Genomic DNA, 56,701 nt, shown 5'->3' on the forward strand with positions numbered 1-56,701 from the left:
TCGACCACCCGTTCAACCCGATCTCCCTCGCCCTCGGCGCCGAGGCGAGCTTCGTGGGGCGCGCGCTGGACTCCGACCGCAAGGGCCTCACCGAGGTCCTCGGCGCCGCCGCCGCCCACCGCGGCTCGGCGCTGGTGGAGATCTTCCAGGACTGCCCGATCTTCAACGACGGCTCCTTCGACCTGCTGCGCAAGCCGGAGACCAAGGACCAGCGGCTCATCCCGGTCCGGCACGGGGAGCCGATCCGCTTCGGACCGGTCGGCGACGACGGGCTCGGCCAGTACGCCGTCATCCAGCGCGGCTTCCGGCTCGAGGTCGTCGACGGCGCCGGCTTCGACCCCTCCGACATCGTCGTCCACGACGCCACGAACCTGGAGCTGGCCTTCGCCCTGTCCCGGCTGTCCGACCAGGACCTGAACCACACCGTCACCGGCATCTTCCGCAACGTCGACCGCACCACCTACGACGACGCCGCCCGCGCCCAGGTCGAGCAGGCCAGGAGCGGGGGAACCCCCGACCTCCAGGGTCTGATCGCGGGCCGCGACACCTGGACCATCGCCTGATATGGGGACCGTCACAGACCTGTCCGACGAATCCCGTCCGGTAGCGTCGACGGGCGCACGGAGGGGGAAGGCGATGGTGAAGGGCCCCGAGGGAGGGCGGAAGCGGGCGCCGCGTGCCCGAGTGACCGACCCGGCCACGGCGATCCTGCTCGCCGCCGAGGCCTGCTACCTCCGCCTGGGCATCACGAAGACGACGATGGACGACGTCGCGCGCGAGGCCGGCGTCTCCCGTCCCACCGTCTACCGGCACTACGCGACCCGGGACGACCTGATCACCGGCGTCCTGCTCGCCCGCGCGCGGGACCTTCTGGACCGGGCGCGGCGGTTCATCGACACCCGGTCGACGATCGACGCGAAGCTCGTCGACGGGATGATCTTCCTCGTGGACAGCGGGCGTCGGGATCCCATGGTCCTCCAGCTCGTCAGCCTGGAGTTCCTCGACGTTGCCAACCGGGTCAGCGACACGCCGAAGCTGGCGACGGACCTCACGGCCGAACTCTGGGCCCCGATCCTGCGCGAGGCCCAGGAGGCCGGCGAGGTCCGGGCGGACCTGGACGTCGACCGGTTCTGCGCCTGGCTGACCTTCGTCGAGCTGATCCTGGTGGGCCGCATCGAGCGGCTCGGCGCGGACGACCCGTCGCACCGCCGCCTGATGGAGCGGTTCGTGGTGCCCGCGCTGCACCACGCGGTGGAGTACGACCGCAGCGCGATCCGCGCGGGCTGAGCGGACCTGGCGCCCGCGGGATCAGCCCGCGGGCGCGAGCGCCGGCAGCAGGAAGTCCCCGATGAGGTCGCGGGCGGTGGGCCCGTCCGGGTCGAAGAGGCCCTCGCGACCGACCATGATCATCTCGACGTCGGCCATCAGCGCGCAGAGCTCGTGCAGGTCGACGTCCGGGCGCATCTCGCCCGCGGCCTGCGCGGCCGACAGGATCGGCTCCCAGATCTCGTAGGTCAGGTTCTGCGCCACGTTGCTCGAGGTGAGGACCCCGCTCGCCGCGCCGAGGTTCTCCGGGCGGAGCAGGGCCTGCAGGATCGGGTCCTTGCGGCCGCCGTCGATGAGGAACGTCAGCCCGTCGACCAGCTTGTCGGCGAAGGTCGTACGGCTGTCGATGAACTCGCGCGCCTGGCCGCTGAAGGCCCGCGAGCGGCGGGACACGACCTCGATGATCAGCGCGTCCCGGTCGGCGAAGTACCGGTAGACGGTGGGACGCGAGACCCCGGCGCGCTTGGCGATGTCGTCCATCGTGGTGCGCTGCACGCCGTAGGCGAGGAAGCACTCCTCCGCCGCGGACACCAGCCGGCGCCGTGCCTGTTCCGGGCCGCCCGCGAAGGGCCCCCGTCCTCGTCCCACGTTCATCCCCCCGCCGTTCGGACCGTCAGCGTACCGGTCGGCACCGGTCAGACCGGCTCGAACACGGGCAGGACCTCGCCGGGCTCCTCCTCGGGACCGGACGGCACGAAGCGCACCCGGACCGGAGCCCCGGCCCGCAGACCGGCCGGATCGTCGGTCAGCAGCCGGACCATCAGCCACGGCCCCTCCGCCAGTTCGACGACGGCGCTGACGTACGGCACCGCCTCGGCGAGAGCCGGCAGCGGGGCCTGGTGCACCACGACCCAGCTGACGAGCCTGCCCTCGCCCGACACGACCACCGGTTCCAGGTCCGCCGACCCGCTGTCGGGGTCGGTGCGCGCCTCGGGCGGCAGCACCGTGCCGGACGGGCCGCGCTGCATCAGCAGCTCGCCGCGGGCCGCGGCGTCGTAGAACGCCGCGCTCGCCTCGTCCCGCTCGACCAGGGGGAAGCCGCTGCTCACGAGGCCTTCCTCTCGTGCGGGCTCAGCACCAGCGTGGAGTGGTGCTCCAGGATCCCGCCGTTGCCGCTGACCAGGACGACGTCGTTGCGCGGGGCTTGACGTGCTCCCCCGTCGCCCCGCGCCTGGATGACCGCTTCCGAGAGCGGCGTGAAGCCCCACATGTAGTACGACGACAGCTGCCCGCCGCCGGTGTTGCACGCGAGCTTCCCGCCCGGCGCGAGCCGGCCGTCGGACACGAACGCCCCACCCTCGCCCTTGGCGCAGAAGCCGTAGTCCTCCAGCGTGACCAGGACGGTGTAGGTGTAGCAGTCGTAGAGTTCGGCGACGTCGACGTCGTCGACCCCGATGCCCGCCATGCGCATGGCCGCCGGGCCGGACCTTCCCGCGGGGGTGACCAGCCCCCAGTCCGACCCGGCGTGCATGCGGCGGGGGGCGTGGGCCTGGCCGAACCCCCACACGTGGACCGGCGGCCTCGCCAGCGATGCCGCGCGGTCCGCCGCGGTCACGACCACCGCGACCGCGCCGTTGCTGACCAGGCAGCAGTCCAGCAGGTGCAGGGGGTCCGCGATCCAGCGCGACGCCTGGTGGTCGGCCACCGTGAGCGGCTCGCGCATCTGGGCGAGCGGGTTCTGTACCGCCCACGCCCGTTGGGCGACCGCGATCTCGGCGAGCTGCTCCGACGTGGTGCCGTAGCGCTCCATGTGCCGGCGGGCGCACAGCGCGTAGAGGATGTTCGGGTTCGTGGCGCCGGAGTTCACCGACCAGCCCGCCATGCCGCGCAGGTTCCGCGCGGCGCCGGGACGCTTGGCCCCGGAGCCCCAGGCCGCCCCCGCCGACTGCTTCTGTTTCAGCGGGGTGTCGGCGAACACGCAGGCCACGGTCGTTGCCGCACCCGCGGCGATCGCCTGCGCGGCCTGCGCCACCATGACCCCCGCCGTGGCCCCGTAGGCGTTGACCTGGTTGAGCACAGCCAGGTCGTGCAGGCCGAGCACCGCGGCGAGGTTGACGTTCACGTCCTGCTTCACCCCGGCGCTGACGAGCAGCCCGTCGAGGTCGCCCAGGCCCAGCCCCGCGTCCGCGACGGCGAGCCGGACCGCCTCGGCGGCGAGCGACGTCGAGGACCGCCCGTAGACCTTGCCCATCTCGGTCAGCCCGAGACCGACGATCGCTGAGTTCAGCCCAGCGCCGGTCATCAGCGCCCCTCCCAGACCGGCTCGCGCTTCTCCGCGAAGGCCGTCGGGCCCTCCTTGGCGTCCCGGCTGGTGAAGACGACCTTCACCGCGTCGCGGTTGATCGCCCAGGTCTCCGGCCCCCAGTCCGAGCCCGCGGACCAGGTCTCGTGCACCACCCGCTTGCTCTGCTGCACCGACAGCGGCGCGTTGGCCGCGATCAGCTCCGCCAGCTCCAGCGCGACGTCGAGCGCGGTGCCCTGCGGCGCGACCCGGTTGACCAGGCCCAGCTCGTAGGCCCGTGCGGCGGACATCGGCTCGCCGGTCAGGATCGTCTCCAGCGCGATCTTCAGCGGGATCTGCCGCTGCAGCCGGATGACCCCGCCCGCGGCGGCGAACAGTCCGCGCTTGACCTCCGGCAGGCCCAGCGAGGCCGTCTCGTCGATCACCGCGAGGTCGCAGGACAGCATGATCTCCGTGCCGCCGCCCATGGCGTAGCCGTTCACGGCCGCGATCACGGGCTTGCCGATCCAGTGCTGCACGATGCCGCCGAAGCCCCACTCCGGGTGCTCGCGGTCGTCGATCCGGTTGCCCTTGGCCAGCTCCTTGAGGTCCGCGCCCGCGCAGAACCCGCGGCCGGCGCCGGTGATCACCACGACCCGCACCTCGGGGTCCTGCTGCGCCTGCTCCAGCGCGGCACCGGCGGCGACCGACAGGGCGGCGTTCACCGCGTTCATGGCCTTGGGCCGGTTGAGCGTGACGACCGCGACGTGCCCTCGGCGCTCCAGGAGCGCGGCGGGCTCGGTGGTCGTGTCGATGCTGGTCATCGGGCCTCCGGAGGCAGGTAGACGGACTTCAGCGCGACGTAGGGGGTGAGGCCCTCGGGTCCGAGCTCCCGCCCGAGCCCGCTGGCCTTGACCCCGCCGAACGGGCCCAGGACGTCCAGGGCGTAGTGGTTGACACCGACCGTGCCGGTCTCGATCCGTGCCGCCAGGGCCTCGCCGCTCCTGGTCGGCGGTCCAGACCGTGCCGCCGAGGCCGTACTCGGAGTCGTTGGCCAGGGCGACGGCCTCGTCCTCGTCCGAGTAGGGCGTCACGACCAGGACGGGCCCGAAGATCTCCTCGCGCGCGATCGGGCTGGTGTTCTCGACGTCGGCGAACACGGTGGGCTCCACGAACCAGCCCTCGGAGTGGTCGGCGGGGATGGACCCGCCGGCCGTCAGGCGCGCTCCGCTCCGACGGCCGGCGTCGACATGGGCGAGCACCCGCTCGCGTTGGGCCGCGCTGACCAGCGGCCCGATCTGGGTGTTCTTCTCCAGCGGGTCACCGACGCGCAGGGCCTTCACGGTGTCCGTGACGGCGTCGACGATCTCCGCGTAGCGCGAGCGCGGCGCCAGGATCCGGGTGCTCGCGTGGCAGGTCTGTCCGTTGTTGGCCAGCGACACCTCTGGCAGGGCGGCGAGGAAGACGTCCAGGTCGGCGTCCTCGGCGACGAGGGCCGCGGACTTCCCGCCGAGCTCGAGGGTGACCGGGCGCAGCAGCCGCCCGCAGACCTCCCCGATCGCGCGCCCGGCTGCCGTGGATCCGGTGAACGCCACCTTGTCCACGCCCGGGTGCTCCACCAGGTACGCCCCGGCCTCGCGGCCGCCGGGGAGCACGTTCAGCACGCCCGGCGGCAGCCCGGCCTCCGCCGCCGCCTCCGCGAAGGCGTAGGCGTCGAGCGCGGTCTCCGGGGACGGCTTCAGCACGATCGTGCAGCCCGCGGCCAGCGCGGGAGCGATCTTCATCGCGGCGAGGGCCTGCGGGTAGTTCCAGGGGGTGATCGCGGCGATGACGCCGACCGGCCCGCGGCGGACGCGGATGCGCGCGAGGGGGCCGTGGCGCACGTCGTCGGCGTCCAGCCCGGCGGCCAGCCCGGCGTAGTAGTCGAACATGATCGCCGGGGCGAACCCGTTGGCGCCCATCGACAACGCCCGCGGCATGCCGTTCTCGCGGCTGACCAGCTGGGCGGTGTCGCGGCCGCGGGCCTTGAGCGCCGCACCGAACCGGCGGATCACCTCGGCCCGCTCGGCGCCGGTCGTGCCGCCCCACGGGCCGCGCAGGGCCTCGCGCGCGGCCGCCACGCCGGCGTCGATATCGGCCGACGCGGCCAGCGCGGCGTTCCCGAGCGCCTTGCCGGTGGCGGCCTCGAGGACCTCCGCCGCCTCACCGCCCGACGGATCTCGCCACTCGCCGCCGACGAAGAAGGCGGGACGGTCGAGGGTCGCTTCCACTGGTCGTTCTCCGTTCCGCGCGCCGCGTCCGTGCAGCCCGACCCCCGGACCGTACGGCCGCACATTCGAGACACGCAACGTTTTCTGTCTCACTATCTCTGTCTCCCGACGACGCGAGGCCGGGCGGCCGGGTGCGGGGCCGCCCGGCCTCGCGGACCGGGGAGACGGGCTGGGGACCTCCCGTCCCCGGGCTGGGCTCGGGTCAGACCGGGGTCAGCTCCGAGACGAGCCAGGTCCCGTCGACCTCCTGCATGGTCACGCGGATCCGGCTCCCCGACAGGGTCGGGTCCGGCTTCGCCGCGGACTGCGTGGTCTGGTTGAGGAACATCAGCAAGGTGACCTGGTCGGTGCCGTCGGTGCCGACGACCGAGCTCGACACCACGGACGAGCGGGTGGTCAGCTGCTGCTGGCTCGCCGCCGGGCCGACGATGTCGGCGATCAGCGAGGCGTAGTCGTCCTTGAACTGCCCGGTCACCATGGCGCCCCGGTCGCCCTGGTCGTTCTGGATCGTGCGGTAGTCGTAGGACAAGAGCGCTGTGACCTTCTCCTCGGCCGCGGCGCTCGCCGCACCGCGGGCGCTCTCGATCTGCGCCTGACGCAGCGCGAAGAACCCGAACAGTCCCGCGACCACCGCCAGCACGACCGCGGTCACGCCCAGCACGGTGAACGCCCGCCGTGGCCTGCGCCGGGCATCGGCCCAGGCGGCGCCGGGCAGGTGCACCGCGGCCTTCGCCCCGCTCCCGACGGCGCGGGCGCCGCCCACGATGCCGGTCCTGATGCCGCCGCGCGTGGCGGTCAGCGCTCCCCCGAGCCGGCTCACGGCACGAACTCCACTCGCGACACCAGCCACCTGCCGTCCTGGTGCTCCAGCTGCTCGACGAGCCGGTAGAAGCGCTGCTCGCCGTCGGGCACCGTCTTGTTCTTCACCGTGGTCCTCACCGCGACGACCGCGGTCGCGGTCTCGCCGTCGTACTTCTCGATGCCCGCCTCGGTCACCTCGCCGGTGGTGACGACCTCGCCGTCCTTCACCACACCGACGTACGAGTCGAGGTTCTGGGTGAACAGCCCGCCGAAGTCGCCGGTGGACCCGTCGAGCACCCGCCGGACGTCGTCCTCGGCATGGCTGAAGTCGATGGTCGTCAGGTTCACGGCGGTCTGCCGAGCGGCGGACAGTGCGTTCTCCCGTCCCACGTCGACTGCCGCGCCCTTCGCCCAGAACACCCCCGCGGTGATCGCGGCGCCGAGCAGGAGCACGGTCACGACCAGCAGGGCGACCAGGCCCGCGAGACCGCGGCCCCCCAGCGTCGGGCGCTCCTCGCCGCCCGGGTCGGCGTCGTCCGTCCCGGCCGCCGCGGCGGGCTCCTCGCCGTCCGCAGCGGGCAGGACGGCGGTCGGGTGCTCGTCCGTGTCCTCCGCGGCGGCGAGGGCCGCGGTCGGGCGGTGCTCGGCGTCCGAGTCGGCGCCCCGGTCGGCGTCAGGGCCGGCGTCGGGGCCGCTGTCGGTCTCGATGTCGCCGTCCACCACCCCGTCCCAGACGGGTACGGGTGGGCTCGCTCCGCGGCGGGTCATGCGCCCGCCCCGGTGAGCAGAAGTGATGGCCATGTCATCTCCTCGGGCGTCGGTGCCGGAGTGCTGTTCGCCCCCAGTGCGGCGAGGGGTTCGAAGAAGGCGGGCTGCCCGTTCAGCGCCGTGTCCGGCGCGAGGGTCAGCCGGCCCGCCTCCTCCGTGCTGTAGCCGGAGCCCCGGCACTGGAAGATCGTCGCCGCACGCCGTCCGGGGGGTGACCCGGGTTCGAAGCACGGCAGGTTCCGCGCGCTGCGCGCCAGCGTGGGGTCGGACTGGGGCAGCTTGCAGTAGCTGTTCTGCGGCAGCGGCAGGTCCCCCAGCTCGGAGGAGTTCCGCGCGCCACCGGGCTGGTCCGGCGAGGTCCAGCCCTCGACGCAGCTCGGCGGGTTCACGTTCGTCTCGAGGTTGAACCGCAGGGCGCCGGGCTGGTCCTTGGGCACGATCATCTGGTTGACGACCGCCCACATCGGATAGACGACCAGGACCTGCTCGATCGGGGCGTGGTAGGCCTCGGCGAGCCGGGTCAGCACGCCGGTCGTCGACAGCAGGGTGGGCGTCGTCCGGCTCAGGTCCTTGAGCAGGTCGGTCGCCTTGCCCGCGGCCGCCGAGCCCTCGGTGAGGACTCCCCGCAGCGCGGGGTCGTTGTCCCGCAGGGCCTGCGAGAAGCCGGCGAGGTCCCGGCTCCAGCCTCGGATCGCGTCGCTGGAGACCAGCTGGGGGTCGGCGAACGGCTGGAAGTCCTTCAGCAGCGTCTCGGTCGGCTCGTAGTTGCCCTGCGCGGTCCGCACCAGCGTCTGCGTGTTGTCGATCAGCCGGCCCAGGTCGGGCCCGATGCCGTCGAACGCGGCGGCGAACTCGTCGAGCGTGCTCTGCAGCTGCTCGTGCGGCACGGACGACAGCAGGGTGTCCGCGGATTGCAGCACGTCCGCCGTGGGCGACGGGATCGACGTGCGGTACAACGGGATCACGTCCCCGTCGCCGAGCGCCGGACCCGCGTCCCCGGGCGGCGGGATCAGGTCGAGGTACTGCTCACCGATCGCCGACACGCTGTGCACCTCCGCCGTGCTGGCCGCGGAGGGCGGCCGGTCGGCGTCGATCGACAGGGTGGCCACGACGTGGCCGTCGTCCAGCTGGACGTCGGTCACCTTCCCGATGGTCACGCCCCGGTAGGTGACGTTGGCGTTCGGGTAGAGCCCTCCGGCCGCCGGGAGCTGCGCGGTGGCGGAGATCCGCCCGACGCCGAGCAGGCTCGGCACCCGGACGTAGACGAACACGATGAGCAGCGCCGCGACCAGAGTGAGCACGGTGAAGACGAGCAGCTGCACCTTGACGAAGCGGGAGATCAGCATGTCAGTTCCCTCCCGTCAGGCCGCCGACGAGGCCGCCGATCGGACCGGGGCCGGGATCGCCCGGGGGACGCTCGTCCGGCGGGATGGGCGCGCCGGTCTCCGGCGCGGGCGGGTCGGTCGGCCGGGTGGCGGGCTGGGAGCCCGCGACCCCGCCGCCGTGCGGCAGCAGGTCGCCGGCGACCTCGGGCACCGGCACCGGGGCGGGCTGCCCCTCCGGGCCGCCCTGCACGGGCGCCAGCAGCGGGTTGGCGTTCTGCATCGCCGCCCCGCCCGTCCCGGCGAGCACCTTCTCGAAGTTGCCGAGGCTGCCCGCGAACGGGGTGCCGGTGAGGAAGTTGCGGTCCAGCGTGGACAGCGTGAGGTCCAGGGTCAGCCAGAAGTTCACGTAGTCGCCCCGGAAGGTCTCCGAGAAGCCCTTGAGCGGGAACACGATCGTGCCCAGCAGGCCCAGCGAGTCGGTGAGCGAGCGGCCCGAGTCCGCGAGGCCGCGCAGCGCGGGCTCCAGGTTCGCCACGTTCGCCGCCAGGTCGTCCGAGGTCCGCCGGACGACGTCGTCCGCGGCCACGCCGAAGTCGCCCAGGGCGGTGAGCGTCCCGGTGAGCTTGTCCCGCTCCCGGTTCAGCACCTCGAGCGCCGGCGGGATCGCGTCCAGCGCCCCCTCGATCTTCGAATTCTGCTCGGCGAAGCGCGCCGACAGCCGGTCGAGGCCGTCGATCGCGCGGACGATGTCCGCCTTCTGGTCGTCCAGCCCGCCCGCGAAGGTGTCCAGCTGCTCGAGGAGGCTGCGGTAGGTCTCCTCCTTGCCGTCGAGCGCCTTGTCCAGCTCGGTGGTGATGGTCTTGAGCTGCTGCAGGCCGCCGCCGTTGAGCAGGGCGGCCACGGACGCGAGGACCTGCTCGGTCTCGGGGTACTTCCCGGACTGGGCGAGCGGGATCCGCGAGTCCGCCGCCACCAGGCGGGGAGCCGGGTCGGCGGGTTGGTCGAGCTGGATGTACTTGGCGCCGAGCAGCGAGACCTGGCCGACCTTGGCCGTCACGTTCTCCGGGAGCTCGACCTCCGGGTTGAGCGTGACGGTGACGAGGGCCTTCCAGCCGTCGAGCTCGATCTTCTGGATGTTGCCGACCGTGACGTCGCCGATCCGGACCGGGTTGTTCGGCACCAGGTCGGCCACGTCGTTCATCTCGATCTGGACGCTGTAGGAGCCTTCCTTCGTGCCCTCCGCGCCGGGGAGGGTGAAGTCGTTGAGCCCCTTGTAGTCACAGCCGGACAGCAACAGCGTGGTGGCGGCCAGCGCCGCGACCGCGACGGACCTGCGGACCGTGCGCATCAGTTCCCCCCGTTCGGGACGAGCAGGCCCCCGAGGCCCGGGACGTCGACCGGCGGCGGCAGCTCCGAGGGCCGCTCGGCGATCGGCGGCGCCGGGCCGATGGGGCCGGGGTCCGGCTGGTTCGCGCCGCCACCCGGGACGAGCAGCGGGTTGACCTGTGCCGGCGCCTGCTGCACGCGGAGCACGTCGAGCAGCGGACCCAGGTAGCTCTTGCAGGACTTCACACCCTCGTCGACGCTCTGGTACGCCACGGCGTAGGCGGAGCAGACGAAGTCCGCGGGCGTGTTCAGGTTGTCCACCACCAGCGCACCGGAGAGTGAGCCGCTGCGCGGGGAGTAGATGTTGAAGAGGTTCATCAACGTGCTCGGCCCGACGTGCAGGATCGTCGCGAGGTCGTCGCGGCTGTTGGCGAGCGTGCGGGTGAAGCGCCCGAGCTTGTCGACCGACTCGTTGAGCGGGGCCCCGTTGGTGTCGACGAACTCCTGCACGGCCTTCGCCGCGGCGTCGACGCCCTGCAGGGCCGCCGAGAGCTCGTCGGTGTTGTCGTCGAGGAAGGACGAGACCGTCGAGAGTCTGCCGTTGAACTCGACGATCTGGTCGTCGAGCGCGGACAGCGCGGTCACGAAGGCCTGCAGGTTGCGGACCGTGCCGAAGAGGTCCTCGCGGCCATCGGTCAGCGTCTGCACCGCGGCCGAGGCCTGGCGGACCATCTCGTTGAACTTGGCGCCCTGACCCCCCGCGGCGTTCGCCGCCACGGTCTCGGAGAAGCGCTTGAGCGCCCCGTCCTTGTCGATCCCGTCCGGTCCGAGGGCCCGGGAGATGGTGCCGATCTCCCGCTTCAGGTCGTCGAACTCCAGCGGCGACGCCGTGCGGTCGGCGGGGATGATCCCGTCGTCCGGCAGCACCGGGCCGCCGGTGTACGCCGGGGCCAGCTGCAGGAACCGGGTGGCGACGAGCGTCGGCGAGATGATCGCCGCCTTGGCGTCCGCGGGCAGGTCGTACTTCGCGTCGTAGTCGAAGGTGACCTTCACCGTGTCGCCCTCGGGCTCGATCGCGGTGATCTCGCCGACGTCCACGCCCTGGATCCGCACGCGGTCCTTCGGGTAGACGTTCTTCACCGAGGCGAAGTACGCCACGCCGCTCTTCGTGCCGCTGTTGAGCAGCAGCACGGCGACGGCGGCGAGCACCATGGCCACGACGACCGCGGCGAGCACCTTGGTGACGGTGCCGGTGGCGCGCATGACTCCCATGTCAGTTGCCCCCCAGTCCGATGAGGTTCGACGGCGCGGGCAGCTCGGGCACCGCGCCGGCGACCGGGTTGTTCGGCACCGTCAGGCTCGGGATGTAGTCGTTGACCGGGAACACCACGGGTGCCGCCCCGGACAGGTCGCCGTGCCCGGTGAAGTACGGGCCGGTCGAGAGGCCCTCGCCGAGACCGGTGATGAAGCTCGACACGCGCTGCACCGAGGAGACGATGTTGCCCTCGTTGCGCTCGATGACCACCATCGCCGCGTTCAGCTGGTCCAGCGCCGGCTTGAGCCGGTCCCGCTGCTCCTCCGTGAGGCCGACGATCTGGTCGGCCACCGCCTTGGTGTTGACCAGCAGCTCGTGCAGCACCGCGCGGCGCTGCTCCAGCTCCTGCAGCAGGGTGTTGCCGTCGACCAGCAGGGTGGTGAGCTGACCGGTGCGGCCCTTGAGCACCTCGGTGACCTTCTCGGCCCGGTCGAACAGCGCGCGCAGCGCCTCGTCCCGGGAGGCGATGGTCTGCGAGATCCGGGTGATGCCCGCGAAGGCCGGCGCGATCTCGTCCGGGGTGTCGGCGAAGGCGTCGGAGAAGGTGTCCATGGCCTGCCCGAGCTGGTCCATGTCCACCTCGCCCGTGCGCCGGGTCAGGTCCTCGATGCCCTGGGTGACGCTGTAGGGCGAGGTGGTCCGCTCCAGCGGGATCGTGTCGCCGGAGGACATCTCGCCGTCGCCCGCGGGCTCGATGCCCAGCTGGCGCTCGCCCAGCAGCGTCTGGGTGCGGATCGACGCCCGGGTGGCCTCGCCGAGGGACACGTCCTTGGCCGTGAACGTCACGACCACGTCCGCGCCCTCGAGGTCCACCGAGGACACCTTGCCGACCTCGGTGCCGGCGACCGTCACACGGTCGCCCGCCTTGAGGCCGCCCCCCTCGGCGAACCGGGCCTCGTAGGTGGTGCCCGCGAAGACCGGGAGCGCGGCGAGCTGGAAGGAGCCGAAGAGCATCGCGAGCAGGCCGACCAGGCCGGCGATCGCAATGACGACCGGGTTCTTCTCCCGGAACCGGAGCTTCACCGTCCACCCTCCTCATGGGACGCGGGGGCGTCGACCGGGTAGGGGTTCTCCCCTGGTCCGGTCCCCGGCGGGTTCTCCCGGCGCTCCTCGACGACCGGGTCGTGGGCCTCGCGCTGCTCGGGCGTCTCGAGCGGCTCGATGTTCGGCTTGCACCGGTCGACGTTGTCCGACGGGCCGACCCATGGCGTGTACATGGGCTGGCCGTCCGGCCCGGTGAGCTTGAGCCGCAGGGAGCAGATGAACAGGTTGTAGGTGGCGCCGCGCGAGCCGAGACGGCTGACGCGCAGGTAGGCGCCGGGCAGCAGCGACAGGTTGGTGTCGACGGCCTCCTGGCCCTCGTTCACCAGCGTCGCCACGCGATCGACCTGGTCGACCGTGCCCTTGAGGGGGCCGCGCAGGTCACCGAGCAGCTTGTCGGTGCCCGTGACCAGCCGGTCGATGTCCGCGAAGGACTGGCCGAGCGGGCCGCGATCGTTGTTCAGCCCGCTGATCAGCTGCTGGAGCTGGTCGATGGTCTGCTCCAGCTGCGGGGCGCGCTGGTCGAGCGTGCCCAGCACCGTGTTCAGGTTGGTGACGACCTGGCCGATCACCTGGTCGCGGTCGGCCAGGGTGTTCGTCAGCGACGCCGCCCGGGCCAGCAGGGACTCGATCGTCCCGCCCTCGCCCTGGAAGACCTGGATGACGTCCTGGGTGAGCGAGTTGATCCGCTCCGGGGCCAGCCCCTCGAACAGCGGGTTGAACCCGGCGAGCAGCACGTCGAGGTCGAGCGCGGGCTTGGTCTGCGCGATCGGCAGCGTCGCCCCCTCGACCAACCGCGCGGTGCTGCCCGCGCCCTCGCTCAGCGCGAGGTACCGGTCGCCGGTGAGGTTGAGGTAGCGGGCCGAGGCCTGCATGCCCTCCGGCAGGGTCCGGTCCGCCTCCACATCGAAGGTGACCTTGCCCTGGGTGTTCTCGTAGACCTCGACGTCGGAGACCTTGCCGACCTTCACCCCGGCGATCCGGACGGAGTCCCCGGGCCGCAGCCCGGAGGTGTCGCGGAAGACCGCCGAGTAGGACTTCGTCGTGGAGAACCAGCCGCCGCCCGAGAGCTCGAACCCGATCAGGCCGAGCACCAGCAGCGTCACGATGACGAAGATGATGCTCTTGGTCAGCGGGGCCGCGATGGCCTGCGCGTTGCTGCTGCTCATCGCCCGCTCTCCGCGTTCTCCGCACCGTCGGCACCGTTCGCGCCCTGCGCCGCGAGCGGGCCGAACAGCTGGGCCACGAGCGGCGGGTCACCGATCCGCAGCGTGTTGTCGCCCGGGTCCGGGTTGGGCTCGCCGCCCTCGTCGACGTTGCGCAGGAGCTCCGGCGGCGTCGACAGGCCGTCGACGGACGGGAGGCCGTTGCAGTTCGGGCCGCCGGTGGCCGCGACGACCGGCGGACCGTCGTAGGCCCGGTCGCCCGGCTCGAAGGTCGTGTTGCCGACCAGGCCGGGGACGGTGTCGCCCTGGGTCTTCTCCAGCCGCTTGCGGCCCTCGTCCATGCCCTGGAGGAAGCAGGAGAACACCGGCGAGTACTCGCGGAGCAAGCTCGTGGTGGGCAGCCCGGTGCGCACGACCTCCTCGAGGTCGTCGCCGTTCTGCCGGAAGAAGTCCGCGCCGACACCCGACAGCCGGGTCACCTGGTAGAAGAAGCTGTCCAGCTGGGCCTGCTGGTCCACGATGGTGCGACTGGTGAAGGCCGCGTTGTCCAGCAGGGTCGTCAGGTCCGGGGCGATGTCCGCGTAGAGGTTCGTGAGGTCCGCCCCGCTCTGCAGCGTGCGCTGCAGGTCCGGCAGGTTCTCGTTGAACCGGCGCAGGTAGGCCTCCAGCTCGGTGGCCGTCTCGCCGATCTGCGCCCCGCGGCCGTTCAGCGACCGGGCCATGTTGCCCAGGAAGGCCGAGACCTTGTCCGGCTCGAGCGTGGTCAGCACGTCGTCGAGGTGATCGAACAGGGTGTTGACCTCGACGGTGACCCGGTCGGTCATGAGCGTGTCGTCCGCCGCGAGCGTCGCCGACGACGCCTGCTCCGGGACGGTCAGCCCGACCGTCTTGGCGCCGAACGCGGTGAGCTGGTTGAGCTCCACGCCCGCGTTGGCCGGGATCTGGTTCAGGGTGTCGGGGTCCATGTCCAGGGTGATCAGCACGGAGCGACCGCCCTCGTCGAGCGCGACGTTTCCGACCTCGCCGACGTCGACCCCGAGCAGCTGGACCCGGTTGCCGGGGTACATCTGCAGGCCGGAGCGGTCAGCGCGGACGTAGACGGGGACGGTCGAGGTGAAGGCCTTGTTGTAGACCGCCACGCAGAGCGCGGCGAACCCGCCGATGACGCCGAGCAGGATCAGCGCGTAGACCTTGAGCTTGATCGACTGTGTCATCGCGTCACCCCGAGATCCGGAAGGCCTCGGAATCGGCGTAGAGGGCCATCGAGATGGCCAGCTCCACGGCGAGCACCGCGATCAGCGACGTGCGCACGGCCTTGCCGACCGCGCGGCCCACCCCGGCCGGCCCGCCCGAGGCGGTGTAGCCGTAGTAGGTGTGGATCAGGATGACCACGACGGCAATCCCGACGGCCTGGGCGAAGGAGTAGAGGACGTCCTGCCACTGCATGAACGTGTCCATGTAGTGGTCGTAGGTGCCCTCGGACAGCCCGAAGAAGTTGACCTGGGTGAGCTTCCAGCCGATCCAGGCCCCGCACATCGCCATGGCGAAGATCGGGATGATCGTGATCATGCCCGCGACCAGTCGGGTGGTCACCAGATACGGCAGCGACCGGACGCCGATGACCTCCAGCGCGTCGATCTCCTCCGAGACCCGCATCGCACCGAGCTGGGCGGTGAAGCCCGAGCCCACCGTGGCCGCCAGCGCCGCGCCCGCGACGATCGGGGTCAGCAGGCGCGGGTTGATGATCGCCGAGGCGAACCCGCCGAGCGCCTCGAGCTGCAGGTTCTGCAGGGCGTCGAAGGTCTGCACGCCGCCGGTCACCCCGGCGAACAGGGTGATGAACAGGGTGATCACCGACGAGCCGCCGATGACGGCGAGCGCGCCGGACGACATGCCGACCTCGGCGATCAGTCGCACCTGCTCGGTCTTGTAGGACTTGACCGCCTTGGGCGTCCAGGCGATGGACTTGCCGTAGAACTCGGCCTGGCGGCCGAGGTCGTCGAGCAGGTTCAGCGGCGCCCTCAGCGCCCGCTTCGCCCCCTCGGCCACCGTCCGTGCACTCATCTCAGTGCCCTCCGACGATGCCGAGCGAGTAGGGGATCTGCGTGAGCAGGATGTTGATCGGGAACAGCGCGAGGAAGGTGTAGACGACCGTCTCGTTCACCGCGTTGCCCACACCGCGCGGCCCGGCGGCACACGTCATGCCGCGGTAACAGCCGATCAGGGCGCCCACCACGCCGAAGACCACGGCGCGAATCTCGCCGTGGACCAGGTCGGGGAAGCCGACCAGCAGCTTCATCGAGTCGACGTACTGCCCCGGCGAGGCGCCCTGTAGGAACACGCCGAAGACGAACCCGCCGGACAGTCCGATCAGGATCATGACGCCGTTGAGCAGGAAGGCGTTCACCGCCGTGGCCAGCACCCGGGGGACGACGAGGCGTTGGACGGTGTCGATGCCGAGCACCTCCATCGCGTCGAGCTCCTCGCGGATCTTGCGGGCGCCGATGTCCGCGCAGATCGCCGTCGAGCTGGCTCCGGCGATGATGAACGTCGTCGCGACGGGGCCGATCTGGGTGACCGTGGCGAAGCCCGAGCCCGAGCCGGACAGGTCGATCGCGCCGATCTCGACCAGGATCAGGTTGAACTGGAAGGTCACCAGGGCGACGAAGGGGATGCCCAGCAGGATCGCCGGGCCGAGCGACACGGACGCGACGAACCAGGTCTGCTGGATGAACTCGCGCCACTGGAAGGGCGGCTTGAACATCGCCACGAAAGTGTCGAGCGTGAATGCGAAGAAGCCGCCGATGGGCTTGACGACGCGGGTGAGCGTGGGCGCGGCCATCACGCCCCCGTCCGGGAGGACGGAGCGAGGCGCGGCCGGCATGCGGTGGGGAGCTGCTGCATCTGGGCCTCTGCACTGAGACTGCGGGGGACTACGCGGGGACGGGCCTTGCGCGTCGGGCGCCACGATCGGGGGCTCGGCGTCCGTTCGGAAGGGCTCAACGACGGCCTACGCAACAAGTTACGTTCTTCGTAACGCCGGACCGGCGCTACTCCTGCGCGCCCTGCGCGGTGAGCTGGGAATCCGCTGGGGATTCTCACACGTCCAGGTGAAAGCGACCGCGCCTGCGATGCTTCATCTGACAGATTGCGTTGTACGTATCAAATCAACCCGGAACCGCAGGTCAGAGCCCCGACGGAGGACCCCGGGACGACTGCCGGTGACGCACACCACAGCGTACCGCATCTCCCTAGGGCCTTTAGGTTGGGTGCCGGACCCGCGCGACGAGCCCATGGAGGTGCTCCCATGCCCGGTGTCGAGGTGACCGTCGAGGGACTGTCCAAGTCCTTCGGCCGCGCCAACATCTGGTCCGACGTCACCCTCTCCCTGCCCCCGGGCGAGGTGTCGGTCCTGCTCGGTCCCTCGGGCACCGGCAAGTCGGTGTTCCTCAAGTCCCTGATCGGGCTGCTCAAGCCCGAGAAGGGCTCCATCGTCATCCACGACACCGACCTGGTGCGCTGCAATGAGTCCAAGCTCTACGAACTGCGCAAGCTCTTCGGCGTGCTCTTCCAGGACGGCGCCCTGTTCGGCTCCATGAACCTCTACGACAACATCGCCTTCCCGCTGCGCGAGCACACCAAGAAGAGCGAGTCGCAGATCCGCGACATCGTCATGGAGAAGATGGACATGGTCGGCCTCAAGGGCGACGAGATGAAGCTGCCCGGCGAGATCTCCGGCGGCATGCGCAAACGCGCCGGCCTCGCCCGCGCCCTCGTCCTCGACCCCGAGATCATCCTGTTCGACGAGCCCGACTCCGGCCTCGACCCCGTGCGCACCGCCTACCTCAACCAGCTCATCCTGGATCTGAACGCCCAGACCGACTCCACCTTCCTCATCGTCACCCACGACATCAACACCGCGCAGACCGTGCCGGACAACATCGGCATGCTCTACCGCAAGCACCTGGCCATGTTCGGCCCCCGCGAGGTCCTCCTGACCAGCGACGACCCCGTCGTCTCCCAGTTCCTCAACGGCCGCCGCCAGGGCCCCATCGGCATGTCCGAGGAGAAGGACACCGCCCAGGCCGCCCGCGAGATGGCCGAGGTCGACGAGCTCGACGGGCTGCCCCCGATCAAGCCCCAGCTGACAGCCACCGGGGGCCTGCCCGAGCGCAAGGCCGTCGCCCGCCGGCAGAAGCGGGTGCGGGACATGCTGCACACCCTCCCGCCCGCGGCCCAGGAGGCCATCCGCCGCTCCTTCGAGGAGAACAGCGCCCCGCAGGCGCGCGCGCAGGCCGTTGGCGCGGCCCCGTACAGCCGGCCGGACGACCCGACCCGAGCCCTGCCGAGGATCAGCCCGGACGACGACCCGACCACGCAGCTGCCGCGCGTGCGCTGAGACCACCGACCAGGAGGCACCGATGCCCGCCTACTCCACCGTCGTCGTCGGCACCGACGGCTCCGACACCTCCTACGCCGCGGTCACCCGGGCCGCGGCCGTCGCCCGCGCCCACGACGCCGGCCTCGTGATCGTCTCGGCGTACCACCCGACCGAGAAGGACACCGGTCCGGCCGACGACGCCCTCAAGGAGGAATCCCACCTCGTCCACGGCTGGACCCCGGCCGAGGAGACCCTCCGCACCGCCGCCGACCACGCCGCCCGCGAGCTCGCGGCCGACCGCATCCGCACGACGGCAGCCGACGGCGACCCCGTCGAGGTCCTGACCCGCGCGGTCCACGACAACGCGGCCGACCTGCTCGTCGTCGGCAACCGGGGCCTCGGCTCCCTGGTCGGGCGCCTGCTCGGCTCCGTCCCCGGGGACGCCGCACGCTCCGCCGGGGTGGATGTGCTGATCGTCCACACCACCTGATCGCTCGCGAGACGATTGACGCGTCCTGTCTCATGCGTCAGGGTCGGTGCGGCCACCCGCTCGGGTGAGACCGCCCGGCCCGTGCCACTCCCGGACGGCACGGCCGGACCACCGTCGACGCCGACTGGAGTGGTGCGCCGTGAACCTCGCCGAGCTGGTGCGTTTCTGGGGTCACTGGCGCCCCGAGCACGAGGCCCTGATCTGCGGTGACGTGCGGCAGAGCTGGGCCGAGCTCGACGCCGTCACCGACGCCGTCGCCGCCGGCCTCGCCGCGCGCGGCGTCCGGCCGGGCGATCGCGTCGGCGCGCTGATGGGCAACCGCCCCGAGCTGGTGCACGTGATCCTCGGGACGCTCAAGCTCGGGGCGGTCAGCGTGCCGCTCAACGTGCGGCTCATGGCCGGCGAGCTCGCCCCGCTCGTGCTCGATGCCGACTGCCGGGTCGTGGTCACCGAGGAGGCGCTGGCCCCGGCCCTGGAGGTCGCGGCCGCCGCACAGCCCCTCGACGTCGTGTGCCTCGGCGGTGCCGACCTCCCCGGGTACGCCGAGCTGCTGTCGGCCGGGACCACGCCGCCGATCGTCGAGATCGCCGCCGACGACGCCGCGTTCCTCTGCTACACCTCCGGCACCACGGGCGTGCAGAAGGGCGCGGTGCTGACCCACCGCAGCGTCCTCGCGCCCGCCGAGGCCAAGGTCGTCTCCGAGGGGCTGAGCTGGCGGGACCGGATCCTGGTCGCCGTCCCGCTCGTCTACACCGGCGCGGTCATCTCCTGCTTCATGCAGTTCACGGTGTACGCGGGCGGCACGATGGTGCTGGAGCGGGACTTCGACCCGGACCGCTACCTCGACATGATCGAGCGGCACCGGATCTCCGCGCTGACCACCGTGCCCGTTCTGTGGGAGCGCATGGCGCAGTCGCCGGACTTCACCCGCCGCGACCTCTCCTCGCTGGTCTCGGCCGCGGTGGGCGGGGCGCCGGTGCGCCTGGACCTGCTGGAGACCTACCGCGAGCGGGGCGTCTCGCTCGTGCAGGTCTACGGGATGACCGAGGCGTCGGGGCTGATCAGCGCCCTGCGGGCCGAGGACGCCGCGGCGTACCCGGGATACGCGGGCAAGGCGATCATGGGAACGACGATCCGCATCGCCGGGACCGATCCCGCCGAGACCGCCACGGCTGGTGAGGTCGGCGAGATCCTGGTGCGCGGCGCGCACGTGATGCGCGGGTACTGGCGCAACCCGGAGGCCACCGCCGCGACCATGCTCCCCGGCGGCTGGCTGCGGTCCGGCGACCTGGGCGCGATGGACGAGCGCGGCCACCTCAAGGTGGTCGACCGCACCAAGGACATGCTGATCTCGGGTGGCATCAACGTGTACCCCGCGGAGATCGAGCGGGCGCTGGCCGGGGTCGAGGGCGTGACCGAGCTGGCCGTGATCGGGGTGCCGGACGAACGGTGGGGCGAGGTCCCGATGCTCGTCGTGCACTGTGCGGGCGACCCCGACCCGGTGCTCGACCGCCTCGCCGAAAAGGCCCGCGGCGACCTCGCGGGGTTCAAGCGGCCCCGCTTCGCGGTCGCCGCCGGCCCGCTCCCCCGCACCTTCTCCGGGAAGATCGCCAAGCCGGAGCTGCGCAAGGCCTACCCCACCGTCCCGGCCGACGCCGTCGCCCTGCGCGTGTCGTCGGCGGAGGGGTCGGCGTGAGCGACCTGGTCCTGCGCTCGGATGCCGGGCCCGTCCGGACCCTCTCGCTGAACGACCCGGACCGGCGCAATCCGCTGAGCGTCGCGCTGCGCACGCATCTTCTGTCGGAGCTCACCGAGGCGATGGAGGACCCCGTGGTCCGCGCCGTGGTGCTCACCGGTGCCGGCTCGGTCTTCTCCGCGGGCGGGGACCTGTCGGCGATGCGCCGCCGGCCCGCTGCCGAGGCGCTGGAGCTGCTGGAGTCCGCCCAGGCCGTCGTGCGGACGATCCTCGCCGGTCCCGTCCCGGTGGTGGCGGCGGTCGAGGGCGCGGCCTTCGGGGCCGGCGTCGCGTTGGCGGCGGCCTGCGACCGGGTGGTCACCACGGCGTCCACTCGCTTCCGCGCGACCTTCACCGGGGTCGGACTCTCCGGCGACATGGGGATCTACTGGTCGCTGCCGCGGCGGGTGGGCCCCGCCTGGGCGCGACGCATGCTGATGTTCGGCGACGAGGTGGACGGGTCGCGTGCGGTCGACATCGGGCTGGCCGACGTGCTGGCCGAGCCCGGCGAGGCGCTCGCCGTCGCCACGGCCGAGGCCGCACGCGTCGCCAGGGGTCCGCGCGGCGCCCTGGCCGCGGTCAAGGGGATGCTCGGGACGGTGGGTGACCGCGACGCAGTGCTGGACGCCGAGGCGCGGACCCAGAGCTCGTTGACGGACACGGACGACTTCGCGGAAGGCGTCGCCGCCGTCCGGGAGCGACGTGCTCCGTCGTTCGGCGAGCCGGGCTGAGCTCGAGTCAGGTCCACCAGGGACCGAGCGAGCGCAGGAGCCCGAGAATCGCCTCGGTGACCTCGGCGGGCCGCTCCTGCTGTATCCAGTGCCGGGCACCCGGCAGCAGCACTATGCCGCGCAGGTCGTCGAGGTGGCGCTCCTGGCCGGCGTGGGGCATCACGGCGAGGGCGGGGTCGTCGGCCCCCGCGACGAAGAGGCAGGGCACGGTGATGCGGGCCCCGGTGAGGTGCGGAGTGGCCGCCCAGTTCCGCTCGATCGCCCGGTACCAGTTCAGCGGGCCGGTGAACCCGGTGCGGGCGAAGGCCTCGGCGTAGGTGCGCAGGTCGGCCTCGGACAGCCACGGGGGCAGGCGGTCCGGTTCGGCGAGGCGGTCGAGGTAGCCGCGGCCGTCGTCGGGGCCGAGCAGGGCGTCGACGGTGAGCCCGCCGAGGACGAGCCGCATCGTGCGCTCGGGGTCCTTGGCCAGCTCCGCGTCGGCCACGCCCTCGTCCTGGAAGTACCGGATGTAGAAGAACCGGTCCGCCAGGCGCTCACGCCAGATCTCGAGCGGGAGCCGACGGGCGCGCGGGGTGAACGGGACGCTCAACGCGCAGAGGCCGGCGACCCGGTCGGGGTGCAGCAGGGCGAACTGCCACACGACCGTCGCGCCCCAGTCGTGGCCGACGAACACCGCCCGGCGGTAGCCGTGCGCATCGAGCAGCCCGACGAGGTCGCCCGTCAGCGCCTCGATCCCGTAGGCCGCGGGCTCCGTCGGACAGCTCGATCCGCCGTATCCGCGCATGTCCGGCGCCAGTACCCGGAACCCGGCGGCGGCCAAGGCCGGCTGCACATGGCGCCACGAGTACGCGAGCTCGGGGAAGCCGTGCACGAGCACCACCGGTGGACCGGAGCCCTCGTCCCGGACCGCCAGTGCGACGTCGCCGACCCGGACTGTCCTCATCGGACCTTCGGGTAGCGCTGCGGGGCGTCGGCGTACACCCCGCGCAGCTCGCGCTTGACGATCTTCCCGCTCGCCATCCGCGGCAGCGGACCGTCGTGGGTGATGACGTACCGCGGCACCTTGTAGTCGGCGAGGCGGTCGTTGCAGAAGGTCACGAGCGCCGACGGGTCCAGCTCGCCCTCGGCGTGGACGACGGCGGCGGGTGTCTCGCCGAACTTCTCGTCCGGCACCGGGATCACGGCCACCTCGGCGACACCGGGTGCCTGCTGCAGGACCGTCTCCAGCTCGGCCGGCGAGATCTTCAACCCGCCGGAGTTGATCATCTCGCCCATCCGGTCGACGTAGGTGAGCAGCCCCTCCTCGTCGACGCTGCCGAGGTCACCGGTGTGCAGCCAGCCGCCGCGCAGGGCCTTCTTGGTGGCCTCCTCGTTGCGCCAGTAGCCGGGGAACATGCCGGGGCCGCGCATCAGGATCTCGCCGACCTCACCCGGCGCGCAGTCGCGGTCGTCCGCGTCCACGACGCGGAGGCGGGTGAACGGGCCACCCCAGCCACAGGCGTCCGGGTGCTCGAGCGCTCCCTCCGCCGACATCGCCGTACCGGTGCCGCCGATCTCGGTCTGGCCGTAGATCTGGCGGAGCGCGACGCCGCTGGGGCGCCACTTCTCCAGCAACGGCACGGGGACGCGGGCGCCGCCGACCCAGGCCGTGGTCAGGTGCGGCAACCGCGCCCGTTCGAAGCCCGGGACGCGCGAGATCTGCTCGAACAGGATCGGCGGCCCGGTGAAGGTGGTGATCCGGGCCTCCTGCAGCACCTCCAGGGCGCGAGCCGGATCGAAGCGCGGCTGCAGGTACATCGTGCCGCCGTGCACGAGGCTGCGGGCGAGCCCCCACACCACACCCGCAGCGGTGAACATCGGCAACACCAACAGGACTCGCAGGTCATTGGGCGCCACCGGCTCGCCCAGCGACCACTCGTGCATGATCCCGGCGATCGTGCGGTGGGTGAACACCACGCCCTTCGGCATGCCGGTCGTGCCGCTGGTGAAGACGATCGCGGTGGGGTCCTCGGGCTCCGCGTCGAAGCCCGGGACCGGCGGATGGTCCCCGCCGCGCAGCGCCGTGACGGTGGACTCCAGGCCGACCGGGGTGAACACGGCGCCCGCCGAAGCCACCTCGTCGAGGAGTGGGAGGTGGGCGGCGTCGCCGAAGACCACGGCGGGCTCGCACAGGTGCACGAGTGCGCCGAGCTCAGCGGCGAGGAACCGCTGGTTGAAGCCGCAGACGACCGCGCCGACCTTCCACGCGGCGACCGCGGCGACGCACCACTCCAGCGTGTTCGTGCCGACGATCCCGACCCGATCCCCGGCCGCGACGCCGCGGTCACGCAGACCGCCCGCCACCCCGTCGGACCACGTGTCCAGCTCGGCGTAGGTCACGACGTCGCCGTCGAAGTCGATCGCGGGATGGTCGGGAACGGTGCGGACCCACCAGGTCAGGGCGTCGACGACGGTGCCGCTCACGGGTCCTCCGGAGGTGGTGGGACCGGGGCGGCGGGTCGGTGGCCGCCGCCCCGGCGGGCTTCAGGAGAACAGGGGGGCCATGTCCTCGGTGAGGTTGACGGTCTTCAGCTCGTAGTACGACTGGACCGCCTCGGGCCCGGTGTCGCGGCCGACCCCGGAGCACTTCACCCCGCCGAACGGCGCCTCGGTGTTGTAGACGAAGGAGTTGACGCTGAACGTGCCGGTCCGCACCCGGCGCGCGACGTCCGCCGCCTTCTGCGGGTCGGTGGTGAACACCGCGCCGTGGAGGCCGTACTCGGAGTCGTTGGCGATCGCGATCGCCTCGTCGACCGTCTCGTAGCGCAGCACCGACGCAACCGGCCCGAAGATCTCTTCCTGGGCGATCTTCATGCCGTTCTGGACGCCGGTGAACACCGTGGGCTGGACGAAGGCGCCCTTCTCCAGGCCCTCCGGGATTCCGCCGCCGGTCGCGACCGTCGCGCCCTCGGCCTTGCCCGCCTCGATGTAGCCGAGCACCCGCTCCTGCTGGCGCTTCGACACCAGCGGGCCCATGGTCGTCGCCGGGTCGAACGGGTCCCCGACCACGAAGGACTCCGCGGTCGCGACCAGGGCACCCACGACCTCGTCGTAGCGCGAGGCCGGCACCAGCACCCGGCTGTAGGCCGCGCAGACCTGGCCCGTGTTGAAGAACGAGCCCATCGCCAGGCCCGCCATGGTGGTCTGCAGGTCGGCGTCGTCGAGCACGATCGCGGCGGACTTGCCGCCCAGCTCCAGCTGCAGGCGCTTGAAGCTGCCGCCCGCCTCCTGGCCGATCTGCCGACCCGCGGCCGTCGAGCCGGTGAAGCTGACCTTGTCCACGCCCTGGTGCGCGACGAGCGCGCGGCCCGCGTCGCGATCACCGGTGATGTAGTTGAAGACACCGGCGGGCACGCCGGCCTCGTGCAGCGCCTCGGCGATGAAGAATCCGTCGAGCGGGGTCTCCGGGGCTGGCTTGTAGACCACGCTGCAACCCGAGACCAGCGCCGGCCAGATCTTGGAGACGGCCATGTTGAACGGGCCGTTCCACGGCGCGATCGACGCGACGACGCCGACCGGCTCCTTCACCACGGCGGCGGGGCCGTACATGGTCTGCCGGACCTCGGACAGCGGCGTGTTGCGTGCGACGTCGAGGAAGTACTTGCCCACCGCGAGCGCGCCGGGGATCTGCATCCCGGCGATCGAGGTCGGCAGCCCCATCTCCGAGGTCACCAGCCGGCCGATCTCGTCGAGCTTCGGCTCGATCAGGCCGAGCGCCCGCTCGAGCACGTGGGCGCGCTCCTCGACCGATCGCAGCCGCCACACGCCCTCGTCGAAGGAGCGGCGGGCGGCCTTGACGGCGGCGTCGACGTCGTCGGCGTTCGCGTCGGGCGCCTCCCCGACGACCTCCTCGGTCGACGGCGAGACGACGGGGATGCGGATCGACGAGCTGGGCTTGCGCCACTCGCCGTCGATCAGGAGCTCGTCACGGATGGTCATGGTCGTCCCTTCGGGGCCGCGGTGACTCGGGGGGAAGGCGTCCGCTCGACCGGGAGCACCAGCGGGTACGACGTCACCGATGTCCCTTCGTTGGGCCGAACGGGGTGTGCGGACGGACGGCGGCGGGACCCGCTCGCTCGACGTCACGGTGCCTCGAGCCTAGAGGCTTTAGGTGAGCGGTGTCCAGGGTCACCCCTTCTCGCCTCCGCGGTCCGCGCGCAGCACACTTCCGACAGGTTCGCCGTCTATCTACATCTGTTAGGTTGGGTCGGACGTCAGCCGGAGGAGCAACGATGGACCTCGAGTGGTCAGCGGCCGACCTCGCCTTCCGCGACGAGGTCCGCGCCTTCCTCGACGAGAGGCTCACGCCGGACCTGCGCCGGGCGGGGCGCCTGATGACGAGCGTGTACGCCGACCACGAGGCGAGCATGCAGTGGCAGGCGATCCTGCACGAGCGCGGCTGGGCCGCGCCGGCGTGGCCGGTCGAGTACGGCGGCTGCGACTGGACGGTGACCCAGCACTACCTCTTCAGCCGGGAGTCGATCCTGGCCGGCGCTCCCCCGCTGTCCCCCATGGGGATCAGCATGGTGGCGCACGTGCTGATCGAGTTCGGCACGCCGGAGCAGAAGGAGTTCTTCCTGCCCCGGATCCTCACCGGTGAGGTGTTCTTCTGCCAGGGCTACTCCGAGCCCGAGGCGGGCTCGGACCTCGCGGCACTGTCCATGTCCGCGGTCGAGGACGGCGACGACCTGGTCTGCACCGGCAGCAAGATCTGGACAACCCACGCCACCGAGGCGAACTGGATGTTCTGCCTGGTCCGCACCTCCCGCGCGGCCAAGAAGCAGCAGGGCATCACGTTCCTGCTGATCGACATGAGCTCGCCGGGCATCGAGGTCCGCCCGCTGGTGATGACCTCCGGCGAGCAGATCCAGAACCAGGAGTTCTTCGACCACGTGCGCGTGCCGAAGGCCAACGTCGTCGGCGAGATCGACGACGGCTGGACGGTCGCGAAGTACCTGCTGGAGTTCGAGCGGGGCGGCAGTGCCGCTGCCCCGAAGCTGCAGGTCATGGCCGACCAGGTCGCTCGGGCCGCAGCCGGGCAGCCCGGGCCGGACGGGGGCCCCCTGCTCGAGTCGCCGGCATTCGCCGCCAAGCTCGCCGACGCCCGGATCCGCATCGACGTGCTCGAGGTGCTGGAGTTCCGCGTGCTGTCCGCGGCGGCGGGCGGGACGAACCCCGGGACCGCGTCCTCGATGCTCAAGATCCTCGGCACCGAGCTGAGCCAGACGCTGACCGAGCTGCTGCTGGAGGCCGCCGGCCCGCGCGGGCGGGCCTACCAGCCGCACGCGACCCGCCCGGGGGGACCGCTCGCCGGCTTCGCGCCCCCCGCCGACGGCTACGTCAGCGGGGAGGAGTGGCAGGCCGTGGCGCCGCTGCGCTACTTCAACGACCGGGCCGGGACGATCTACGCCGGCAGCAACGAGATCCAACGCAACATCCTCGCGAAGGCGGCTCTGGGGCTCTAGATGGACTTCTCGCTCACCGCGGAGCAGCAGCTCCTGCGCGACTCGCTCGCCGACTGGCTCGCCGACCGCTACGACCTCGCGCGCAGCCGGGAGGCCGCCGCCTCGGAGGCCGGCTGGCAGCCCGAGGTGTGGCGCGCGTTCGCCGACGACCTCGGGATCCTCGCCGCCACGCTGCCCGAGGAGGTCGGCGGATCCGGCGGCGGGCCCGTGGAGGCGATGGTGATCGCCGAGCAGCTCGGCCATGCCCTGGTCGTCGAGCCCTACGTCGACACCGTGGTCCTCGGCGGCGGTGTGCTGCGGCGCCTGCCCGGCACCGGCGACGTGCTCAAGGGGATCGGCGCGGGGTCCGTGCGCATCGCCCCGGCCCTGCCCGAACCGACGTCCGGGCACACCGCACACTCCGTGGCGACCACGGCGCGACGCGACGGCGGGGACTGGGTGCTGACCGGCGCCAAGGCCGTCGTGCCCGGGGTTCCACAGGCGACGCACCTGCTGCTCACCGCCCGCACGTCGGGCGAGCAGCGCGACCTCGACGGGATCTCGTTGTTCCTGGTCCCCGTCGATCTTCCGGGCCTGCAGGTGCACCGCTACCGCACCATCGACGACCGGCACGCCGCCGACCTCGTGCTCGACGACGTGCGGCTCCCCGCTGCCGCGCTCCTCGGCGAGGAGGGCCGCGGCTGGACGGCGCTCTCCCCCGCACTCGACGAGGCGCTCGCGGCTCTCGCCGCCGAGGCGGTGGGCTGTCTGCGCAGGGTGCTCGCCGACACCGTCGCGTACAGCAAGGAGCGCCGGCAGTTCGGCCAGCCCATCGGCTCCTTCCAGGCGCTGCAGCACCGCATGGTCGACATGCACCTGGAGGTCGAGCAGTCGGTGGCAGCGATGTACCTCGCCACCCTGCGACTCGGGGCGGAGCCGGCCGAACGGGCCCGCGCCACCTCGGCCGCCAAGGTCACGATTAGCCGCGCGGCCCGCTTCGTCGGCCAGAACGCCGTCCAGCTCCACGGCGGGATGGGCATGACCCAGGAGCTCGCGATCGGCCACTACTTCAAGCGGCTCACCGCGATCGAGTACGAACTCGGCCCCGCCGACCACCACCGGGCGCGCTATGCCGCCCTGACGCCCACCGGGTAGCACAGGACCTGACGTGGGCTGACCGGCCGACGCAGCTGGGCGTGTTCGCCCGCGCAATGGAGGACTCACAGCGGCTCGCCCGCACCCCTCGTGGGAAGGAGAGACCGACGGGTGCTGGTCGGCCTTCTCGACGAGACGCCGGGGAGCGACACCGCCGTCCTCGCGTGCTGCGGTTTCTGCGGCAGGCATCGGAAGCACCTTCCGGTCGTGGCCCGGATCTCCGTCCGGTGCCGCTTTGACGACCCGTTCGGTTCGGGCTCCGCCGCGACCCGGCGCTTCGGTCCACTCCGCGCCCACACGAGCTGTCGAGGCGGGGCCCGCACTGCTCAGCTGCCCATCGGATCGTGATGCCTAGGTGTGTACGGGCTTTTGATCTTGCGTAGTTGATCTTCTGGCGCCGTAGTCGTCGACGGCGCTGCCGTGCTGTGGGCGTCGTCGTGCGCGAGCGGAGGCGAGCCGGGAGTCGGTGGCTCGGGTTGCGAAGTCTCGTCGGCGGAAAGTTGGTGTGCAGCTGCGGCGGCCACATCGGAGGGAGCCAGGAGAGCGGCCACATTCCAGCTGCCAGGTGGGTTCAGGGCCGCCGCGGCCTCCTCTCGACGGAGCAGCAAGGGCTGGTCAAAACACCGCCCGGCTGCTGACTCGGTACGCGCGCGGCTGCGCGGTCAGCGTCGCGCCGGCCGAGCCTTCGCCCGGGTCGGCGCCCGGGTCGGCGCCCGGGTCGGCGCCCGGGCCGCCCGCGGGCGGGCGCGAACAGGCGTTGGGTGAGTCGCCCTCCCCTTCCGGGCGAAGTCGTCCCGGCAGCGGGCGACGGCGACCACGTTTCTCATGCTCGATTGGGCGTGGCCCGGCGAGACGATCTCGCCCGGCCGCCCGGCCGCCCGGCCGCCCGGCCGCCCGCGGTCACAGGATCCGCATCGTCGAGCACACCCACCGGTCCAGGCCGACGAGCGTGAACGAGGCGGCCAGCGCCCGGCGCCGTCCCCGGATCCGGACTGATGCGGCGACCTCCACGGCGCCCTCGTGCGGCTGGGAAGGGTGGAAGCTCAGCAGCCGGGCCCCGCCCCGCAATCCGCTCCGCGCGACCGACATCGCCCGCAGGTAGCGAAGCACCCGAGGGGCGACCAGGTCGGTGAGCTGGGTGGCCGGGCGGCGCTGGTCGAGCACCTCCACCAGCAGCACCACCGTCCGCTGCGCGTGCTGGATCGCAACGCGGTCGAGCGGGACGTCGGAGACCGGGTCGCCCGGCGGGAGCCCGGCGGGTGCGTCGACGGGCGCGCGGTGGCCGCAGGTGGGGCACGGGTCGAGGAAGTCGTCGCCGTCGAACACCACCGTGCGAACCGGGCGGAGCCCGAGAACCCGACGAAGTGTGTTCTCGCTGGGCGTCTCCTTGTGGTCGAGGGTCTGGGACAAGGCGGCCTCCCAAGGGATCGGCAACCAGCCCGAGCAGCAGGTCAGTTCTTGTCGTGGTGGGCCGGTTGCGGGGCGCGGTGCGAAGCGCCCGCCCTTGCTCCTCCGCGCCCGACTCCGCCCGGCGAGGCTCGCGGGCAAGGGCGATCGCCAGGTCGTCGGCGAAGCCGATGCGCAGCACCCTTGCCCGTGAGACCGGCGGAGTAAGCGGCCCACCACCGATAGCACAGTCCTGCCGAGAGCAGGTCGACCGCAGCGAAGCTGCACCCCACGTCGTGCTCTGAAGTGGAAGCGGCGGCCGTGTGGTGCTCACCGCCGCCAACTGGTAGGGCTCCGGACGAAGCGAGTGCCGTCAGGCCGAGGCGACGAAGGTGAGGAGGGCGTCGGAGGCGCCGACCTGCCGCAGCTCCAGCTCGTACTGGCCGATCTCCTCGTCGGATCCACCGCTGCGCGTGATGCCGTCGAGCAGGAGCTTCCGCAGCGACTCCGCGTTCAGCGGCACCGGCGCGGTCACGACTCGATTGACATCCGCACCACGGCGCCGGAGGACCAGCTCAAGCAGCCCGTCCGGCAGCTGTGCCGTTGCCTGGGCGACCACCTGCACCGCCGGTGGGCAGGACTCAGATATCTCCACCAGGTCGGTCTGACGAGCGTCACCGCCCTCGTCGCGCGTGATCACGGACGCCGGTGGATCGGCCTCGTCCCGACCGAGGACGATCGCTCGGGCGCCCCTCCGCGCATCCACCAGGCCCCACTCCTTGAGGAGACCCACCGCGCGGTTGGCCGTTCCGACGGCGATGCCGTAGCGCTCCGACAGATCCAGGACCGTGGGGAGCGGGGAGCCGGCCTCGATCGTGCCGTCGAGGATCTGGGCCCGCAGGTCCATCGCGGCGCGCTCGTATGGGCTCCGGGCGAACAGCTCGTCGGGCCCGACGACGCCCGGATCGCCGGTCGGCCGGCGCGGCAGCCGGTCGAGCAGGCCGGACGAGGCCCGCTGGTCTGCCTCGGATACCCACGCCGCATACACGCGCAAGGTGGTAGCCCCGCCGCCACCGTGACCGAGACGTCCTGCGACGGTCCGGACGTCGACCCCACTGGCGATGAGCTCGGTCGCCGAGTAGTGCCGCAGCTTGTGGAAGGTCGTCTGGATGCCCAGTTGCTGGACCAGACGTGAGTACCGGCGCGTGATGGTCTTCGGCTTCAGGTGCGTCGAGCCGTCGCCCGAGCCCGAGAAGACGTAGGCGTCGAGCGCAAGCTCGGTCCCGAGCGCCGCGGCCAACTCCATGCACCGCGCGCGGTGCGCCGTCAGCAGGGTCACGGACTCGGGATCCAGGGCAATGCGCCGATGCTGGCGGGTCTTGGTGTCCTTTTCCCACGTCTCGCTGCCGAGCTGGGCCACCGAGCGCTCCACGCGCAGAACCTCGCGGACGAGGTCCACGTCGTGCCACCGCAGCGCACAGAGCTCGCCACGACGTGAGCCGGTGACCATCGTGAGCCAGATCAGCACCGCCCAGTCCGGGTCGTCCCACGAGGCGTTGAGGATGCGTGCAGCCTCCTCCGACGTCGGCGGCTGAGGCTTGGCCGGCGGCTGCCTCGGTGGTTCCGCGTGCTCGATGGGGTTCCTCGCCAGCCACTGCCAGCGCACGGCACGGCGCAGCGCTCCGCTGAGGACGACATGGATCTGCCGGATCGTCGACTGTGCGAGGGGCTTGCAGACGTGCGGCCGGCAGCGGTGGTCGCAGCCGTGCGAGGTCCTCTTCCAGTGCTCGATAGCCTTCCGGCGGTTGCAGTGGGTCCGGCAACGGCGGAGCTCCGCGTAGAACGAGTCGAAGACCTGGGACGAGAGCGCGGCCAGCTTGACCTTACCGATCAGCGGCAGGATGTGGGTGGTCGCCAGGTTCTCGTACGTCGACCTCGTCGTGCGTTCGACCTCGAGGAGCGCGAAATGCTGCTCCATGAGTTGGGCCACCGAGGCCGAGGTCCGCGGGTTCAGCCTGTCGTCGACCTGCACGAGGGAGCCGCCGCAAGGTCTTCTCCGCCTCTGCGGCGGCGCCGGGGCCCTTGCGGACGATCTCCTGCAGGTAGTGCCGCTTCTTGCTGATCGGGTCGCGACCTGCGTACACCCGGACGCGATACGAGCCGCTGGGCAGCTGCGTGATCTCACCTCGTTGGCGGATGCGACGCTGGTGCTGGCTCGGCGGCATGGCGCGAGAGTAGGTCGACTCGCGCCACATCCGGCGCCACGAAACGCGGCGCCGAGGAGTCAGGCGGAATGAACTACCTGGTCAGAAGGGTGGAGCTGAGGGGATTCGAACCCCTGACCCCTTGACTGCCAGTCAAGTGCGCTACCAGCTGCGCCACAGCCCCTTGCGATGAGGAAACACTACAACACCCCGTGGGGACCCGATCGAGGGGGGTCCCCACGGGGCGCCGGACCTCAGCCCTGGATGGCCTTCTGCAGCCAGTCCGTGTCGTTGACGTCGACCTTCGTACCGTTGACGGCGATGGTCGGGGTGCCGAACTGGCCGTTGGTCTGCAGGGCCGGGACGGCGGCCGCGGTGTTGGTGGCGTTCTCGATGAGACCCGTGTTCGCCTGGGCCGCGACGCACTGGCCGAAGGCGGGGCCCGCGCCGAGGGCGGTGCCCTTGGCGGTCAGCTCGTCGTTGCTGAAGCCGGCGCTGCCCTCGGCGGGCTGCTCGGCGTAGAGCTGGGCGTGGTAGGCCGGGAAGATGCCGGCGTCGGCGGCGCAGATGGCGGCGTTGGCGGCCCGGGTGGAGTAGCCCACCGGGTTGCTGGCGCGGTCGAGGATCGAGATCGCGTGGTAGTTGACCTTGATCCGGCCGTCGTTGAGCGCCGTGGTGAGCTCGTCCTTGTAGGTCGTCTCGAAGCGCTCGCAGTACGGGCAGAGGTAGTCCTCGTAGATGTCGACCGTGACCGGCGCCGCGGCCTGCCCCGCCGTGATGACCGCCCCGTTGCGGGCGACCGGGTAGGTCGCCGCCGGGGCGGCCGAGTCCGAGGCCCTGTTGTTCATCGTCACGACGACGCCGACCACGATCGCCGCGATCACGACGACGGCCACGATCGTCAGCACCAGGCTCGTGCCGCTCAGGCCGCCGAACCCCCGCCGCTTCGGGGTGATCCCCGCCGCCCGCAGCCGCGCCTCGGCCGCGGCCTGCCGCCGCTTCCGGTCGCTGCGATCCGCTCCGCCCACGTCAGTTCCCTTCCACACCCGAACCAGTGGTGACGAGGTCCCGCTCGCGGTGGAGCAGGGTCTCGACGGCGAGCAGCGTCCCCGGCCGCACGATCAGCCAGGCCGCCAGCAGCAGGAAGCCCGCGTCGCGCACGATCTCCTGGACGTACTGCGTCTGCCCGGGCGCCACCGCCCCGCCGCCGCCGAAGCAGCCGCAGTCGATGGCCAGCCCGCGCGCCCAGGCCTGGGTCACGCCGGCGACGAACACCAGCAACAGCCCGGCGGAGAGCCAGGCGACGGCCCGGGTCCCGATGCCGAGCAGGAGCAGCACGCCGAGCGCCAGCTCGAACCAGGGCAGCACCCCGGCGACGACCGCGACGGCCTCCCGGGGCAGCACGTCGTAGGCCCGGACGGCCACGTACGTCTGCGCCGGGTCGAGGGCCTTGATCAGCCCCGACGCGAGCCAGACGGCCGCGAGCCCCAGCCGCGCGAGCGTGCCGATCCCGTCCAGAACGCGGCCCCTCGTCACGCCGCGCACGGTAGCGCCGGCACCTGAGACACAGGTGAGCGACTCTCAGAACCGCTCGCGCGCGGACTCCTGCTCGAGCACGGCGTCGAGGTCCTTGAGCCGGTTCATCCCGGACACGGCGCGCGCGGTCCGGTTGTTCTCGGCGAGCAGCCCCTGGTGCCGGTGCACCCACTGCCAGTAGCCCGCGGTGTAGGGGCAGGCGTCGTCGCCCAGGCGCTTCTTCGGGTCGAACGCGCAGCCGCCGCAGTGGTCGCTCATCCGGTCGATGTAGGCGCCGCCGGAGGAGTAGGGCTTGGTCGCCATCTTCCCGCCGTCGGCGTGCTGGCTCATCCCGATGACGTTCGGGGGCATGACCCACTCGAACCCGTCGACGAACGCGGTGCGGAACCACTCGTTGAGCTCGGCCGGCCGGTAACCGCGCTGCAGGGCGTGGTTGCCGAGCACCATCAACCGCGGGATGTGGTGCACCCAGCCGCGGTCCCGGACGCCGGCGAGCGCGCTGCGCAGGCAGGCCGCGGTGACGGCGTCGGCGTCGAGCTCGGCCCACCACTCGGGCAGCGGGGTGCGGGCGCGGAGGGCGTTGCGCCGGGTGTAGCCCTTGCCGAAGTGCCAGTACAGGTGCCAGACGTACTCGCGCCAGCCGAGGATCTGTCGGACGAACCCCTCGACGCCGGGCAGGTCGACGTCGCCGTCGCGGTAGGCCTGCTCGGCGGCGTGCACGGCCTCGAGCGGGTGCAGCACGCCGTGGTTCAACGGCACCGAGAGCAGGGAGTGGGACATCGCCCAGTCGTCCTCGAGGATCGCGTCCTCGTAGGGCCCGAACGTGCCGAGCCGGTGCCGGACGAAGTGCCAGAGCGCCGAGACCGCCTCGTCGTGCGTGATCGCGAACCAGCGCGGGCCGTCCCGCCCGACCGTCGGGTAGCCGGCGTCGTCGAGCTCGCGGCGGACCTCGTCGTCGATCCGGTCCTCCTCCGGCTGCCACGGTCCCGTCACGTCCAGCGTGCGCTCCCCCTTCGGCGGGGGCTCGCGGTTCTCCGAGTCGTAGTTCCACCGCCCGCCGACCGGCTCGTCGCCGTCCATCAGCACGTCGAACCGCTCGCGCTGGGAGCGGTAGAAGTCCTCCATCCGGAACCGGCCGCGGTCGCCGGCCCACTCCTCGAACTCCGCCCGCGGCAGGGCGAAGGTCGGCGTGGGCAGGACGTCCGCGACCAGCCCGTCCTTGCGCAGCCGCTCGACGAGCTCGGCCGCCGCGAAGGACGTCGGCTCGTGCACGACCACCGGCTCGCCGACCTCCTCCAGGGCCTCCCGGTAGGTGTCGGCGCGGACGTACCGCGCGCGGTCGCCCAGCTCGGCCGCCAGGTGCCGCATCCCGGACAGCACGAGGTGCAGCTTCTGCCGGTGGAACCGCTTGCGGCGCAGTGCGCGGCCGGACTCGACGAGCACCACCTCGCGGTCGCGCATCCCGTCCGTGCCGTGGACGTGCGGACCGAGCTGGTCCGCGAAGAGCCACAGCGGTTCCCGTCCCATCGGCTCAGTGTCGGTTCGCCGCACGGCTCGCGCGAGTCGACGGATTACGCTGCGCAACGTGAGTGATCCGGCTTTCGAGGCCGAGCTGGCCGAGCACCAGCAGGACCACCGGCACCGCGACGTGTCCGGCGGCTGGCTGCGCGCGGCCACCTTCGGGGCGATGGACGGCCTCGTCACCAACATCGCACTGATCGCGGGCGTCGGCGGCGGCGGGGCGGACCGGCAGACCATCGTGCTGACCGGCATCGCGGGCCTGGTCGCGGGCGCCTTCTCGATGGCACTCGGCGAGTTCGCCTCGGTGGGCACGCAGAACGAGGCGATCGACGCCGAGGCGGACGTCGAGCGCCGGGAGCTCGCCCGGCATCCGCACGCCGAGCAGGCCGAGCTGGTCGAGGAGTACCGCAAGCTGGGGCTGTCCGACGAGACCGCCCGGCGGGTCGCCGAGGAGATCAGCGCGAACCCGGAGATCGCGCTGCGCGTGCACGTCAGCCAGGAGCTCGGCGTGAGCATCGACGACAAGCCGTCGCCCTGGGTGGCGGCCACGTCGTCGTTCCTCTGCTTCGCGATCGGCGGGATCATCCCGCTGCTGTCGTTCCTGTTCGGCTCGTCGTCGCTGCTGCTCGGGCTGGGCATCGGGGCGGTCGGACTGTTCGCCGCCGGTGCGCTCTCGTCGCGCTTCACGGTGCGCACGTGGTGGGGCGGGGGGCTGCGGCAGTTGATGTTCGGCGCCATCGCGGCCGCGGCGACCTACCTGGTGGGCATGCTCATCGGTGTGACGGCCGCCTGACCCACGGGTGTGACAGGCTTGTCGCCGGCAGGCCCGCACCGCACGTCAGGAGAACGCCGTGACCGCTGAGGTCCCGCTCGAGGGGCTCGGCGCGCAGAGCCTGGTCGAGCTCGCCCTCGACCGGATCCGCGGCGACATCCTGCGCGGCGCCATCGGGCCGGGCGAGCGGCTGGTCGAGGAGCAGCTCACGCGGCGGTTCGGGATCAGCCGCGCCCCGGTGCGGGAGGCGCTGCGGCTACTGGGCCAGCAGGGGCTCGTCGAGCACCTCCCCCGGCGCGGCGTGCGGGTCGCGGAGCTGTCGGCGCGGGACATGACCGAGCTGTTCGGGCTGCGGGACGCGTTGGAGCGGTTCGCCGTGGAGACCGCGCTCGGCGGCGGCAGGCGGCCGGACCCCGAGAAACTGGCCGTCCTCGAGCGCGCGGCGGAGCGGATCGAACGCGCGGCCGGGCACGAGGAGCACGCCGACGCCGCGATCGACCGGGCGGAGGCGCACCGCGAGTTCCACCTCGCCCTGGTCGCGCTCGCCGGGCACCGCCACCTGTTGCGCGTCTACGAGCCGGTGATCATGCAGCTGCAGCTCTACATGGCCGCCAACATGCGCCGCGAGGCCGAGCAGCGCTCCCCCGCCGAGGGTGCGCACCGGCACCGGCACCTCTACGAGGCCGTCGCGTCCGGCGACGTCGCCGCGGTCCTGGAGGCCCTGGCGAGCCACGGCGCCCAGACCTACCTGCGCCCCGAGCTCGACACCTGACCCTGCGTGGTCCGTGGTGCTCGAGCACCACCTGACCGCGCACGGGAGCGGCAGCCCTAACACAGCCGTAACGCAGGACACCTTTCCCTGACACCAGACTGTCGACAATCGACCGAGTGCAGACGGCGACAGCGGCTCCCTCGGTCGGGGTTCTCGGGCTCCGGGCGGCCTATCGCGCGGGCACGCTCCGTCCCCGGGACGTGGTCGAGGCGGTGCTCGCGCGCCTCGCAGCACGGGGCGACGACCACGTGTGGATCTCCGTGAGCCCGGCCGCGGAGCTGCGGGAACGGGCCGCCCGGCTGGAGACGCTCGACCCGGGGGCACTGCCCCTCTACGGCGTCCCCGTCGCGGTCAAGGACAACATCGACGCCGCCGGGCTCCCGACGACCGCCGCCTGCCCGGCCTTCGCCTACACCCCGACCGTCGACGCCGGGGCGGTGCGCCGGCTGCGCGAGGCGGGCGCGATCGTCGTCGGGAAGACGAACCTCGACCAGTTCGCCACCGGGCTCAACGGCGGCCGGTCCCCCTACGGCGCGCCGGAGAGCGTGTTCGGCGGGGACCTGATCTCCGGCGGCTCCAGCTCGGGCAGCGCCGTGGCGGTCGCGGCCGGGATCGTGCCGGTCGCCCTGGGCACGGACACCGCCGGGTCCGGGCGGGTCCCCGCCGCGCTCAACGGCGTGGTCGGGCTCAAGCCGACGCGCGGGCTCGTCGGCGCGTCCGGGGTGGTGCCGGCCTGCCGGTCGCTGGACTGCGTCAGCGTCTTCACCCGGGACGTCGCCGACGCCGCCGCCGTGCTCCGCGTCCTCGCCGGCCCCGACCCCGACGACCCGTGGTCCCGCACCGGCGCACCGCGGCCGCGGGGCCTGACCCTCGCAATCCCCGAGGAGCTCGACCTCGAGGGCGACGCGGCCATGCGGGCGGCCTTCGAGGCCGCGACCGACCGCGCGGTCGCCCGGTCGACGGGGTTCGTCCGGACGACGGTGGAGCCGCTGCGCGAGGCCGGGGACCTGCTCTACGGCGGGCCGTGGGTGGCGGAGCGGCTCGCCGTGCTGCAGGACTTCCTCGCCGCGCACCCCGACGACGTCCTGCCCGTCACCCGCTCCGTCGTCGAGAGCGGCGCGGCCTACTCCGCCGTCGACGCCTTCCGCGCCCGGTACCGGCTGCAGGAGCTCAAGGCCTGGACCGACCGGCTCTTCGCGACCGCCGACCTCCTGCTGCTGCCGACCGTGCCGACCACCTTCACCCGCGCCGAGCTGGCCGCCGAGCCGGTGGTCCGCAACCTCGTGCTCGGCCGGTACACCCAGTTCACGAACCTGCTCGACCTCGCCGCCCTCGCCGTCCCCGCCGGGACGACGGCGGACGGCCGCCCCTGCGGGGTCACGCTCGTCGGCCCCGCCTTCTCCGAGGACCGGCTGCTCGCCGCGGCCGAGGCGCTGCTGGCGCCGGTCCCCCCGCCCGTGCCCACCCCCGTCCCGTCCACCCCGGAGGTCCCGTGACGACCGACATCCACGCACGTCCCGAGCCGAGCGCACCACCGCGGACCGCCGTGATCGGGCCCGTCGCCGCCCGGCCCTACCCCTGGCCCTTCGACGGCGCCGTCCCCGCGTCGAGGACGGCCCTGATCTGCATCGACTGGCAGGTCGACTTCTGCGGGCCGGGCGGCTACGTCGACCGGATGGGCTACGACATCTCGCTCACCCGGGCGGGCCTCGGGCCCACGGCACGGCTGCTCGCCCACGCCCGCGAGGCCGGCATGCTCGTGATCCACACCCGCGAGGGCCACGCGCCCGATCTCTCCGACCTCCCGGCGAACAAGCGCTGGCGGTCGAAACGGATCGGCGCCGAGATCGGCTCTCCCGGGCCAGCCGGGCGCATCCTCGTCCGGGGCGAACCGGGCTGGGAGATCGTCCCGGAGGTCGCGCCGGTCCCGGGCGAGGTGTTGATCGACAAGCCCGGCAAGGGCGCGTTCTACGCCACGCGGCTCGACCTCGTGCTCCGCACGCACGGGATCACGCACATCCTGCTCACGGGCATCACCACGGACGTCTGCGTGCACACGACCATGCGCGAGGCGAACGACCGCGGCTACGAGTGCCTGATCCTCGCCGACTGCACCGGCGCCACGGACCCGGCCAACCACGACGCCGCCCTGCACATGGTGACCATGCAGGGCGGGGTCTTCGGCGCCGTCGGGACCGCCGACGCCGTCGTCGAGGCGACCACCTGGAGCCCGGAATGATCTCCGTCGACGCGGCGCCCGGCGCCTTCACCTCCGATCCCGCCACCACCGCCCTGGTGATCATCGACATGCAGCGGGACTTCTGCGAACCCGGCGGGTTCGGCGAGACCCTGGGCAACGACGTCTCGCTGCTCCGGTCCGTCATCCCGCCCCTGCAGCGGGTCCTCGCCACCGCGCGGAGCACCGGCATGACGGTGATCCACACCCGGGAGGGGCACGTCCCCGACCTGTCCGACTGCCCGCCCGCCAAGCTGAACCGCGGCAACCCGACGCTGCGGATCGGCGACCCGGGTCCCAAGGGCCGGATCCTGGTCCGGGGGGAGTACGGCCACGACATCGTCGACGAGCTGGCGCCGCTGCCCGGCGAGCTCGTGGTCGACAAGCCGGGCAAGGGCTCCTTCCACGGGACCGCGTTCGGGCCCGAGCTCGAGGCACGCGGCATCACGAGCCTGATCGTCGCCGGCGTGACGACCGAGGTCTGCGTGCACACCACCGTCCGGGAGGCCAACGACCGCGGCTACGAGTGCCTCGTGCTCTCGGACTGCACCGGCTCGTACTTCCCGGAGTTCCACCGCGTCGCCCTCGAGATGATCGCCGCCCAGGGCGGCATCTTCGGCTGGGTCGCGCCCTCGTCCGCACTGCTCGCCGCCCTGACGACGGAGGCCGTCGCATGAGCACCACAGACGCAGCACAGCCGATGAAGCTCTCCTGGTGGGTCTCCGGGGACACCAACGCCTTCTTCGGCCTCGGCTTCAACACCCTGGTCAACGTCCTGACCCTGTCCGGGCTCTGCCTCGCCGTGGTGAACATCCCGGGCGCCGACGTCTTCGGGGTCATCCTGCCGGCGCTGGGCGTCCAACTGCTGATCGGCAACGTCTACTACACCTACCTCGCCCGGCGGCTGGCCCGCCGCGAGGGCCGCACGGACGTCTGCGCGATGCCGTACGGGCCCTCCGTCCCGCACATGTTCATCGTCGTCTTCGTGATCATGCTGCCGATCTACCTGCAGACCCGCGACCCGCTGGCGGCGTGGGCGGCCGGGCTGGCGTGGTCGTTCATCATCGGGATCATCGTGCTGCTCGGCGCCTTCGTCGGGCCGTGGATCCGCAGGTACACACCGCAGGCGGCGATGCTCGGCACGCTCGCCGGCGTCTCGATCGCGTTCATCTCGATGCGCCCGGCGGCGCAGATGTTCGAGGCGCTGTGGATCGCCCTGCCCGTCATGGTGATCATCCTGATCGGCTTCTTCACCGACCTGAAGCTGCCCGGGAACATCCCCGTCGGCCTCGCCGCGCTGCTTGTCGGCTCGGCCATCGGCTGGATCGGCGGGTACATGTCGGCACCCGACGTCGTCGCCGCGGCCCGGGACGTCGCCCTCTCGCTGCCCTCGGCGGACCTCGCCCGGCTCGGCGAGGGCCTGTCCGACGTCGCGCCGCTGCTCGCGACCGCGATCCCGCTGGGCATCTACAACTTCACCGAGGGCATGACGAACGTCGAGTCCGCCGCCGTCGCGGGCGACGAGTACAACCTGCGCGCCATCCTCGCCGCGGACGGCGCCGGCGCGGTCGTCGGCTCGGTCCTGGGCTGCCCGTTCCCACCCGCGGTGTACATCGGGCACCCCGGGTGGAAGGCCGCGGGCGGCCGGACGACGTACTCGCTCGCGTCCGGCGTGGTGATCGCGCTGATGTGCTTCCTCGGCCTGTTCTCGCTGCTCGGCGCGCTGCTGCCGACCCCGGCGATCGTGCCGATCCTGCTCTACATCGGGCTGCTGATCGGCGCGCAGGCCTTCCAGGAGACCCCGCGGCGGCACGCCGTCGCGGTGGTCATCGCGATCATCCCGAACGTCGCCTCCTGGGCGGCCGGGCTGATGAACAACGCCCTGTCCGCGGCCGGGACCACCGCGCAGCAGGTCGGCGAGGAGGCCCTGACCGGCGCCGGGCTGGTCTACCACGGCACCGTGCTGCTCGGCGGCGGCGCGATCCTCGCCGGGATGGTGCTGGGCTCGATCACCGTGTTCGTCATCGACAAGAACTTCTTCGCCGCGGCGGTCTACTCCGCGATCGGGGCGGTGCTCGGGTTCGTCGGGCTCATCCACGCCGAGCAGGTCGGTTGGAACGTCGGCGGGCAGATCGCGCTCGGGTACCTGTTCGCCGCGGTGCTGCTGGCCGTATTCGGGCTCGTCATGCGCCGGCGCGGGCCGGCCGGCGACGGGGTGCGCGAGGACCAGCCCGTCGCCGCGGACCTCGTCGGGGCCGAGCCCGGCGAGGGCGTCCCGACGCCGCGGCACGCCGAGACCACCCATGCCGGGACCACGCCCGCCGAGCCCGCACCCGCCGCGACCGTGCCCGACCCCGACGGGCCCGCCCGCCCGGCGACCGCGTGACCGGGACCCTGCCCGGGCTGTCCGGACCGTCCGCCGCGGGAGCGGGGGCACACGCTCCCGCGGCGGGCACCTCCCGGACGCCGGGGGCCGGCCCCCCGATCGACGCGCCCGAGGTGGTCGCCGAGGTCCGCACGGCGTTCGAGCGGTACGAGAAGGCGCTGCGGGAGGGCGACGTCGCCACCCTCACCGAGCTGTTCTGGGCCGACCCGCGCTGCGTCCGCTACGGCGTCGCCGACCGGCAGTACGGCGCCGGGGAGATCGCGGCGTGGCGGCGGGCGAACCCGGGGGTCCAACCGGGCCGCACGCTGTCCGGGACGGTGGTGCTGGCGACCGGCGAGGCGTCGGCCGTGGTCAGCACACTGTTCGGCTACCCGGGTGGCGCGACGGAGGGGCGCCAGACCCAGACCTGGGTGCGGCTCCCGGAAGGCTGGCGGATCGTTGCGGCGCACGTGTCCGAGGTGCCGCGGTGACCACCGTCCTGGTCGCGGTCGTCGCCGCTCACCGGCGCGGCCAGCCGTTGCACCCCGAGCTGCTGGCCCTCGGCGCGGTGTTCGCCGGCACCGGCCGCACGGCCCCGGTCTACCGGCTGCTGGCCCTGCCCGGGGAGGAGGTCCGACGCGGCGGCCTGGTGCGGGTGGCCGACGGCGGCGCGGAGGTCGAGGTCGAGCTGTTCCGGCTGCCCGTCCCGGCGGTCGGCCGGCTCGCCGTCACCCTGCCCTCGCCCCTGGCCGTCGGCACGCTGATGCTGGCCGACGGCCGGTCCGTGGTCGGGATCGTCTGCGAGGGCTGGGCGGCAGGCACCGCCCGGGACGTCACCGCGCACGGCAGCTGGCCGGCCTACCTCGCCGCCTGCTGAGGGGCCGCCACCAGGCTCCTCACTCGGCGCCGACCGCGCGCTCCCCCGCGACCGTCTCGGTGGTGGCGTCGTCGTGCCCGTGCGGGCGGGGGAGCGTCTCGGGCGCCCACAGCCAGAAGCCGAGGGCGAGCACCGAGATCACGCCGGTGAGGGCGAAGGCGAAGCCGAACCCCGCGGCCTGGGCCACGGCGCCGGCGGCCAGCGGCCCGACGATCGCGCCGACGTCGGCCGCCATCTGGAAGCCCGCCAGCACGGTGCCGCCGCGGGCCCGGCTGCCGATCACGTCCGCGACCGCCGCGGTCATCGGCGGATTGACCAGCCCGCTGCCGACACCCGCGACCAGCGAGAGCGCCAGGAACACCCCGGACGACGGCGCCACCCCGAGCAGGCCCGTCGCCACCGCGGAGACCACGAGACCGGCGAGCACCGGGGGCTTGCGGCCGCGGCGGTCGGCGAGCCGGCCGGACATCAGGAGGGTGACGGCGTTGCCGGCGGCGAACACCGCCAGGGCGAACCCGGCCCAGGTCTCACTCTGCCGCAGCGCCTCGACCACGAACAGCGGGACCAGCGCGACCCGGACGCCGAACACCGTCCAGCCGTTGGCGAAGCTCGCGACCAGGGCCGCGCGGTAGGTGGGGTGCCGGATCGCCGTCGGGAAGGTGGCGGCGGGCTCGGCCTCGTCGCCGTTCGCGGGCCCGCCGAGCCGGCCCCGCAGCAGCGGGACCGACACCGCCATCGCGCACAGCAGCGCCGCCGCGTAGCAGAGGAACGGCGCCCGCAGGCTCACCGCGATCAGGCCGCCGCCGGCGAGCGGGCCCGCGATGTTGCCCAGCAGGAACCCGGTGGCCCACATGCCCGACGCCCGCCCACGCGCCTCGGGCGGGGCCAGCCGCACCAGCAGCGAGATCGCCGAGACGGTGAACATCGTGGAGCCGATGCCGCCGACGCCGCGGAACACCAGCAGCTGCCAGTAGCTCTGCGCCGCCGCCGTCGCGCCCACGGACGCCGCCGCGATCACCAGGCCCACGGTGTAGACCCGCAGCTCGCCGAACCGGCCGACCAGCCGTCCGCTGAACGGCGCGAAGGCCAGCCGGAACGCGGCGAACAGGCTGATCACCGCGGAGGCGGCCGCCACGCCGCCGTCGAACGTCCGGGCGAAGGCCGGCAGCGCCGGGGCCACGATGCCGAACCCGATGGCGACCACGAAGGCCGCCACCACGAGCACCCAGATCTCCCGCGGCATCCGCACCCTCGTGCGCGCCGACACGGCGTCCTCCGTCGTGGCCACGTCGCCCCTTCCGTCCCGATAGTTGGCAACGCTACGCGATCGGGTGACGCGTCGGGTTCCTCACTGTCGTCGGATGCGGGCGGCGCGGCCGCTCGCGGAGGCCGGCAGTAGCCTTCCCGGCGGTGGACGCGGACGAGGTGCTGGCCCGGTTGGCGGAGCTGACCGGCCCCACGGGCGAGGAGCTGTTCGCGGCGATCGTGGCCGGGCTCGACGGGCGCCCGCTCACCGACGACGCCGCCCTCCGCCTCGGCACCGCCCTGCGGCGCAGCTACCCGGCGCCGATCGTCGCGGAGGCCCTCACCCAGGCCCAGCTGCGGGAACGGGCGGCCGGGAAGTTCGAGCGCGCCGGCGAGATGTTCCTGACGCGCGCGGGCTGGGAGCAGGCGTCACCCGAGATCGTGGCGCGGCACCGGGCGGCCCGGTTCGCCCCCGCGCGCCGGCTCGCCGATCTCTGCTGCGGCATCGGCGGGGACCTCCTCGCGCTCGCCCCCGGCCGGGAGGTCGTCGCGGTGGACCGCGATCCCGTCCACCTCTGGATGGCCCGGCACAACGCCGCGGTCTACGGCGGCCACGCCGGGACGCTGCTCGCGGACGTCCGGGAGGTCGACCTGGCGAGGGTCGACGGGGTGTTCGTGGACCCGGCCCGCCGGTCCGCGCGGGGCCGGATGCGGACCGGCGACAGCGAGCCGCCGCTCGACTGGTGCTTCGGCCTACAGGTCCCCGCGGTCGGGATCAAGGCCGCCCCGGGTCTCGACCACGACGTCGTCCCGGCGGGGTGGGAGCTGGAGTTCGTGGCGGTGGACCGGGACCTCAAGGAGGCCGTGGCCTGGTCCCCCGCCCTGGCCACCACCCGCGCCCGGGCGACCCTCCTGCCCACCGGGGACACGCTCGTCGCGGCGGAGGGCGACCCGGTGGAGGTGCGGGGCCCCGGCCGCTACCTGCTCGACCCGAACCCGGCCGTGACCCGGGCGGGCGCCGTGGAGGAGCTGGCACGCCGCACCGGGACGTGGAAGATCGACGAGCGGATCGCGTTCCTGTCCGCCGACGAGCCGGTCGCGACGCCGTTCGCCCGCACGCTCGAGGTGATCGACTCCGGGCCGTGGGACCAGAAGAGGCTCCCCCGTCGGCTGCGCGAGCTCGACGTCGGCGCGGTCGACATCCGACGGCGCGGCCTGGCGGGCGACGTCGACGCCCTGCACAAGCGGCTCAAGCTACGGGGGTCCCGGCGGGCGACGCTGGTGATGACCCGCGTCCGCGACCGACCGTGGGGCCTGGTCTGCGTCTAGGGGGCGGGGCCGAGAACGGTCAGGGCCCCGACCCGGTCGGATCGGGGCCCTGAACTCCAGGGGTGGAGGTGCCGGGAATCGAACCCGGGTCCTCCTTCGCTTTGCGAGGGCTTCTCCGTGCGCAGTCCGCTGTGTCTCTACTCGGATCCACCGGTCTCACGGACGAGCCGGTGTGACGATCCCAGTCGCTGTGTGGTGTCCCGCCCGACCCCGGCGACCGGGCCGGACGGTGAGTCCCCTAGCTGATGCCGGACACCGGGGCGGGAACGCCCCCGGGCCGACAGTCCCTTACTGGATCAGGCAGCGAGCGCGAAGTCCGCGCGGGCGCCCTGAGCCGGGACAGTGCGACTCTCGTCGGCACTTATTTGGTTACGACGCATGGTTAACGAGCTCATCGTCGTCTTCCTCGGCACGCTTCCCCTCGGTCCGCCTCAGGAGTCGAGACCGTTCACCCCCTTGTCACGACCCGCCTCTCGGGCCGTCACCCGAGTCTAACGCGCACCGCGCGGCGGATCATCCCGATTCGGTCCCGGACCGCGAGTCGTACCGGTCACGCGCGGCGAGCACCTCGTCGACGTGCGCCTCGGCCCACTCCTTGACGGCCAGCAGCGCCCCGTGGAGCCCGGTCCCGAGCGGCGTGAGCCGGTAGTCCACCCGCACGGGGACGGCGGCGGTCACCTCGCGCTCCACCAGCCCGTCACGCTCGAGGACGCGGAGGGTCTGGGTGAGCATCTTCGGGCTGACCCCGGCCACCCGCCTGCCGAGCTCGGAGTACCGCTTCGGGCCGTCGGCCAGCGCGGTGAGCAGCAGGCCCACCCACTTGTCGCTGATCCGGTCCAGCACCATCCGCGAGGGGCAGGCGGCGAGGAAGGCGTCGTACGCCGTGCGCTCGGCCTCGCGGCGCTGGGCCGCGGTCGTCGTCGCCATGCTCTCCTCCGGCTCTGCTACGCACTTCCAGGTAACTACTACCCGTTGGATAGTAGCACTCATACCGTGAGTTCCGGAAGCACGGACGAGGAGGAGAGCGACATGCGTGCAGTGGTGTTCCGGGAGTTCGGCGGGCCCGAGGTGCTGGCGGTGGCGGAGGTGCCCGAGCCCGGGCCGGGCCCGGGCGAGGTGCGGATCGCAGTGGAGGCCGCGGCCGTCAACCCGATCGACCTGGGGACCCGCTCCGGGTTCACGGTGCAGGCCGGGCTGGCGCCGGCACCCGAGGGGCCGTTCGAGCGGGGGCTGGGCTGGGACGTCGCGGGGCGGGTCGACGCCCTCGGCGCGGGCGTCGAGGGGCTGCGGCCGGGCGACGCGGTGGTCACGATGATCCCGGCCTTCGCCGTGCCGGTCGGGGCGCAGGCGGAGAAGGTGGTGGTGCCGGCGGCGGACGTGGCGCCGGCCCCGGAGGGCGTGGAGACCACCGCGGCGGCCACCCTCCCGCTCAACGCCCTCACCGCCGCCACGGCCCTCGACGACCTCGCCACACCGGCGGGCTCGACCCTGCTGGTGATCGGCGGGGCCGGCGGCGTCGGGGCGTTCGCGGTGCAGCTGGCGGTCCGCGCCGGGCTGCGGGTCCTCGCCACGGCCTCGGCGCGCGACGAGGAGGCCGTGCGCGGGTACGGCGCAGAGGTCGTCCGCCGGGACGCGCTGCCCGGCGGCGTCGACGCCGTCCTCGACACGGCGGGCATCGGAACGGCCGCGCTCGCGCCCGTGCGGGCGGGCGGCACGCTGGTGACCGTCGCCGGACCGGTGCCCGCGGAGCGCGGGATCCGCAGCGTGCAGGCGGAGGTCCGGCCCGACGGGGTCCGGCTGGCCGAGCTGGCGGCCCTGGCGGCCAAGGGCGAACTGACCCTGACCGTCGCGGGCACCTACCCGCTCGACGACGTCGCCGCGGCCCACACGCGGCTCGCCGCCGGCGGGGTGGGTGGGCGGCTGGTCCTGCTCCCCTGACCCTCCTCACCCTGAGCGAACGGCACCTTCGCTCAGTAGGAGTGAGCGAGAGCGCCGTTCGCTCACCCACTCAGCGGGCGAGGCAGGGGCGCTTCGGGTCGAACTGCCACTCCGGGACCAGGTACCGCATGGCGACGGCGTCGTCCCGGGCGCGAGGCCGTGCTCGCGGTACAGCGCGTGGGCGGCGCCGCCGGGGTGTCGTGGGTGCTTCCGCAGGTCGCCTGGGGGTCAGAGGCGCAGGAGGCGGGTGCCCGTGTCGTGGAGGACCGAGCGGAGGAACGGCTCGCCGAGGCGGTCGTCCGCGGCGGCCCAGTCCGCGATCGCGCGGAGCTGCTCGGCGTACGGGTAGGGGATGTTCGGGAAGTCGCTGCCCAGGACCACCCGCCCGGGGATCTCGGCGAGCCGGGCGGGCCAGTCCGCGGGCAACGGCGCGAAGGCCTCCGCGTACGGCGTACCGACCATGGTGGTGTCCAGGTGCACGTTCTCGTGGCGGTGCACCAGCTCCAGCGCCGCGAGGAAGTCCGGCATCCCGGCGTGGGCGAGCACCGCCGTCAGCCGCGGGTGGCGGGCCAGCACCTCGCCGAACACGTCCAGCCCGGTGTGCTCGCCGGGGATCGGCCCGTGCCCGCAGTGCACGACCACCGGGACCCCGGCCTCGGCGAGCAGGCCCCACGCCCCGTCGAGCAGCGGGTCGCGGGGGTCGAAGGCACCGACCTGGACGTGCACCTTCACCGCCCGCGCCCCGCCCTCGACCGCGGCGCCGAGGTACTCCTCGACCCCGGGCTCGGCGTAGAGCGTGGCGGTGCGGACGGCGGCCGGGTTGTCCGCGGCGAACTCCGCCGCCCACTCCGTGAGCCAGGCCGCCATGCCGGGCTTGTGCGGGTAGACCAAGGGCGCGTAGCGGAGCACGCCGAGCTTCTCCAGCGTGGCGATCCGCTCGGCCTCCGGGGTGCGGTACTGGATCGGCCAGTCCATGCCGTAGTGCGTGCGGGCCTGGTCGAAGTAGGCCCACACCTTGCGCAGGACCCGCTCGGGCAGGAAGTGCACGTGCACGTCGACGAGCCCGGGCAGGCCGAGGTCGGCGAACCAGCGGGGGACGTCGTCGTCCGACGTGGGCGGCGCGGGGAGCGTCACGAGAGCGACCTCGCCCGGCCCTTCGCGGCCCGGCCGATCGCCCGGGCCATGTCCCGCTCGGCGTCCTTCTTCGCCAGGTCCTGCCGCTTGTCGTAGGTCTTCTTGCCGCGGGCCAGCGCGAGCTCGCACTTGACCTTGCCGTCGCTGAAGTACAGCGACATCGGGACGAGCGTCAGCCCGCCCTCGCGGATCTTGCCGATCAGCCGCTCGATCTCGTACTTGTGCAGCAGCAGCTTGCGGGTGCGCCGCGGCTCGTGGTTGGTCCAGCTGCCGTGCGTGTACTCGGGGATGTGCAGGCCGCGCAGCCACACCTCGCCCTCGTCGACCGTGGCGTACGCGTCGACCAGGGAGGCCCGGCCGAGCCGCAGGCTCTTCACCTCGGTGCCCATGAGCGCCACACCGGCCTCGAACTCCTCGAGCACCGCGTAGTCGTGACGCGCGCGCCGGTTCTGCGCGATCACCTTGCGGCCTTTCTCCTTCACCCCTCCAGCCTACGCGGAGGGTGCCGCGTCACACCTTCACGTAGAGACGCAGCGTGACGTAGCCGGTGATCCCCGCGATCAGCGCGCCGATCGGGACCAGGTACGCCGAGACCGTCAGGACGTCGGCGAGCGTGACCGGCGGGATCACGCCGTTCTGCGCGATCCCGGCCAGCAGCGAGTCGATGAAGGCGATCTTGCCGACGACCAGCCCGACGCCCGCGAGCACGGCGCCGACCACGCCCGTCACCACGGCCTCGATGAGGAAGGGCAGCTGGGTGTACCAGCGCGTGGCGCCGACCAGCCGCATCACGCCGACCTCGGTCCGCCGGGTGTAGGCGGAGACCTGGACGGTGTTGGAGATCAGCATGAGCGCCGCGACCGCCTGGACCAGCGCCAGCGCGAAGGTGACGTTCCGGACGCCGCCGAGGAAGTCGAACAGCTTGGCGACGACGTCCCGCTGGTCGATCACGGTGCGCACGCCGACCTGGTTCTCCATCGCCTGCTTCACCGCGGCCGCGCCGGCCTCGGTCGACCCGTCCCGGTCGACGAGCTTGACCCGCAGCGTGGCCGGCAGCGACTGGGGCCGGGCGAGCTCGGCGACCGACTGCCCGGCGAACAGCTCCTGGAAGCGCTCGTACGCCTCCTGCTGGTTCTCGTACGTCACCCCCGCCACCAGCGGGGAGTTCTCCAGCGTGGACCGCAGGCCCGCGCAGATCGGCTGGGTGCAGCCGGAGTCCGCGGTGGACACGTCCTGGGTGAGCGCGACCCGGATCTCGAGGCGGTCGGAGTAGATCGCCTCGGTCGCGTCGATCGTCTTCACCGCGAGCAGCCCGGTGCCGACCATGAGCAGCGAGATCGCGGTGGTCAGCACCATCGCCACGGTCATCGTGACGTTCCGGCGCAGCCCGGTCGCGACCTCCCGGACGACGAAGTCGGTTCTCATGCCGCCTCCACGGGGAGGAGTACGTCGACGGGGCGCACTACCGGCCCACCCCGTACACCGCGTGGGCCTCGTCCCGGACGACCCGGCCCATGTCCAGCTCGACCACCCGCCGCCGCATGGAGTCGACGATGGAGTGGTCGTGGGTCGCCATGACCACGGTCGTGCCGGTGCGGTTGATCCGCTCCAGCAGCAGCATGATGTCCTGGCTGGTGTCCGGGTCGAGGTTGCCGGTGGGCTCGTCGGCCAGCAGGACCAGCGGCCGGTTCACGAACGCCCGGGCGATCGCGACGCGCTGCTGCTCGCCGCCGGAGAGCTCGTGCGGCATCCGGTCGGCCTTGCCCTCCAGCCCGACGAGCTCGAGGACCTCGGGCACGACCTTGCGGATCGTCGAAGGCGACTTGCCGATCACCTCGAGGGCGAACGCGACGTTCTCGCCGACCGTCTTGTTCGTGAGCAGCCGGAAGTCCTGGAAGACGACGCCGATGCGCTGGCGGAGCCGGGGCACCTTCCGCCGCGGGAGCTTCGCGACGTCGAGGTCGGTCACCCAGATCTTGCCGCGGGTCGGGACGTCCTCGCGCAGCAGCAGGCGCAGGAAGGTCGACTTCCCGGAGCCGGACGGCCCGATGAGGAAGACGAACTCGCCCTTGCCCACCTCGACCGAGACGCGGTCCAGCGCGGGCCGCGTCGAGGTCTTGTACATCTTGGTGACGCGCTCCAGCCGGATCACGGCCGGGACGTTACCGGCGGATCATGACCGGGCCGTCACCCGACAGGCCCCCTCGGCGCAGGGGCGGTACCGCTCGTCCGATTACGCGTTCTCCGCCTCGAGCTGCTGGTTGCGCCGCCAGCGGATGCCGGCCTCGATGAAGCCGTCGATGTCGCCGTCGAGCACCGCGCCGGGGTTGCCGACCTCGTGCTCCGTCCGCAGGTCCTTGACCATCTGGTACGGGTGCAGCACGTACGAGCGCATCTGGTTGCCCCAGGACGAGCCGGTGTCCTTGAGCGAGTCCATCAGCGCCTGCTCCTCCTGGCGCTTGCGCTCGAGCAGCTTGGCCTGCAGCACGACCATCGCGGTGGCCTTGTTCTGGATCTGCGAGCGCTCGTTCTGGCAGGACACCACGATGCCGGTCGGGATGTGGGTCAGCCGCACCGCGGAGTCGGTGGTGTTGACGCCCTGCCCGCCGGGCCCGGAGGAGCGGTAGACGTCCACCCGGAGGTCCTTCTCGTCGATGTCGATGTGGTCGGTCGACTCCACGACCGGGGCGACCTCGACGCCGGCGAACGACGTCTGACGGCGGCCCTGGTTGTCGAACGGCGAGATCCGGACGAGCCGGTGCGTGCCCTGCTCCACCGAGAGAGTGCCGTACGCGTAGGGGGCGTGGACCTGGAAGGTCGCGGACTTGATGCCCGCCTCCTCCGCGTAGGAGGTGTCGTAGACGTCCACCCCGTAGCCGTGCCGCTCGGCCCAGCGCAGGTACATGCGCATGAGCATCTCGGCGAAGTCCGCCGCGTCGACCCCGCCCGCCTCGGAGCGGATCGTCACCAGCGCCTCGCGCTCGTCGTACTCGCCGGAGAGCAACGTGCGGACCTCGAGCGAGGCGATCTCCTCACGGAGCTTCGCGCGATCGCGGTCCGCGTCGGCGATCGCGGACTCGTCCCCCTCGTCCTCGGCCAGCTCGTAGAGCACGGGGAGGTCGTCCAGCCGGCGGCGCAGGTCCTCGACCCGGCGCAGCTCGGCCTGCGCGTGCGAGAGCCGGCTGGTGACCTTCTGCGCGGCCTCCGTGTCGTTCCACAGGTCCGGGGCCCCGGCCTGCTCCTCGAGGTCCGCGATCTCCGCCTTGAGCGCGGGGACGTCGGTGACCGCCTCGATGCCCTCCAGGGTGGTTGCGAGGTCCTTCAGGTCGGCTGCCACGTCGGGGTTCACAACGCTCCAGGCTACGCGTGCACGCGAGGGGCGTGCGGCGGGAGGGTTGCCCGGAGGGGTCAGTCCAGCGGGACCGTGTCGAGCAGCTTCACCATGGCCCGGGTGTGCGCGACGGTGAAGTCCGCGACCGCCTTGCGGTACGGGTCCTCCTCGTTCCGGGACGCCGCGCGGGCCTCGGCGAGCCGGGCCGTGTAGACCTCCCGCGAGGTGCTCACCAGTTCGGCCCGCTGCTTCACGGTCAGCTGGCCCGCGTGCAGCAGCCGCAGCACCAGCGGGCTGCGCAGTGCGTCGCCGCCGCTGCCGTGCTGCAGCCACGCCTTGAACGCCCGCTTGCCGGCCGCCGTGATCACGTACTGCTGCGACGCCCGCGGCCCCTGCTTGCCCAGCCGCAGCAGCCCGGCCTCCGCCATCACCGGCAGCTCGCGGTAGACCTGGCTGCGGGTCACGGTGAAGAAGGAGCCGAAGCGCTCGCCGGCGGCCGCGACGAGCTGGCCGCCCGTCATCGGACCGCTGTGGAGCAGTCCGAGCAGGGCCGCGGCGGTGGCGTTGACTGCGGGTGGGGCCGGCATCCCTCAACGGTCCCACGTGCGCCGGGGTTCCGCATTCCACAGTGGCCCCCGACCTGCGAGTTCGGACTGTCGGTGGCCCGGGGCAACCGGGGTGCGTACCCCGCCGGCGGGGCTCCACACCTCGCTCGTGTGGAGCGGTCCGGAGGGGGTGGGCGAGGTGTGGGCGAGGGTGTGGGCGAGGAGTGGGTGCGGGTCTGCTCGGGCGGCCCGGGGGCACGCGATCGGGGGCCGGGCGGTGGCTCGCGCAGCATGCTCGCAGGGACGAGGGCTCGCCGGGACGAGGGCTCGCCACGCGGGAACGAAGACACGGCCCGCGGGAACGAAGGCGGCCCCGCGAGCACGAAGGCGCACGCGGACAGCGCTCGCCCGGCGGATCGACGGCCGGCACCCCCGTCGGGGCACGGCCGCACACCCGGGACGTCGGCGGCACACCTCGTCGACGGGTTGTGCGGCGCCGGGCGGGGTGTGGGACGGGTAGCTGCTCGCGCGCCTCCGGCTCGGCCCCCGCCTCCGGCTGGGCCCGCGCGCCCCCGCCTCGGGTTCGATCGCGCGCCCCCGGCTCCGCCGGCCGTGCCGCCCTGCACCCCCTGCACCCCCTGCGCCGACCTGCGCTGCCCGGCGCGCCCTGCCCCGCCCTGCCCCCCGTTCGCCAGCAGCGTGTCCACGGCGGTCGAGCGCGTGACCGCCGGCGCCACGAGCTCGCACACCCGCTCGGGCGCCGCACAGACATCGAGTCGCGGCACACCTTGTCGACGAGGTGTGGGACGGAACCCGCGGGTGTGGGAGCGGGTCCGGGTCGGTGTGCGGCGACCGGCCGGGTGTGGCAGCGGGTCCGGATTGGTGTGGGACGGAACCCGCGGGCGTGCGAGCGGGTCCGGGTCGGTGTGAGGCGACCGGGTGTGGCAGCGGGTCCGGATTGGTGTGGGACGGAACCCGCGGGTGTGCGAGCGGGTCCGGGTCGGTGTGAGGCGACCGGCGGGGTGTGGGAGCGGGTCCGGATCGGTGTGCGGCGACCGGCCGGGGGTGGCAGCGGGTCCGGATCGGCGCGCGGCGACCGGTCGGGGGTGGGACGGGCTCGGGACCCGTGCCGACCGGTCTGCACACGGGTCCACCGCACCGCCCCGTCGGTCCGGGGCGGGACGGGTGGCCCGCCTCAGACGTGGAGGGAGCTCTCGGGGAGGACGTGCGCGGTCGGGCGGCCCACCCGGCACCGCCGCCCCGGCCCGGCGACGATCGCGGCGGAGCCCTCGGCGCCCGCCGGCAGCCGGTAGGGCTCGGCCGCGTCGAGGTCCACGGCGTACCCGAGGTCGCCGAGGCTGGCGACGCTGACGCGGGAGAGCGGGTTGCCGGCCTCGGCGATGAAGCCGCTCATCAGCTCGTCGCCGAACACCGCCTCGCGCCAGTGCCCCTCGCGCGTGCCGGGACCGCCGGTGTTCTCGACCGGCACGGCCCCGCTGCCCCCGAGCGCGCCCCACTCCGTCACGGCCCCGGTGCCGGTGAAGACCGGGTCGTCCGTCCCGGACCCGGACAGCAGGCCGAGGCGGGACCAGAGGGTGCCGATGCCGAGGACGTGCCCCATCTCGTGGGTGATGACGTCGTCGAGCGTGCCATCGCGCTGCATCTGGGCGAGGTCGGCGGTGTCGAACTGCATCCGTCCGACGGCCGGGAGCAGCCCGGCGGACACCGGGCGCAGCTGCGTGGGGCCGGCCTGGCCGAGCACCTGCCCCGACCCGTCGATGTCGACGCCCGAGGCGAGGATCAGCACGTCGTCGACGGTCTCGCCGTCGACGTCGACCGCGGGCAGGTCACCGACGACCATCCGTGTCCACCGGTCGGCGGCGGCCGCGAAGGCCTCCTGCTGGCGCGGGCTCAGCCCGCCGGCGAAACGGACCTCGATCGTGAACGGCGACAGTCCGGCGGGGCCGAGGGTGCCGACGGCGGCCTCGGCGGCGCGGGCCGCGTCGGCCACCGCCCGGTAACTCTCCATCCCGTGATCGTCCCGCGCGCTCGCGGGCGGCGCCGATCGGGGGGCCGGTCACCGATCGTCAGGCGTGGCGGACCTCGACCTCGATCCACTCCATGGCCGAGAACGGGATCGCACGGCGCCGACCGTTGTCCATGGTGAAGATCCACATCTGGTCTCCCGCGCTCGCGCTGCGCACCACGTCGGAGAGCGCGTCGTCCTCCAGCTGCCCGGCGGGGACGTCGTCGGCCACCTCCGCCCACTCCCCCCGGTGGAGCTCGCGCGCGGTGTGCACGACCAGCCGCATCTTCCTCGTCACGGCGACCCCTCCTCGTCCGTCGTGTCGTGCGTCCCGCAGCGACGGACCGGCCCGGTCGGCGCCGCGGGTGGCGGCGCCGACCGTCCGACGAGGACCCGGGTGGAGACCGGACGGCCGCTCCGGCGGATCCGACCTACGATGCCGCGGGCGGATCAGAGCGTCAACGCGGCGATCTTCTCGCGCTGCTGGTCGACCCCGCCGTACAGCCCGGCGAGCCGCTTGGCGCGCTTGTAGAAGAAGTGCGCCTCGTGCTCCCAGGTGTAGCCGATGCCGCCGTGGTACTGGATCATCGCGGCGGTCGACTGCAGGGCCACCTCGCTCGCCTTGGCCTTGGCGACCGCGACGGCGAGCTCCGCGTCGTCGAGCCCGACGTCGACGGCGTGCGCGGCGTAGAGCGAGGCGTGCTCGGCCATCGTGACGCCGACGTGGATGTCCGCCAGCGCGTGCTTGAGCGCCTGGAAGGAGCCGACCGGCACGCCGAACTGCTCGCGCTCGCGGTCGTAGGCGACCGTCCGGCTCAGCGCCTCGCGCGCGATCCCGACGAGGTCGGCGGCGACGAGCACGGTGGCCCGGGCGGCGAGCTGGGCGCCGGCGTCCCCGGGCAGCGGCTCCACGTCCGCGACGTTCAGCGTGGCCAGCCGCGTGGTCCGGTCGTAGGACCCGACCGGGGTCGCCTGCGCGCCGGTGGCCAGGCCGAGCCCGTCGGGGGTCCGGACCACGACGACGTCGGCGATCACCCCGTACTCCACGGCGGGGACGACGCCCGGGGCCGCGCCGCGCAGCCCGACGGCGCCGACCGCGTCGCCCGAGGCCAGCCGCGGCAGCCAGGCGGCCTTCTGCTCGTCCGAGCCGGCGAGCCGGATCGCCTCGGCGGCGAGCACGGTCCCGCGCCACGGGCCCGGTGCGACACCGGCGCCCAGGGCCCGCGCGATGACCTGCGCCTCGACCAGCCCGAGGCCCAGCCCGTCGTGCTCCTCGGGGACGGTGACGGCGAGCCAGCCCTGCTCGGCGGCGGCCTTCCACAGCGACTCGGGGTTGCCGTCGCCGTCGGCGTCCTCGAAGACGCGGCGGACGGCTTCCATGTCGAACCGCTCCGCGAGGTAGGTCGTGACCGCCGCGCCGAACTCCTGCTGGTCCTCGGTGAGGGCGAAGAACATGCCGGCCTCCTACCGCGGCAGGCCGAGCACGCGCTCGGCGGTGACGTTGCGCTGGACCTGGGACGAGCCGCCCCAGATGGTGACCGACCGGGACCACATCGCCTGCGCGTTGAGCGGGCGCAGGTCGAGGTCGCCCAGCTCCTCGAGGGTGTCGTCCTCGCCGAGGACCTCGTCGTAGACCTCCCAGAGGTCCTGGAAGGCCTCCGACCACTGCAGCTTGGTCATCGACGCCTCGAAGCCGAGGTCGCGGCCGCGCTCGGTCCGGGTGAGCACGTGCATGGAGTGCAGCCGCAGACACTCCAGCTCGGTGAGCACCCGGGCGAGCTTGTTGCGGACCACCGGGTCCGTGTCGCGGCCCAGCTTCTTCGCGACCGCGGCGATCTCGTCGTACTGCCGGCGGAACTCGGTGTACTGCGAGATGCCCGAGGCGCCGCGCTCGAAGGACAGCAGCAGCATCGCGGTCCGCCAGCCCTCGCCGATCTCCCCGAGGACGTCCGTGGCCGGGACCCGGGCGTCGTCGAAGAAGACCTCGCCGAACTCGCTCGCGCCGGACATCTGCTTCAGCGGCCGGGCGTCGACGCCGGGCTGGTGCATGTCGATGAGCAGCATGGAGATGCCGCGGTGCTTCTGGCTGCCCGGCTCGGTGCGGACCAGGGTGAAGATCTTGTCGCCGTGCACGGCGTTGGTGGTCCACACCTTCTGTCCGTTGACGACGAAGTCGTCGCCGTCCCGGACGCCGCGGGTGGACAGCGCGGCGAGGTCCGACCCGGCGCCGGGCTCGGAGAAGCCCTGGCACCAGATGACCTCGTTGCGCAGCATCGGGCCGATGATCTCCTTCTTCTGCGCGTCCGTGCCGATCGCCATCACGGTGGGCGCGAGGAAGGTCAGGCCGAGCGGGTTGACCGTGCGCGGGGCGTCCGCCAGCACCATCTCGACGTCGTAGATCGCCTTCATGCCGGGCGTGCCGCCGCGGCCGCCGAACTCCGTCGGCCACTGGATGCCCGCGAAGCCGGCGAGCGCCTTGTCGCGCTCCCAGTCGCGGCGCAGCCGGAAGCTCTCGTCGTCCGGCAGCGACTCCCAGAAGCCCGGGCGGCGCCACTCGTCCGGGATGTTCGCCGAGAGCCAGGACCGCAGCTCGCTGCGGAACTCCTCCTCGGCGGCGGTGAAGGTGAGGTCCATCGTCGAGACCCTCCTGCGTACGGATCGGATGCGGCACGCCGGACCCCGACGAGGAGCCCGCGCCGGCGCCCAGCCTGGCATACCCGTCGGTAACCTGCATCGGCCGAGGTGCCCCTCGTCCGGGGTGGGCTTCCGGTCGACGGCGTCGGTATGCGCCCAGTAGCCTTCCGGTATGCGCAGCGAGAGGGTGACCGTCACCCTGCCGGCCGAGCTGGTCGCGGAGGCACGCGAGGCGGTCCGCAACGGGAGCGCGGCGAGCCTGTCCGCGTACGTGGCGGAGGCCGTGCAGGCTCGGCAGACCCGTGATCGCTCGCTCGCTACTCTGGCCGACCTGTACGGAGGTCCCCCACCGGCGGACGAGCTCGACGCGGCGCGCAGGTCGCTGCGGCTCGTGCCTCCCGTGGCCGTCGGCTGAAGGGCGCGCAGATGATCGGCGGAAGAGTGCTGGACGCCAGCGCGCTCGCGGCGTTCGCGACCGGTCGCCCCGTCTACATGCGCGCGCTGGTGTGGGCCGCCGTCGAGGAGAACCTCGTGCTCGCGGTGCCCTCCGCCGCACTCGGCCGCGCCTGGTCGCAGCTCGAGCCCCAGCACCACGCCGCCCTGCAGGTCCTGCTCGGCCTGCCGAACACCGTGATCCACGACCTGTCGCCCGCGATGGCCCAGGAGTCCGGGCTGCTGCTCGCGGCCGCGGGGCAGGACGACATCGTGGCCGGGCAGGTCGTCACCACCGCCCGGCACCGGGGCTGGCCCGCCGTCACCGGGGACCCCGGCGCGCTGCGCAAGCTCGACGGCGCGGTGGCGATCGAGGAGCTTCCCTAGACCGGCCCTCTAGACCAGGCGGTCGCGCAGGGCGGTGAGCTCGTCGTCCGTGAGGCCGTTGGCCTGCAACCAGCCCACCGCACCGCCGTCGCGCTCGTCGAGCGTGGCCAGCACCTGCTCCATCGCGACCGCGCGCGGACTGTGCCGGTCGATCTCCTCCGGCCCGGGCATCTCCTCGCCGGACACCGAGGTCCAGCGCCGGAACATGGCCTCGATCCTCGTGGCGGACAGCGCGTAGTCCTCGACGACGGCCTCCCGCTCGACCCCGACGGCGTCCAGCACCATGGCCACCAGCGTCCCCGTCCGGTCCTTGCCCGCGGCACAGTGCACCAGCGCGGTGCCGTCCGAGGTGGCGAGGCGACGGACGGCGCCGACGACGTTCGGCCCGCGGTCGCGCAGGTACCCGAGGTAGTTCGCGACCATGGGATGGACGTCGTCGCCCACCTCGGGCAGCTCACGCCCGGACTCGGGGATGAACGTGTACTGCACGGTCTCGA

Annotated in this window: 54 protein-coding genes, 1 tRNA gene, 1 other RNA gene and 1 pseudogene (1 of these 57 cut by a window edge); 20 read left to right on the forward strand and 37 right to left on the reverse strand. The window is 72.8% G+C overall.

Going from position 1 to position 56,701, the window contains the following annotated elements:
• Both ABD990_RS13330 and ABD990_RS13335 read left to right on the forward strand, forming a co-directional pair.
• Positions 1-563, forward strand: a pseudogene (locus tag ABD990_RS13330) (2-oxoacid:ferredoxin oxidoreductase subunit beta); the annotation flags it as partial.
• Positions 564-684: 121 nt separating this feature from the next.
• A complete protein-coding gene (locus ABD990_RS13335; protein ID WP_345380778.1) occupies positions 685-1,287 on the forward strand; it encodes a TetR/AcrR family transcriptional regulator in 603 nt (200 codons plus the stop codon).
• A gap of 21 nt (positions 1,288-1,308) precedes the next feature.
• Here the strand turns inward: ABD990_RS13335 and ABD990_RS13340 are convergent, their stop codons facing one another.
• The 14 genes from ABD990_RS13340 to ABD990_RS13410 form a co-directional block, all read right to left on the reverse strand.
• Entirely contained in the window at positions 1,309-1,914 is a 606-nt protein-coding gene (locus ABD990_RS13340) for a TetR/AcrR family transcriptional regulator (RefSeq protein WP_345380779.1), read from the reverse strand.
• Between the two features lie 47 nt (positions 1,915-1,961).
• Positions 1,962-2,375 carry a Zn-ribbon domain-containing OB-fold protein gene (locus ABD990_RS13345; RefSeq protein ID WP_345380780.1) on the reverse strand — a complete coding sequence of 138 codons (414 nt, stop codon included), beginning with the start codon at positions 2,373-2,375 and terminating at the stop codon, positions 1,962-1,964.
• The gene (locus ABD990_RS13350) at positions 2,372-3,568 is read right to left on the reverse strand and encodes a thiolase family protein (protein ID WP_345380781.1); all 1,197 of its coding nucleotides are present in this window, start codon (positions 3,566-3,568) and stop codon (positions 2,372-2,374) included. The genes ABD990_RS13345 and ABD990_RS13350 overlap by 4 nt, the downstream gene beginning before the upstream one ends.
• Positions 3,568-5,817 carry an aldehyde dehydrogenase family protein gene (locus ABD990_RS34375; RefSeq protein WP_425569594.1) on the reverse strand — a complete coding sequence of 750 codons (2,250 nt, stop codon included), beginning with the start codon at positions 5,815-5,817 and terminating at the stop codon, positions 3,568-3,570. Before ABD990_RS34375 ends, ABD990_RS13350 begins: the two co-directional genes overlap by 1 nt.
• 202 nt (positions 5,818-6,019) lie before the next feature.
• The gene (locus ABD990_RS13365) at positions 6,020-6,637 is read right to left on the reverse strand and encodes a hypothetical protein (protein WP_345380783.1); all 618 of its coding nucleotides are present in this window, start codon (positions 6,635-6,637) and stop codon (positions 6,020-6,022) included.
• Positions 6,634-7,419 carry a hypothetical protein gene (locus tag ABD990_RS13370; protein ID WP_345380784.1) on the reverse strand — a complete coding sequence of 262 codons (786 nt, stop codon included), beginning with the start codon at positions 7,417-7,419 and terminating at the stop codon, positions 6,634-6,636. The genes ABD990_RS13365 and ABD990_RS13370 overlap by 4 nt, the downstream gene beginning before the upstream one ends.
• Positions 7,383-8,732 carry an MCE family protein gene (locus ABD990_RS13375; RefSeq protein WP_345380785.1) on the reverse strand — a complete coding sequence of 450 codons (1,350 nt, stop codon included), beginning with the start codon at positions 8,730-8,732 and terminating at the stop codon, positions 7,383-7,385. The genes ABD990_RS13370 and ABD990_RS13375 overlap by 37 nt, the downstream gene beginning before the upstream one ends.
• A gap of 1 nt (position 8,733) precedes the next feature.
• Positions 8,734-10,059 (reverse strand): MCE family protein, encoded by a 1,326-nt coding sequence (locus tag ABD990_RS13380; protein WP_345380786.1) that lies wholly within the window; start codon positions 10,057-10,059, stop codon positions 8,734-8,736.
• Positions 10,059-11,300, reverse strand: a complete 1,242-nt coding sequence (locus tag ABD990_RS13385; protein ID WP_345380787.1) for an MCE family protein — start codon at positions 11,298-11,300, stop codon at positions 10,059-10,061. Before ABD990_RS13385 ends, ABD990_RS13380 begins: the two co-directional genes overlap by 1 nt.
• Before the next feature lie 10 nt (positions 11,301-11,310).
• Complete coding sequence (locus tag ABD990_RS13390; RefSeq protein WP_345380788.1) at positions 11,311-12,375, reverse strand: MCE family protein; 1,065 nt, start codon at positions 12,373-12,375, stop codon at positions 11,311-11,313.
• Positions 12,372-13,562 carry an MCE family protein gene (locus tag ABD990_RS13395; RefSeq protein ID WP_345380789.1) on the reverse strand — a complete coding sequence of 397 codons (1,191 nt, stop codon included), beginning with the start codon at positions 13,560-13,562 and terminating at the stop codon, positions 12,372-12,374. Before ABD990_RS13395 ends, ABD990_RS13390 begins: the two co-directional genes overlap by 4 nt.
• Positions 13,559-14,773, reverse strand: a complete 1,215-nt coding sequence (locus ABD990_RS13400; RefSeq protein ID WP_345380790.1) for an MCE family protein — start codon at positions 14,771-14,773, stop codon at positions 13,559-13,561. Before ABD990_RS13400 ends, ABD990_RS13395 begins: the two co-directional genes overlap by 4 nt.
• 4 nt (positions 14,774-14,777) lie before the next feature.
• Positions 14,778-15,623 carry an MlaE family ABC transporter permease gene (locus ABD990_RS13405; RefSeq protein ID WP_345380791.1) on the reverse strand — a complete coding sequence of 282 codons (846 nt, stop codon included), beginning with the start codon at positions 15,621-15,623 and terminating at the stop codon, positions 14,778-14,780.
• 1 nt (position 15,624) lies between these two features.
• Positions 15,625-16,401 carry an MlaE family ABC transporter permease gene (locus ABD990_RS13410; protein ID WP_037043073.1) on the reverse strand — a complete coding sequence of 259 codons (777 nt, stop codon included), beginning with the start codon at positions 16,399-16,401 and terminating at the stop codon, positions 15,625-15,627.
• Positions 16,402-16,866: 465 nt separating this feature from the next.
• On the opposite strand from ABD990_RS13410, the gene ABD990_RS13415 reads away from it, so the two are divergent.
• The 4 genes from ABD990_RS13415 (at position 16,867) to ABD990_RS13430 (ending at position 20,896) form a co-directional block, all read left to right on the forward strand.
• Positions 16,867-17,958: an ABC transporter ATP-binding protein gene (locus ABD990_RS13415; protein WP_345380792.1), complete on the forward strand. Its 1,092-nt coding sequence runs from the start codon at positions 16,867-16,869 to the stop codon at positions 17,956-17,958.
• A gap of 22 nt (positions 17,959-17,980) precedes the next feature.
• Positions 17,981-18,430, forward strand: coding sequence for a universal stress protein (locus ABD990_RS13420; protein WP_345380793.1), 450 nt, complete (start codon positions 17,981-17,983; stop codon positions 18,428-18,430).
• Between the two features lie 139 nt (positions 18,431-18,569).
• The gene (locus ABD990_RS13425; protein WP_345380794.1) at positions 18,570-20,126 is read left to right on the forward strand and encodes a class I adenylate-forming enzyme family protein; all 1,557 of its coding nucleotides are present in this window, start codon (positions 18,570-18,572) and stop codon (positions 20,124-20,126) included.
• The gene (locus tag ABD990_RS13430; RefSeq protein WP_345380795.1) at positions 20,123-20,896 is read left to right on the forward strand and encodes an enoyl-CoA hydratase/isomerase family protein; all 774 of its coding nucleotides are present in this window, start codon (positions 20,123-20,125) and stop codon (positions 20,894-20,896) included. Before ABD990_RS13425 ends, ABD990_RS13430 begins: the two co-directional genes overlap by 4 nt.
• A gap of 7 nt (positions 20,897-20,903) precedes the next feature.
• Here ABD990_RS13430 and ABD990_RS13435 read toward each other — a convergent pair whose 3' ends face one another.
• Genes ABD990_RS13435 through ABD990_RS13445 form a run of 3 tightly spaced genes read right to left on the reverse strand, consistent with a single transcriptional unit; the run spans position 20,904 to position 24,874 of the window.
• Complete coding sequence (locus ABD990_RS13435) at positions 20,904-21,839, reverse strand: alpha/beta fold hydrolase (protein ID WP_345380796.1); 936 nt, start codon at positions 21,837-21,839, stop codon at positions 20,904-20,906.
• Entirely contained in the window at positions 21,836-23,359 is a 1,524-nt protein-coding gene (locus ABD990_RS13440) for a class I adenylate-forming enzyme family protein (protein WP_345380797.1), read from the reverse strand. The genes ABD990_RS13435 and ABD990_RS13440 overlap by 4 nt, the downstream gene beginning before the upstream one ends.
• Positions 23,360-23,419: 60 nt before the next feature.
• Positions 23,420-24,874, reverse strand: a complete 1,455-nt coding sequence (locus ABD990_RS13445; RefSeq protein ID WP_345380798.1) for an aldehyde dehydrogenase — start codon at positions 24,872-24,874, stop codon at positions 23,420-23,422.
• Positions 24,875-25,167: 293 nt separating this feature from the next.
• On the opposite strand from ABD990_RS13445, the gene ABD990_RS13450 reads away from it, so the two are divergent.
• Complete coding sequence (locus tag ABD990_RS13450; RefSeq protein WP_345380799.1) at positions 25,168-26,400, forward strand: acyl-CoA dehydrogenase family protein; 1,233 nt, start codon at positions 25,168-25,170, stop codon at positions 26,398-26,400.
• Complete coding sequence (locus ABD990_RS13455) at positions 26,401-27,534, forward strand: acyl-CoA dehydrogenase family protein (protein ID WP_345380800.1); 1,134 nt, start codon at positions 26,401-26,403, stop codon at positions 27,532-27,534.
• Between the two features lie 900 nt (positions 27,535-28,434).
• On the opposite strand, the gene ABD990_RS13460 is transcribed toward ABD990_RS13455, so the two are convergent.
• The 6 genes from ABD990_RS13460 to ABD990_RS13485 all read right to left on the reverse strand — a co-directional run bounded on the left by ABD990_RS13460 (position 28,435) and on the right by ABD990_RS13485 (position 34,187).
• Entirely contained in the window at positions 28,435-28,944 is a 510-nt protein-coding gene (locus tag ABD990_RS13460) for an Rv3235 family protein (protein ID WP_345380802.1), read from the reverse strand.
• A gap of 349 nt (positions 28,945-29,293) precedes the next feature.
• Positions 29,294-30,898 carry a tyrosine-type recombinase/integrase gene (locus ABD990_RS13465; RefSeq protein ID WP_345380803.1) on the reverse strand — a complete coding sequence of 535 codons (1,605 nt, stop codon included), beginning with the start codon at positions 30,896-30,898 and terminating at the stop codon, positions 29,294-29,296.
• A gap of 337 nt (positions 30,899-31,235) precedes the next feature.
• A tRNA-Ala gene (locus ABD990_RS13470) sits at positions 31,236-31,308 on the reverse strand.
• Between the two features lie 70 nt (positions 31,309-31,378).
• Positions 31,379-32,152, reverse strand: a complete 774-nt coding sequence (locus ABD990_RS13475) for a DsbA family protein (protein WP_345380804.1) — start codon at positions 32,150-32,152, stop codon at positions 31,379-31,381.
• A gap of 1 nt (position 32,153) precedes the next feature.
• The gene (locus tag ABD990_RS13480) at positions 32,154-32,660 is read right to left on the reverse strand and encodes a MauE/DoxX family redox-associated membrane protein (RefSeq protein WP_345380805.1); all 507 of its coding nucleotides are present in this window, start codon (positions 32,658-32,660) and stop codon (positions 32,154-32,156) included.
• A gap of 45 nt (positions 32,661-32,705) precedes the next feature.
• On the reverse strand, positions 32,706-34,187 hold the full coding sequence (locus ABD990_RS13485) for a cryptochrome/photolyase family protein (protein WP_345380806.1): 1,482 nt from the start codon (positions 34,185-34,187) through the stop codon (positions 32,706-32,708).
• Between the two features lie 58 nt (positions 34,188-34,245).
• On the opposite strand from ABD990_RS13485, the gene ABD990_RS13490 reads away from it, so the two are divergent.
• The 8 genes from ABD990_RS13490 to ABD990_RS13525 all read left to right on the forward strand — a co-directional run bounded on the left by ABD990_RS13490 (position 34,246) and on the right by ABD990_RS13525 (position 41,203).
• On the forward strand, positions 34,246-34,974 hold the full coding sequence (locus tag ABD990_RS13490) for a VIT1/CCC1 transporter family protein (protein ID WP_345380807.1): 729 nt from the start codon (positions 34,246-34,248) through the stop codon (positions 34,972-34,974).
• Positions 34,975-35,032: 58 nt separating this feature from the next.
• The gene (locus ABD990_RS13495) at positions 35,033-35,725 is read left to right on the forward strand and encodes a GntR family transcriptional regulator (RefSeq protein WP_345380808.1); all 693 of its coding nucleotides are present in this window, start codon (positions 35,033-35,035) and stop codon (positions 35,723-35,725) included.
• Between the two features lie 116 nt (positions 35,726-35,841).
• On the forward strand, positions 35,842-37,221 hold the full coding sequence (gene atzF, locus ABD990_RS13500) for an allophanate hydrolase (protein WP_345380809.1): 1,380 nt from the start codon (positions 35,842-35,844) through the stop codon (positions 37,219-37,221).
• A gap of 50 nt (positions 37,222-37,271) precedes the next feature.
• Positions 37,272-37,964: a biuret amidohydrolase gene (gene biuH, locus ABD990_RS13505; RefSeq protein WP_345381006.1), complete on the forward strand. Its 693-nt coding sequence runs from the start codon at positions 37,272-37,274 to the stop codon at positions 37,962-37,964.
• Positions 37,961-38,638, forward strand: coding sequence for a cysteine hydrolase family protein (locus ABD990_RS13510; protein ID WP_345380810.1), 678 nt, complete (start codon positions 37,961-37,963; stop codon positions 38,636-38,638). The genes biuH and ABD990_RS13510 overlap by 4 nt, the downstream gene beginning before the upstream one ends.
• On the forward strand, positions 38,635-40,347 hold the full coding sequence (locus tag ABD990_RS13515) for a regulator (protein WP_345380811.1): 1,713 nt from the start codon (positions 38,635-38,637) through the stop codon (positions 40,345-40,347). Before ABD990_RS13510 ends, ABD990_RS13515 begins: the two co-directional genes overlap by 4 nt.
• Positions 40,344-40,817: an oxalurate catabolism protein HpxZ gene (gene hpxZ, locus ABD990_RS13520; RefSeq protein WP_345380812.1), complete on the forward strand. Its 474-nt coding sequence runs from the start codon at positions 40,344-40,346 to the stop codon at positions 40,815-40,817. The genes ABD990_RS13515 and hpxZ overlap by 4 nt, the downstream gene beginning before the upstream one ends.
• Entirely contained in the window at positions 40,814-41,203 is a 390-nt protein-coding gene (locus ABD990_RS13525; protein WP_345380813.1) for an allophanate hydrolase-related protein, read from the forward strand. Before hpxZ ends, ABD990_RS13525 begins: the two co-directional genes overlap by 4 nt.
• Before the next feature lie 19 nt (positions 41,204-41,222).
• Here the strand turns inward: ABD990_RS13525 and ABD990_RS13530 are convergent, their stop codons facing one another.
• Positions 41,223-42,491, reverse strand: a complete 1,269-nt coding sequence (locus ABD990_RS13530) for an MFS transporter (protein ID WP_345380814.1) — start codon at positions 42,489-42,491, stop codon at positions 41,223-41,225.
• A gap of 122 nt (positions 42,492-42,613) precedes the next feature.
• Between ABD990_RS13530 and ABD990_RS13535 the strand changes: the two genes are divergently transcribed.
• Positions 42,614-43,777: a class I SAM-dependent methyltransferase gene (locus ABD990_RS13535; protein WP_345380815.1), complete on the forward strand. Its 1,164-nt coding sequence runs from the start codon at positions 42,614-42,616 to the stop codon at positions 43,775-43,777.
• Between the two features lie 60 nt (positions 43,778-43,837).
• Here ABD990_RS13535 and ssrA read toward each other — a convergent pair.
• Positions 43,838-44,233, reverse strand: a transfer-messenger RNA (tmRNA) gene (gene ssrA / locus ABD990_RS13540).
• A gap of 57 nt (positions 44,234-44,290) precedes the next feature.
• A complete protein-coding gene (locus ABD990_RS13545) occupies positions 44,291-44,704 on the reverse strand; it encodes a winged helix-turn-helix transcriptional regulator (protein WP_345380816.1) in 414 nt (137 codons plus the stop codon).
• A gap of 66 nt (positions 44,705-44,770) precedes the next feature.
• Here ABD990_RS13545 and ABD990_RS13550 point away from each other — a divergent pair, with 66 nt between their 5' ends.
• Positions 44,771-45,715 (forward strand): NADP-dependent oxidoreductase, encoded by a 945-nt coding sequence (locus ABD990_RS13550; protein WP_345380817.1) that lies wholly within the window; start codon positions 44,771-44,773, stop codon positions 45,713-45,715.
• 228 nt (positions 45,716-45,943) lie between these two features.
• Here the strand turns inward: ABD990_RS13550 and ABD990_RS13555 are convergent, their stop codons facing one another.
• The 10 genes from ABD990_RS13555 to ABD990_RS13600 all read right to left on the reverse strand — a co-directional run bounded on the left by ABD990_RS13555 (position 45,944) and on the right by ABD990_RS13600 (position 55,385).
• Positions 45,944-46,849, reverse strand: coding sequence for an amidohydrolase family protein (locus tag ABD990_RS13555; protein ID WP_345380818.1), 906 nt, complete (start codon positions 46,847-46,849; stop codon positions 45,944-45,946).
• Positions 46,846-47,331: an SsrA-binding protein SmpB gene (gene smpB, locus ABD990_RS13560; protein ID WP_345380819.1), complete on the reverse strand. Its 486-nt coding sequence runs from the start codon at positions 47,329-47,331 to the stop codon at positions 46,846-46,848. Before smpB ends, ABD990_RS13555 begins: the two co-directional genes overlap by 4 nt.
• Before the next feature lie 28 nt (positions 47,332-47,359).
• Positions 47,360-48,274: a permease-like cell division protein FtsX gene (gene ftsX / locus ABD990_RS13565; RefSeq protein WP_345380820.1), complete on the reverse strand. Its 915-nt coding sequence runs from the start codon at positions 48,272-48,274 to the stop codon at positions 47,360-47,362.
• Positions 48,275-48,311: 37 nt separating this feature from the next.
• A complete protein-coding gene (gene ftsE / locus ABD990_RS13570) occupies positions 48,312-49,001 on the reverse strand; it encodes a cell division ATP-binding protein FtsE (RefSeq protein ID WP_345380821.1) in 690 nt (229 codons plus the stop codon).
• A gap of 81 nt (positions 49,002-49,082) precedes the next feature.
• Positions 49,083-50,198 carry a peptide chain release factor 2 gene (gene prfB, locus ABD990_RS13575; protein WP_345380822.1) on the reverse strand — a complete coding sequence of 372 codons (1,116 nt, stop codon included), beginning with the start codon at positions 50,196-50,198 and terminating at the stop codon, positions 49,083-49,085.
• Between the two features lie 59 nt (positions 50,199-50,257).
• Positions 50,258-50,767, reverse strand: coding sequence for a PadR family transcriptional regulator (locus ABD990_RS13580; RefSeq protein WP_345380823.1), 510 nt, complete (start codon positions 50,765-50,767; stop codon positions 50,258-50,260).
• A 1,153-nt stretch (positions 50,768-51,920) separates the two neighbouring features.
• On the reverse strand, positions 51,921-52,754 hold the full coding sequence (locus tag ABD990_RS13585) for a leishmanolysin-related zinc metalloendopeptidase (protein ID WP_345380824.1): 834 nt from the start codon (positions 52,752-52,754) through the stop codon (positions 51,921-51,923).
• 58 nt (positions 52,755-52,812) lie between these two features.
• Complete coding sequence (locus tag ABD990_RS13590) at positions 52,813-53,049, reverse strand: hypothetical protein (RefSeq protein WP_345380825.1); 237 nt, start codon at positions 53,047-53,049, stop codon at positions 52,813-52,815.
• Positions 53,050-53,201: 152 nt separating this feature from the next.
• The gene (locus ABD990_RS13595; protein ID WP_345380826.1) at positions 53,202-54,206 is read right to left on the reverse strand and encodes an acyl-CoA dehydrogenase family protein; all 1,005 of its coding nucleotides are present in this window, start codon (positions 54,204-54,206) and stop codon (positions 53,202-53,204) included.
• A 9-nt stretch (positions 54,207-54,215) separates the two neighbouring features.
• Positions 54,216-55,385, reverse strand: a complete 1,170-nt coding sequence (locus tag ABD990_RS13600; protein WP_345380827.1) for an acyl-CoA dehydrogenase family protein — start codon at positions 55,383-55,385, stop codon at positions 54,216-54,218.
• A gap of 172 nt (positions 55,386-55,557) precedes the next feature.
• Here ABD990_RS13600 and ABD990_RS13605 point away from each other — a divergent pair, with 172 nt between their 5' ends.
• Complete coding sequence (locus ABD990_RS13605) at positions 55,558-55,800, forward strand: ribbon-helix-helix domain-containing protein (RefSeq protein WP_232871335.1); 243 nt, start codon at positions 55,558-55,560, stop codon at positions 55,798-55,800.
• Positions 55,801-55,811: 11 nt separating this feature from the next.
• The gene (locus ABD990_RS13610) at positions 55,812-56,204 is read left to right on the forward strand and encodes a hypothetical protein (RefSeq protein WP_345380828.1); all 393 of its coding nucleotides are present in this window, start codon (positions 55,812-55,814) and stop codon (positions 56,202-56,204) included.
• Positions 56,205-56,213: 9 nt separating this feature from the next.
• Here the strand turns inward: ABD990_RS13610 and ABD990_RS13615 are convergent, their stop codons facing one another.
• Positions 56,214-56,701, reverse strand: partial view of a tyrosine-protein phosphatase gene (locus ABD990_RS13615; protein ID WP_345380829.1) — the 3' portion only. It continues 271 nt past the right edge of the window; the window shows 488 of its 759 coding nt (coding positions 272-759); its start codon lies off the right edge, out of view; it ends in the stop codon at positions 56,214-56,216.

It is taken from the genome of Pseudonocardia yuanmonensis (genome assembly GCF_039542425.1).
GTDB classification, from domain to species: Bacteria; Actinomycetota; Actinomycetes; order Mycobacteriales; family Pseudonocardiaceae; genus Pseudonocardia; species Pseudonocardia yuanmonensis.

What these genes read in the sequence shown, in the direction of transcription:
- ABD990_RS13350 (WP_345380781.1), bottom strand. Translation starts at nt 3,568, where the DNA reads ATGACCGGCGCTGGGCTGAACTCAGCGATCGTCGGTCTCGGGCTGACC.
- ABD990_RS13370 (WP_345380784.1), bottom strand. Translation starts at nt 7,419, where the DNA reads ATGGCCATCACTTCTGCTCACCGGGGCGGGCGCATGACCCGCCGCGGA.
- ABD990_RS13375 (WP_345380785.1), bottom strand. Translation starts at nt 8,732, where the DNA reads ATGCTGATCTCCCGCTTCGTCAAGGTGCAGCTGCTCGTCTTCACCGTG.
- ABD990_RS13380 (WP_345380786.1), bottom strand. Translation starts at nt 10,059, where the DNA reads ATGCGCACGGTCCGCAGGTCCGTCGCGGTCGCGGCGCTGGCCGCCACC.
- ABD990_RS13385 (WP_345380787.1), bottom strand. Translation starts at nt 11,300, where the DNA reads ATGCGCGCCACCGGCACCGTCACCAAGGTGCTCGCCGCGGTCGTCGTG.
- ABD990_RS13395 (WP_345380789.1), bottom strand. Translation starts at nt 13,562, where the DNA reads ATGAGCAGCAGCAACGCGCAGGCCATCGCGGCCCCGCTGACCAAGAGC.
- ABD990_RS13400 (WP_345380790.1), bottom strand. Translation starts at nt 14,773, where the DNA reads ATGACACAGTCGATCAAGCTCAAGGTCTACGCGCTGATCCTGCTCGGC.
- ABD990_RS13405 (WP_345380791.1), bottom strand. Translation starts at nt 15,623, where the DNA reads ATGAGTGCACGGACGGTGGCCGAGGGGGCGAAGCGGGCGCTGAGGGCG.
- ABD990_RS13410 (WP_037043073.1), bottom strand. Translation starts at nt 16,401, where the DNA reads ATGGCCGCGCCCACGCTCACCCGCGTCGTCAAGCCCATCGGCGGCTTC.
- ABD990_RS13415 (WP_345380792.1), top strand. Translation starts at nt 16,867, where the DNA reads ATGCCCGGTGTCGAGGTGACCGTCGAGGGACTGTCCAAGTCCTTCGGC.
- ABD990_RS13420 (WP_345380793.1), top strand. Translation starts at nt 17,981, where the DNA reads ATGCCCGCCTACTCCACCGTCGTCGTCGGCACCGACGGCTCCGACACC.
- ABD990_RS13435 (WP_345380796.1), bottom strand. Translation starts at nt 21,839, where the DNA reads ATGAGGACAGTCCGGGTCGGCGACGTCGCACTGGCGGTCCGGGACGAG.
- ABD990_RS13445 (WP_345380798.1), bottom strand. Translation starts at nt 24,874, where the DNA reads ATGACCATCCGTGACGAGCTCCTGATCGACGGCGAGTGGCGCAAGCCC.
- ABD990_RS13450 (WP_345380799.1), top strand. Translation starts at nt 25,168, where the DNA reads ATGGACCTCGAGTGGTCAGCGGCCGACCTCGCCTTCCGCGACGAGGTC.
- ABD990_RS13455 (WP_345380800.1), top strand. Translation starts at nt 26,401, where the DNA reads ATGGACTTCTCGCTCACCGCGGAGCAGCAGCTCCTGCGCGACTCGCTC.
- ABD990_RS13465 (WP_345380803.1), bottom strand. Translation starts at nt 30,898, where the DNA reads ATGGAGCAGCATTTCGCGCTCCTCGAGGTCGAACGCACGACGAGGTCG.
- ABD990_RS13485 (WP_345380806.1), bottom strand. Translation starts at nt 34,187, where the DNA reads ATGGGACGGGAACCGCTGTGGCTCTTCGCGGACCAGCTCGGTCCGCAC.
- ABD990_RS13510 (WP_345380810.1), top strand. Translation starts at nt 37,961, where the DNA reads ATGATCTCCGTCGACGCGGCGCCCGGCGCCTTCACCTCCGATCCCGCC.
- ABD990_RS13515 (WP_345380811.1), top strand. Translation starts at nt 38,635, where the DNA reads ATGAGCACCACAGACGCAGCACAGCCGATGAAGCTCTCCTGGTGGGTC.
- ABD990_RS13545 (WP_345380816.1), bottom strand. Translation starts at nt 44,704, where the DNA reads ATGGCGACGACGACCGCGGCCCAGCGCCGCGAGGCCGAGCGCACGGCG.
- ftsX (WP_345380820.1), bottom strand. Translation starts at nt 48,274, where the DNA reads ATGAGAACCGACTTCGTCGTCCGGGAGGTCGCGACCGGGCTGCGCCGG.
- ABD990_RS13580 (WP_345380823.1), bottom strand. Translation starts at nt 50,767, where the DNA reads ATGCCGGCCCCACCCGCAGTCAACGCCACCGCCGCGGCCCTGCTCGGA.
- ABD990_RS13585 (WP_345380824.1), bottom strand. Translation starts at nt 52,754, where the DNA reads ATGGAGAGTTACCGGGCGGTGGCCGACGCGGCCCGCGCCGCCGAGGCC.
- ABD990_RS13595 (WP_345380826.1), bottom strand. Translation starts at nt 54,206, where the DNA reads ATGTTCTTCGCCCTCACCGAGGACCAGCAGGAGTTCGGCGCGGCGGTC.
- ABD990_RS13600 (WP_345380827.1), bottom strand. Translation starts at nt 55,385, where the DNA reads ATGGACCTCACCTTCACCGCCGCCGAGGAGGAGTTCCGCAGCGAGCTG.
- ABD990_RS13605 (WP_232871335.1), top strand. Translation starts at nt 55,558, where the DNA reads ATGCGCAGCGAGAGGGTGACCGTCACCCTGCCGGCCGAGCTGGTCGCG.
- ABD990_RS13610 (WP_345380828.1), top strand. Translation starts at nt 55,812, where the DNA reads ATGATCGGCGGAAGAGTGCTGGACGCCAGCGCGCTCGCGGCGTTCGCG.